This is a genomic window from Microcoleus sp. B6-A1, assembly GCF_036705085.1.
Classification (GTDB): domain Bacteria; phylum Cyanobacteriota; class Cyanobacteriia; order Cyanobacteriales; family Microcoleaceae; genus Microcoleus.
Window position 1 is genome coordinate 1 of sequence record NZ_JAUBTU010000030.1, and the last position, 56,394, is coordinate 56,394.

Below are 56,394 nucleotides of genomic sequence, written 5' to 3' on the forward strand. Positions count from 1 at the left end.
CCCGCCCGTCCTTTTTAGACGGGCGGGACGCCCATCCCACTTTCAAGAGTGGAAGTTATTTAATTCTCATTCCTAAGCCCCACACCCTACGAAAGAAGGTGCAGGGCTTAAAAATTACTGAATACTGGGCTTAAATCTTCTAAGCCACAGACCCTACACTACTCTCAAATTAAGCTTTGGGAGCGGGATCGGCAATGTATTTGAAAGTAGGTTCCGAGTTCCAAGGGCCACGTTCATCCTTGCCATTTGTGGACAAGTTAAAGTAGAGATCCACAGTGGAATCTGGCGGAATATTGCCGAACATCGGATCGGTAAGTTTGCCCAGCGCTTCCAGAGCTTTCATGAACATTTGAGTGTGAGAAATTTCGCGAGTCAACAGAAACTGCAACGTCTTTTTCGTTCCCATATCCGGTGCTAGTTTAATCAACTCTTCGTAGGTTTGGCGGGCTCCTGCTTCCGCACCGATATTAGCACGCAAATCGCGCACCACATCGCCGCCTTCGTTGACATAAGCTGCCGTCCAAGCTTGACCTTGGCTGTCCAACAAGTGTGGGCCTACGCCACGCACCGCAAACAAAGTGCTTTTGTAAGCTTCTGTTTGGTCAGAGTTTTTGGTGTGCATTTCTATGAGTTGGCCCACCATTTCTAAGTGGCTGAATTCTTCTATTGCAATATCTTGGAGCATATCCTTAATCCCTGCATCTTCACAGTGAAAGGACTGCACCCAGTATTGCAGAGCTGCTGTCAGTTCTCCGGTTGCTCCGCCAAACTGTTCTAGCAGCAATTGGGCAAAACGGGGGTTGGGTTGGTCTACAGTCACCGCAGCCATTAATTGCTTTTTGTGAAAAAACATGGATTGATACCTCTCTTTAATTCTGTTGTTACAGTCTCAGGATCGCAGACTTTATCTGTGTTCGCCTTCAGAATCCATTGTGCGATAAGCGCTCGCACCGAGCCTCGGTCGATGGATACATCTAGCTCGACAAATTTCTCTGCTTTCAGGTAGAGTTTAAATATGAAATTTTACTTAGTGAGTCGGTAGACCAAATTACAATTTACAAGCTGCATTATTGTCGCACTCGGTTAATTTTGCTGACAGGGCATCGAGATGCCGCAGCCACTGAATGCCGCCAACCCAACTGCGAGAGGGGAGGTGTCCGATTGGTGCTTGCTGACTAAATTTAATCTGCCCTAAAGTATTAGCAGAATTGTAGGTTTGCCAGTTGACCCGATCGCAAAATCTGATATAGTCTCCCTTAACGCTTTCATAAATCTGCTTTTGGACGCTGAAGCCAAACCGACCTTGACTGTAGTGCAACCAAAGGCGATCGACTGTTTGCAAATCTTCGCAGGGGATCTGGTAAATTTGGCTAATTTCTAGCTGAGTTCCCGGTTGCTGGGAAAGAGATTGACACATCAAGCCCCAAGTTTCGCGATCGGCTTCTTTCCACTTTTTGTTAGACAAAAAATCTCGCAGTTTGGTATAATCAACTCCCCGTGAAGAAATTAGGGTTGGCTCGATATTTGAAGTATTTGAAGTAACAGATAAGGAAAAAGTTTCTGCGGAATTGGCTAGGGCATTTGTGGGTAAAATCGGAGAATCAGGAGTTTGTAGGGCGTTGATATCGGCAGAGTTGTCGCTATTATTAAGAGCAGGAGCGATGATCTGCTTTTCCGGCGAAAGCAAATTTTGATGGCGAATATCTAAAGCTGCTTTGATATCGTCCAAAACTTCCGTAGCAAAACTGTACCGCTGAGTGAGACGAGTTTGCAGCAATTTATCTAAAATTTCACCTAACTCGTCGCTAATACTCGTGGCTTTGGGGAGAAACTCGCGCCACCACCAGCGCTCGTGGTTGCAGTCGTACATATCCAAGGGAGGAACTTGCGTCATTAGGCGAATGCAAGTAACACCTAAACTATAAAGGTCGCTAGCAGGAAATACTTTGCCGCGCATTTGTTCGGGAGCTACATAATCTTGACTGCCGATGAGCGTTGCTGAACGGAGTATCGCTGAATCAGTCAGCAGTTTGGCTATGCCGAAATCGATCAATACGAGTTTGTTGTCCGATTGGCGGCGGATAATATTTTCGGGTTTGATGTCCCGGTGAATGACGCGCTTCTCATGGATAAATTGCAGCACCGGCAATAAGTCTTGCAGCAGTTGCCAAATTTGATTTTCATCGTAGACACTCTTGTCTAATTCTTGTTTAAGAGTCGGCCCGTCTATAAACTCTTGAACTAAATAAATATGACCTTCTTGTTCAAATCCCGCTAATAATGTGGGGATTTGCGGGTGTTTTCCGAGTTCGTCTAAACGGACTGCTTCTTGGCGAAATAATTCAACGGCTTTGTTGAAAATTTCGGGGTCGCGGTCGTAAAAATAAAATTGCTTGACTGCACAGCGGGGTACAGATGGGATGTCTTGATCAATTGCTAGGAAAGTTTTACCAAATCCGCCTCTACCTAAAAGTTCAATCGGGCGATATCGCTGTCTCAGCAACAGGTTAAAGCCGCAGTTTAAGCAAAATTTGGCGGTGTGGGAGTTTTGAGGATTTTGACATTCTGGGTTGATACAGTAGCTCATATCGATTTTAGATTTTAGATTTTAGATTTTGGATTGCGGAGAAGAGTTTTTTTTAAACGAACCGCGAAGACGCGAAGCGACGCGAAGGAATAGGGAAAAGAGAAGAGAGAGAAAAGGGATGGTTGATAACTCATGCGGCGTGGGATAAGCTGTCCCGCTTCTGGCGTTGTATTTTTCGGGCGGGCGGGACACCCCACAAGCATTTCATCTGAGATATTGCACCATTCTCAATCAGGCTTTTAGGGGTGGGCTAGAAGATCCCACCCTAAAAGAAATTCATTCTTTGTGGAACAGGCCGGAAAGCCTGTTCTTAAAAATGGTGTCAGAGGTGAGTTTTATCAAACTGGACTGTAGATGCGCCTGGGCTGATAAGGCTATTTTAATGCCCTGGATCGAATCGGGACGCTGCCAGAGCTGCCGAACCCACGCCGCATGAGTGCTGGGGGCGAGATAATTGCCGTTGGCGAAGCCCTCGAAGAGGCTCGCACAGGCCGATCGCACAGGCCGAAAATTGTGCTAAACTCTTACTGTGCTGGGAATTTGACGCACAATCGATCTGTCCGGTTCAGGGACGCTCAGAAATATTTCAAAATATTTTTGCCTTACCCCTAGACTTGTGCTGAGATCTGATGCTATAGTTAGAAACGTTATGGCGAGTGTAGCCAAGTGGTTAAGGCAGTGGTTTGTGGTACCACCATTCGTGGGTTCAATTCCCATCATTCGCCCTTTTAATTCTGAACTGTTTAATTCGATCGCCTCCGGGTGGGCTTCGGCACACCTTAATCTTTGGGATTTAGCGGTTCTGTCGGCATCATTTGTGTCAACTTAACGTTAAAAGTAGTATGGGTCTGCTGTTTGACAGTTAGGGATCGATCCCCCCTAACCCCCCTTAATAAGGGGGGGACAAGAGCGTCATCGAAGTCAACCCCTACTCCCCTTATTAAGGGGGATTTAGGGGGATCTAGACTCAGCGAAAAGCGAGATTTCTCAGGGGTTTCAGGCTGGTTATTGACACCAATGTGTCGGCACAAGTTCCGATGTGCTAATCTTAAATCCAATCTAAAATCTAAAATCTAAAATCTAAAATCTAAATATGCCATCTTTAGTAACAGAAGATTGGGGATATAAATTTAGTGGCGATCGCACAATTAATAAGTTTATTCGCGATATAGAAGGAGAAGCGGCTTTAGGGAAATATTGCGATTGGGAATGCAGAGAGCGTGCGGAAATTCTGATGTCTGAGATTGCCGGCAAATCCCACAGTCTTTTCTACGTGCGCCGCCAAAAGGTAAATGAGAGATTTTCGGAAGAAGAAATCTGGGAATTGCTCCTTGCTACGGATGGAGATGATTTTGAATTACCCCAATTGTTGCAAAAAGCTGATCGCACTTTGCGGTTGTTAGCAACTGTACGCTGTGAAGACGGAATTGGCGGTTTAAAACTGCTGGATGCTGGTTTGGTGGCGGTTCCCAGAGGGAGGAAAGATGGGTATTCTTTGCCGGTTCAGTTGCGACTTTTGGCTAACAGTAGATCGCCAATTCCTGTAAAGTCGATCGCCCGCGTCCAACAAATGCCATTTTGGGACGACAGGCACATACCGACTACCGAACAACTAAAGGTTTGGCACACTTTTTTAAATGTAGAAAAACGCATCGCCGAAGCGCGTCAATTTTGTGTACCTTTCCGAGGACACAATTACGGTTCCGGCTTCAAAATCGTCACTTTTGAAATTGAGCGTAATTCCGCAACTCTTGACGGCTACGAGGAAAATCCCTTAGAATTGGGCGACTTTCGCGAAAGGCTGAAAAAAGCCAGAAATGAAGAAATTATCCTGTTTGATTCGCCGCCCGGAAGCAGAAGCAGCCGCGATGGAGAGACATTAGGTAGCATCGCTGAAATTGACTTTGAACATGGTAAATTACGCATTAAGTTAGATGTTGATTTAGGATATCGCATGGCGGGCGGCAGATATCAAATGCCCAAACAAGGATTCTTGTATTTTGAGGCTGCGGGCGATATTAGTCAGATTGAACGCAAGAAAAAAGCTTTAAAAATGCTGACAGATGGGCGCGCTCAAAATCCCTATTTAAGTGAGTTTTTATTCGACTCTTCTCAGGCGAGAATTCCCGAAAAACTGATTAAATTGGATCGGGAAAATTTATTAAATCGCAATGCTAATGACGATCAACTTGCCGCCGTAGAAACGGTGCTTTCGGCGCGGGATTTAATTTTGATTCAAGGGCCGCCGGGAACGGGCAAAACGACTGTGATTGCGGAGATTTGCTATCAAATTGCCCGTCAGGGTGGCAAAACGCTAATTGCTTCCCAAGCAAATTTGGCTGTAGACAATGCTTTGAGTCGGTTAGTTCACAATCCGGCGATTCGGGCTTTGCGAAAGGGAAAAGCTCATAAGGTGCAGGAAGAAGGGCAGCCGTTTTTGGAGGAAAATGCGATCGGCACTTGGCTGCAAAATACGGCGACTGACTGCGAACAAAAGCTCTCGCAGCGCCTGACTAATGTCAAATCTTTGCGGCAGTTGGTGGCAGAATCCGAGCGATTTACCGCCTACTGTGCCGCAGAGAGAGATTTTTTTAATGAACTAAAACACCTGCACGACAGTAAAGCAAGTATTGAGGAAAAGTGCAACCAGCAAGCAACCAATTATGAACTAATTTTAACCGAAAAAAGCGATATTGAATCGGTGGTTTCGGGGCTAGAAAATCTACTGGATGCGCCGCAAGTTAACTGGGAATCTCCAGAAGTTGCCGAGTTTATGCCCCGACTAAAACCCTATTCAGAAGGCAATGTTTTAGTAGAAAACTTTATGGCAAATGTGCGGATTGCCGCTAGCAATGCTATTCAAATAGGGTTCGATCGCCCTGCTTGCGGCGCGTTTGGGATTGCTGTTTGGCTGCAGGAAACTGTAGCAGCGCAAATATCGGAATTTAAGACGGCATTCGATCGCGCTGATGATGTTTGTCACGCTATGTCGGCGGTTGCGGAGTCGTTGCGGGTGTCGCGGCAGATGTCTGAGGCTGTGAATCAACTCGAATTGGGCGATCGGCAAAATCAGACACATCGCCAAAATCTCGAACAGAAAATCAAGAATTTGGAACTGCGAAAAGCGGAAATTGCAGCCGTTGTCGTCGCCGTTGCACAGTGGATTGAGACAGCAGATACGGGGCTCTATGAAGTCGTGAAAACTTGCTGGGAAACGGGCGCAATGCTGACGGATGATATGGTAGAATTGCCGACAGGATTGCTGAAAATTGCCCGATCGCTCAAATTGCCGATCGTACCGCCCAAATGCAAAATCAATTTGCCCGATTTGGATCGGTTGCAAAAGGCTATATCCCACGAAGAAAGCGCAGGTTTTAAGGACATACAAGGGCAACAGTTCCGGTTTAGCGAGTTTCTGCACCTAAATTTGAGTCAAACGCCGATCGTACTCTCTGCGGGCGATCGTACACAGTGGCAACAACTCGCCAAAGACTTCGCCAGCTATTCCCAAGTCAGCCAAAGTCAGCGCAAATTTATCATCGAAAAAGCTCGCACTTTCTTAGCTAGCATTCAACAATTTTACAGTCAATCGTTGCACCCAAATCATATCCAGGCTACCTTCGATCGCTTAGTCAAAGAATTGCTGCACAGTATCCTAGCAAATGCGCGTCAGTGCGTGGTTCCCCTGAAAACCGAAACCGAACAGCAGCTTATCAAACAGCAACAGTTATTAGATAAAATTGGTCAAACATTGAGCCAGCAGGAAATATCCGCCGCTAAACTTCAGGTAGAAACAGCGCAGCAAGAGGCCAACTTAAAAATTAGCGAAGTTACTAATTTGTTGCAAGCTATTGTCCAACAGCCAAATGTACCTGAAAAGTTGCGGATTTTAGCGGAACAATATCTCGCCCAAAAATCGAATATTTGGGAGCAACCGCAGCAGTTTGTCAAGCAAGTTGAGGCTTGGAAATCAACCACGATTCAGCTTGAAAAATCAATTGCTGACTTAGATCCTTTTGGGGTTTTGGAAACCATCAAAAACACCCTTGACGAGCATTTGTCCCCGCTACAAATTGCGGCTGCAACTTCGCAGCAGCAACTCGCTCAACTACAAGCAGAATTGAGCGAAATTAATGCTCAAATGCAACAGCAGCAACCAACAGCAGCATTACTGGTCGAGAGAAATTGGTGGGAGTCAGCATGGCAAACTATCCCGACTCAATATCAGCCAGAAGTTCCGAATACAGGATTATTCACCGTAGCTTTTTTGAACAAAATTAAGCGTTTATTCAAAACTTGGCAACGTAAATTAGAACAAGAAGAAACCGCACTAAATCGCTCTCAAAACTTTGTAACAGATTGGATTCAAAAACTCCGCAATCCATCAGAAAAAGACCGCAACGATTTAAAGCAAATTTATATTGACAATGCCAACGTGATCGGCATTACTTGCGTGCAGGCTGCTAGCTTCGATTTTACTAAAAACTTTCCCAGCTTTGATGCAGTCATCATTGACGAAGTTAGCAAATGCACTCCGCCAGAGTTATTAATCCCCGCTTTGAAAGGCAGAAAGTTAGTATTAGTGGGCGATCACAGGCAATTGCCGCCGATGTTTAATCAAAGTACGATCGACGATATTGCCGAAGACATCGGCTGTACCGGAGACGAACTTAGCTTCATCAAAGAATCGCTGTTTAAAGTATTGTTTGAAACTGCCAGCGACAGCATCAAAAAAATGCTGACAACTCAGTATCGAATGCACCCACAAATTATGGGCGCCATCAATCAGTTTTACCAGCAAAAGCTCAACTGTGGCATTCAGGAAGCAGACACCAAACGCGCCCACAACCTCGCAGGTAGAATCATTCAAGAAAATAATCACATTCTGTGGGTGAAAACGCCGATCGGACAAGGGTTTGAAGAGGAAAAACAGGGTACTTCGCGGTTGAATGTCAAGGAGATTGATGCGATCGAGCGTTTGTGCGAACAAATGGAGATAGCTTGGCAGCCCAAAGTTGCCGACGGCGAACCACCGAAAGAAATCGGAATCATCACTTTTTATGCTGCTCAATTAAATGCAATTAAAGACAGAATCGAAGGCGACAGATTCCCTGCTTTGAGCATCCGCACTGGTACGGTTGACATATTTCAAGGCATGGAAAGGCCTGTAATTATTGTCAGCACAGTGTGCAATAATGTTAGGGGCGATATTGGATTTGCGAAGGAACCGGAACGGGTGAATGTGGCATTTTCCCGCGCTCAAGAATTGCTGGTAGTTGTCGGCTGCCACGATTTATTTACCCAACAAACAGGTACAGTGGGAAAAATGTATCAGGAAGTTTCAAAAACGGTGCGTCACTGCGGAGGTTTTGTAGATGTCTCTAGCGTCCTCAACTAAACCCATAGACTCGAATTTAAGTTCGCTAGCCGAACAGATTGAGCAACAAAATCCGGGTTTGTCTGTGTTGGCGGCGCGTCAATTCCGCTTCGCAATCCGCCAAACTCCGCTGGAGGTGGCGGTTAGCGAACCGCGCGAGTTTAACGTGTTGGAAGAGTTCATTTTGCGGGCGGGTGTTGAGTTTGAACCTGCGCCAACTTTGAAGGAATTGGCGGATTTGCTGGGGTTGGACGAGATTTTTGTGAAGACTACGGCGGCGACTCTGGTTAGTTTGGAAAGCTTGGAGGTGGCTGAAAATGGGAAAATTGCGATTGCCCCCCAAGGTAGAAATTTTTTCGAGAAAGGTGCAGTTAGTCGATCGCAAATTCAATCAATTTATGCCATTTCCGATCCGCTGAATCAAACTCTTACCTTTAAATTCGATGCTTTAGCGACAGAATCGGTCAACTTGCCAGATTTAGCAGATTTAGTATCGCTCGAACATAAAATTACTGACCTGGCGGATTTAAGTATAGCAGAAATCCAGCCGTTAATTCAAGCTTCCGGCTTAGGAATTCACGTCCCCGAAAACGGCAAAATTGTGTCTGAGTGCGATGTCATCGGCGACGATTTAGATATTTGGCAAACAGTTTCGATTTTTGTGTTGCTAGATGCGATCGAAAATAAAACTACTATTCAAGTCCGACAGGGAAAACAAATATTAGAAACAGCTTCAAACTTGCTAAACGAACTCGAATCGCAACAAAAACTTTCTTTGAATGACTTATGTAAAGTAACAGAAGATGTCATCTTGCAAGAACAAGAAATTATCCCCGTCCAGAAAACTCCTAAAAAGCCATCTAAGAAGAAACCCAAGTAAACGATATGATGAGGACTAGACTCCTCCTTAACTTAAAAATTAAAACTATTTAGAAAATTAGGATGGTACCGATTGACAATATACCGCGATTTATGTATAATTAATAGTTATTTGCAATCGCGCTGAGATTTTGTCTGTGTCTGCCAAAGATACCTTCCACGAATCCGTAAAACGGGCCCTTCAAAAAGAACAGTGGGTGATTACTGCCGATCCACTAAAGTTTAAGTTTGGTAATGTTAACTTTCAGGTCGATTTGGGAGCAGAAAGGCTAGTCGCAGCGGAGCGAGGTGGGGAGAAAATTGCAGTCGAAATCAAAAGCTTCCTCAATTCCTCTGCGATTACAGACTTTTATGCTGCATTGGGGCAATTTCTCAGTTATCGGCTTGCCTTGGCATCGGTGGAACCCAATCGCAAATTGTACTTGGCAGTTCCATTTGAAGTGTATAGAACATTTTTTCAGTATGAGTTTACTCAAACTGCGGTACAACAGTATCAGGTGTTGCTAATCGTATACGATCCAACAAATGAGGTAATTGTGCAATGGACAAACTAGCTCAATATCGTCAATATGTTCAGACATTAATCACCCGTTATGCCGAAGATGATGTTTCCGATGATGAAGTCGAAGTGCAACTTATCTGCGACACAGAACGAGATCATTATCAGTGGATGAATGTCGGCTGGGAACACTTAACCCGGATTTATCGAAGCATCATTCACATTGACATCAAAGATGGAAAAATCTGGCTTCAACAAAATTTGACTGAGGAAAATCCTGCGGAGGAATTAGTTGCAATGGGAGTACCGAGAGAGGATATTGTTTTGGGATTGCAACCCCCATACAAACGACCGTATACTGATTACGGTGTAGCGTAAAATGTCAAGCTAAAAAAAACAGAATACTCAGATACCCGACTTCGCCAAAGTTGTCGGGTATCTACTTCGCCCTACTGAGCCTTGACGCATTTCAGCATCCGCAAAGTAGCCGCCGCCGCGTAATTGCGCTTTGCAGAATCATTCGGAGGAAACCGAGCCAATTTCCTTAATAGCGGCAGCAACAGAACAATAAGAATACATTTGAGTAATAATAGAAGCAGCCCAATAATTTTGAGTGTCTGAAAAAGTTTTAAACGGCTCTTTAGCAACTAAATTTGGCTGCATTCCCGCCGACAAACCGAATCCCGCCTCTCGACGGCGCACCCCCATCAATTCAGTGCGAGTGACGGGCTGCGTAGGTTTAAAAGTTCCATCTTGATAGCCGCTAACTATCTTGTTGTCCCGCGCAAATAGAACTTTTCCGGCACTCCAGCGGGAGATATCAACCTCGCTATAGAGACGGATAGAAAGATTGCTAGGAAAGGTGATATTAGCACCTTGTATTCATTTCAAATATTCCCAAACTAAAGATACAAATTGCTCTCTGGTAACAGCAAGTTGCTGCCGAAAGCTATTGAAGCGTAGACATCATCGGTAGCTATCTCCGAATTGTAGAAAAGCCAGTATTACCTACGGTATTGGTATTTCCTGCGGTATTGGCTGCGGTATTGGTATTTCCTGCGGTAATGGCTGCGGTGATGGCTGCGGTAATGGCTGCGGTATTGGTATTGGTATTGGTATTGGCTGCGGTATTGCTTCGGTATTGCCTCCGGTATTGCCTCCGGTATTGCCTCCGGTATTGCCAATTTCTCCCGGTGCGGGTTCATTGGTAGTGAAATAAAAGTGACCTAATGTGCGTCCTTGGTAAGCTCTTTTACTCAAGCGCCAAGCAGGATCGAGAGTAATTTTCATGAATTCGTTAACATCGCCATTTGTGCGACCGATAATCACAGATTTACCTTGGTAATCTACCGGGGTTCCCATTAGTAGAACATTACCATCAACAGTTTCCAAAGTCAGGGTGTATTTTAATGCTAAATCGGTGCCTGCCATGCGAATTGAAAAGCCGTTGCTGTCTGTTGCGCGGCCACAAATACCGGTGAAATCAAAAGTAACTAATAACGGATCGACTTTCACGGGATTAGAGCCGCTTTCGCTCCAGCACTTTCGCTTGTCAGATACTTGTTCTACAATTAGCAATTGGTAGCCACCGAAAGGGCGGGGTTGGGCGATGACAATTACTCGGTCTTGGTTAATTTCGGTTTCGTCAAAAGTAAATGCTTTAGCCGAACCGATCGCGCCAAGTGTTAAAATTGCTGAACCGGCCAGTGCGGCCACTGTTCGTACAAGTGAATGTTTCATGATTTTTCCCTATTGGCTCCTTATGGTGATGAGACTTATCTAGAATATAAAAAAGTCGCCCTCTTCCAACAACAAGATAGAATTTTACCATCTCTTGTTCCGGTGGTACCAAGTGCGATCGATCGGCGATCGTCAAATTGGTTCGTAGTGAAAACTCAAGTCCGAGCGAATTGTATGAGGACTTGAGTCCTTACTACAAACTTATAACCGTTATTTTACCGAGGAACTGGATAAGCAGTTGGGCATCTAAATTGTATTTTCCGAGCGGGCGAGACGCCCACTCCACAAGAATTTGATGGGACTTGACAGTAAAATTTAGATGCGCCTGGGCTGATTACTGGCGGGAAACGATCGCACTATTGAGCAAAAAAACGGTGCGTTACACTCTTGTTAACGCACCCTAAAACACACATTCAAAAAGCGCCTTTCCTGTCTAGCGGAACATACTACTTACAGAACTATCTTCGTGAATCCGCCAAATAGTTTCTCCGAGCAAATTGGCTACCGAAAGCACCGTCAACTGCTTAAAACGGTTCTCTTCCGGTACAGGAATTGTATTCGTAACAATTACCTCTTCCAAAACCCCGCTAGACAAACGCTCGATCGCCGGAGGCGAAAACACCGCATGAGTAGCACAAGCATAAACCTGCCTCGCACCCTCGCGGCGCAACAATCGGGCGCCCTCAGAAATGGTGCCTGCAGTATCGATCATGTCGTCCACCAAAACAGCAGTTTTGCCCCTGACATCACCGATGAGGTTCATCACTTCTGCCACGTTGTGAGCTTGGCGGCGCTTGTCAATAATTGCCAGGGGAGCATCACCAAGCTTTTTGGCAAAAGCTCTCGCCCTAGCGACTCCGCCAACATCCGGCGAAACCACAACAATATCCGTCAATTGCTTGCTCGCCAGATAATCCAAAAGCACCGGCGAACCGTAAACGTGATCGAAAGGAATGTCAAAATAACCTTGAATCTGAGCCGAGTGCAAATCCATCGCCAAAATGCGACCTGCCCCAGCTTCCGTAATCAAATTAGCCACTAATTTTGCAGTAATCGACTCTCTTCCGGCCGTTTTGCGGTCAGCCCTAGCATATCCGTAATAGGGAATGACAGCAGTAATTTGTCTAGCCGAAGCGCGGCGACAAGCATCGATCATAATTAACAATTCCATGAGGCGATCGTTTACCGGACAGCAAGTTGGCTGAATCAAGTAAACATCGCAACCCCGAATCGATTCTTGAATTTGAACGTAGAGTTCCCCATCAGCAAACCGCTTGCGAACCATCGGCCCCAAATCTATCCCCAGATAGCGAGCCACCTCTTGGGCGAGGGGAACATTAGCAGAACCGGAGAACAGCCGCAGACGGTCATGAGCGGAAACCGGCGGCTCGGGAAGCGGAAGCGGTAAAGTAGCAGAACGGATCACAGCAGGCCTCTTGCAGGACGTTTATTCCATCGCTATCTTACCATCTGAAACTAGAAATATTCAGCCAATTTTTTAATACATTTAACTTTCGGGGCGACCACAAGTGTTAGGTTAGGCGAATTGAATAGGACTTGCAGAAATATGTCCGAGAAACCGGGTTTCTAGCCCACATTCGACACCTTCAACGGTCACAATCGGTTTTTACTTATTTTTATCCAGCAATAAAACTATAAATTATACTAAAATACCGTAGATTAACGGATAAATTACTTTTTAAGGGCATAATTTATTACTGTAAAGATAGAGCATTCTGCGTAATTATGCTGTGTGACACCCCAGGGCGTGGAATGTGGGTTCTAGCGACCTCTGTACTGGCAGAAGTACGATCGCACTTGTGCCCCTGCGTCTAAAAGTTCTGGCGAGAGTCAATTTGGGGCTGAGGCTGCAAGTGCAGCCACCCCAAATTCAGTCGAAGGCCGAAGGCATCCGGGTTCAATGCGATAAAAAAGCCACCAACAGGCAATAAACTGGAAAAATACTGTAAAAAAAGTTAAGAATCGGAGCATACTCCAGATTTTTGATATCGGGCAAAGCAAGGTAGAAATCGATGAGCTTAAGAGAACGCATTGACGCAGAAATCAAAGCAGCCATGAAGTCCAAGGACAAAGTTCGCTTGGAAACAGTTCGCGGCATCAAGAAATTTATTCTCGAAAAAGAAGTCAGCCTCCGTCCCTCCGGGCAAGAAACGCTGACAGAAGCTCAAGAAATGGAAATTTTGATGCAAATAGCCAAACAGCGCCGGGATTCGATCGAACAATACCGCAAAGGTGGCCGCGAAGATTTAGTGGCACAAGAAGAAGCGGAGTTAGCCATTGTTGAAGAGTATTTGCCACCCCAGATGTCAGACGCAGAGGTGAGTCAAGTCGTTGACGAAGTGATTGCATCGGTTGGCGCTACTTCTGCAAAGGATATGGGCAAGGTGATGGGCAAGGCAATGCAGCAGCTTAAGGGCAAAGCAGACGGTAACAGAATTCAAGACATGGTGAAAGCAAAGCTTAACAGTTGACAGTAGTCAGTAGTCAGTAGTCAGTAGTCAGTAGTCAGTAGTCAGTAGTCATTAGTCAGTAGTCATTAGTCAGTAGTCAGTAGACATCTCCCATAAATCATCTCAAGCTTTATAACAATCGAACATGAAAACCCCGTGACTAAAGTCCGGGGATGAAAGAGAGAAGGAGGCTTTAGCCTCCCAGCATCTTTCATTACATTTCAGGATTACGACCTAGGGTGCAACTATGTAAAGCTTTGTGAACAACTTTGGCGACCTTAAGCTGATGCTGGTAGCATAAGCAACATCGTGATGAGGTCGAAGTCATGCTAGTTTTTGAGTTCAAAGCCTACGGAAAAAAGCAGCAATTTGAGGCTGTAGACGAAGCAATCAGAACAGTGCAATTCATCCGTAACAAAGCATTGCGCTTTTGGATGGAAAACGAAAAAGTCAACAAGTATGACTTGAATAAGTACAGTGCTGTTTTAGCTAAAGAATGGACGTTTTGCGATGAACTCAACAGCATGGCTCGACAATCAAGCGCAGAAAGAGCGTGGTCGGCAATCGCCCGATTCTACGACAACTGTAAAAAGAAAATCCCAGGAAAAAAGGCTTTTCCGCAGTTTCAGAAAGACAATCGGTCGGTCGAATATAAAACGACCGGGTGGCGGATGGCAACTGACCGAAAATCTATCACTTTTACCGATAAAAAAGGCATCGGAAAACTCAAGCTGAAAGGAACGCGAGACTTACATTTTTATCAGCTTAGCCAAATTAAGCGAGTGCGCTTAGTCAAACGAGCCGATGGATATTACATCCAGTTTTGCGTTCAAGTTGACCGTTCCGAGAAGGTTGAAGTTACAGGCAATGCTATTGGATTAGATGTGGGACTGAAAGAGTTCTACACAGACTCCAATGGCGTTGCCGTCGAAAATCCGCGTTTTCTGGGCAAAGGAGAGCGCCGATTAAAGAAAGCCCAAAGACGGCTCTCAAAGCGAGTCAAAGGTTCAGAAAACAGAAAAAAAGCTAGAGTGATTCTAGGAAAACGCCACCTCAAAATAAGTAGACAGCGTAAAGATTTTGCCGTGAAGTTAGCAAGATGCGTCATCCAGTCAAACGACTGTGTAGTCTATGAAGATTTGAGAATCAAAAATATGGTGAAGAATCACTGCTTAGCTAAATCAATTAACGACGCATCTTGGTATATGTTTCGAGTGTGGATGGAATATTTTGGTAAAGTATTCGGAAGAATTACAATTGCCGTACCAGCCCACGGGACGAGTCAAGAATGCTCTAGCTGCGGAACCATTGTCAAGAAAAGTCTATCAACCCGAACTCATACTTGTCGGTGTGGATGTGTATTAGATCGCGATCACAACGCAGCTAAAGTAATCCTAAGTCGGGGATTGAGTACGGCGGGGCACGTCGGAACTTGGATCTTAGATCCGAACGCTTGTGGAGAGTTGACCGCTACTGATGTTGAAGTAATTCTGCATCGGCAAGTCGATTCTGCGAATCAAGAATCCCCTCGGCTTTAGCCAGGGGAGTGTCAATAGGGCTAAGGCCAAAAAACCCGGTTTCTACGAAAATCGTGCATTTCTCCCTTGAGATATTGACGCAGAAACCGGGTTTTCGATCGGAGCTGCGGGTTGCAACCTGTGTATTTTCGTGAAAAAACCCGGTTTCTGACCATCCTTGCGTCCAAGAATGTCAAAAAAATGTAAAATACTAACTTTGGTCGGGACTGGGGACTACAGATAGTGAAGTATGCTCAAGAGCATTAAAGACCTAGCATTACTAAGTCTGTGAGCGATCGTCTATTTTTTAACAGTTTCAACTTAAACTTATGCAGCCACCTATTGCTATTGGAACTCTCCTACAAAACCGCTACCGCTTGGTGAATATTTTAGGTCAAGGAGGATTTGGCCGGACTTATTTAGTAGAAGATTTGGGACGGTTTCAAGAACGCTGCGCCCTGAAGGAATTGATTCCGGTGCAAAGCGGGCCTTATGTTTTGGAAAAATCGAAGGAATTGTTTCAAAGAGAGGCGGCAATACTTTACCAAATTGGGCACCCACAAATTCCCCAGTTTCGGGCAATATTTGAAGAGAACCAGCGTTTGTTTTTAGTGCAAGATTACGTGGAAGGAATGACTTACCGCGAACTAATGCTCGATCGAACTTCAAATGGTCGCAGCTTCACCGAAGCCGAAGTCTTGGTATTTATCCGGCAAATGCTGCCGGTACTCGCTCACATCCACGCCCGCGGCATCATCCACCGCGACATCTCCCCAGAAAATATCATCCTCCGTGAAAACGACAAGTTGCCGGTGCTGATTGACTTTGGAGTGGTGAAGGAACTCGCCACCAAAGTCCAGTCTCCCGAAGGAACAGCCCACGCGACAACTGTCGGTAAAATCGGCTACGCGCCGATGGAACAGTTGCAAAGCGGGCGGGCAACAGCCAGCAGCGACCTCTACGCTTTAGCTGTAACGGCGATCGTCCTGCTGACAGGCAAAGAACCGCAGGAATTACTCGATCAAACAACGCTGCAGTGGAATTGGCAGCAGCAAGCGCAGGTGAGCCCGGGTTTGGCTTTGGTGCTGAATCGGATGTTGAGCCGGTCTCCGGGCGATCGATATCAATCTGTCAGCGAAGTCGCCCAAGCACTCGACACCCAAACTAATCCTAAGCCTAGCCAGCCAACTGTACCGCCCGCGCCGCCAGCAGTGGTGCCGACAAACCCTTCGCTAATAGCAACGGTGGCCGTGGGCAGGCCGCCAGAGCCCGCCGCCGAGAGTTCCCACCCCCAAAAAAAACAGCCAGACCCGTTAATTGAGCCTGCTGCCGACACTTTTTGGGACAATCCCATTGCTGCGATCGGACTGCTGGCCGGCTTAGTAATCTTGACGGGCTTTGGTTCCTGGGCTTTAGTCGGCTCATTTCTCAACAATTCGCGGCCCAAACCCACTCCGACACCGCCAGCACTTACAAATCCGACGCCGACACTAACTCCGATACCAAACCCGCTACCTTTGCCAACCCCAACCCCGCAACCTTTGGCAACCCCAAGCCCAGAACCTGTGCCAGAACCCAGCCCAGAACCTTTGCCGGAACCGAACCCAGAACCTTTGCCGGAACCGAGCCCAGAACCTTTGCCGGAACCAAGTCCAGAACCTTTGCCGGAACCAAGCCCAGAACCTTTGCCAGAACCTTTGCCAGAACCCAGCCCAGCGCCAACTCCCGCACCCAAACCGACGCCCGCGCCGACTCCCGCGCCCAAACCGACGCCGGCACCAACTCCGGCACCAACTCCGGCACCGTCACCGACGCCCGCGCCAACTCCGGCACCGTCACCGACTCCCGCACCAACTCCGGCACCGTCACCGACTCCCGCACCGTCGCCGGAACCGGCGCCAACTCCTGCACCATCGCCGGAACCGGCCCCAACTCCGGCACCGTCGCCGCAACCGGAACCGGAACCCGCGCCGTCACCGGAACCAGCACCAACACCCGCACCATCGCCAGAACTCTAAACTTCTGGCAAAATTCCCCTAGACTGAGGTTGATGCCAATTACTTGTTAGCTATTTGCCAATGAACTCGCTGCTAATTACTGGAACTGATACCGACGCGGGCAAAACTGTTTTGACCAGCGCTCTGGCTGCTTATTGGCAAATGTATTTTCCCGATCGCAGTTTGGGAATTATGAAACTCATGCAAACAGGAACGGGCGATCGCGAACTCTACACCCGTTTGTTTTCCCTCGACCAATCCCCCGAAGAACTCAATCCGCTGCACTTTGATGCGCCTCTAGCACCACCAATTGCTGCGGAACGGGAGGGGAGACGTATCGAACTCGAAAAGGTCTGGACGGCTTGGCAAAGCCTCTCTGAACGCAAGGATTTTGTGTTGGTGGAAGCTTTGGGAGGGCTGGGATCGCCTGTAACGTGGGAATTGACGGTGGCCGATATTGCCAGGGATTGGCGGCTGAGGGGGGTTTTGGTAGTACCTGTGAGGTTGGGGGCGATCGGGCAAGCTGTGGCAAATGTTGCTCTCGCCAGACACACTGGTTTTAAGCTCAGAGGAATTGTGCTCAATTGTGTTAAAGCTTATTCTGAACAAGAAATTGCCGATTTAGCGCCCGTTGATTTGATCCAGTCGCTGACTCAAATACCTGTGTTGGGTATTTTGCCGCATTTAGATGACCCGACTGACCTTGCTAAATTAGCTAAAATTGCTTCAGATTTAGATTTAGAACAGTTACTGCCAGGGGTTAATTTAGTTCCTCAGACTTCTAAATAACCCTATTCTCAACACCTCTCTTTCTCATTCTTCTCGAACTCTGCGTACTCTGCGTCCTCTGCGGTTAAACACTAAGATTTTATTTTAACCGCAGAGAGCGCAGAGAGCGCAGAGAAAGAGAAGAGAGAGTTTCACAAATTATTCATTCAGAATTGCTATAAGGAGAATAAAACATGGTTTCTACTTTACCGAATTTAACCTCTGTCGATTTATCTCAGTTGCGGCTGGAAATTAGAAATTTGCAGCCTCAGCTAGTCGAATGGCGTCGCCTTTTGCATCAAAAACCGGAGTTGAGTTTTGATGAAAATTTAACGGCGCAGTTTATCTCGCAAAAGTTGCAGGAATGGGGCATTGAGCATGAAACTAATATTGCTAAAACTGGTATTGTCGCCACTATAGACAGCGGCAAACCGGGGCGGGTTTTGGCAATTCGGGCGGATATGGATGCTTTGCCTATTCAAGAAGAAAATGAGGTGGATTATCGATCGCAGCATGATGGAATTATGCACGCTTGCGGCCACGACGGCCACACTGCGATCGCCCTTGGTACTGTTTGTTATCTTGCTAAGCACAAACACAGCTTTTCGGGTAAAGTAAAATTTATCTTTCAGCCCGCCGAAGAAGGGCCAGGAGGCGCAAAACCGATGATTGAAGCGGGAGTTTTGAAGAATCCTGATGTTGATGCGATCGTCGGCTTGCATTTGTGGAACAATCTACCTTTAGGCACTGTAGGCGTCCGCAGCGGCGCGCTGATGGCGGCTGTGGAAGTTTTTGACTGCACGATTTTTGGCAAAGGTGGACACGGCGCAATGCCACATCAGACTGTGGACTCGATCGTAGTTACAGCCCAAATTGTCAGCGCTTTGCAGGCTATTGTCGCGCGGAACATTGACCCGATCGACTCAGCGGTAGTAACTGTCGGCAAATTCCACGCAGGCCACACCCACAACGTCATTGCCGACACCGCTCAAATCGCTGGCACGGTGCGCTATTTCAACCCAGCATATCAAGGTTATTTTGCACAGCGAATCGAGCAAGTAATTGCTGGAATTTGTCAGAGTCACGGGGCTAATTACCAATTAGATTACTGTGCGCTTTATCCGCCAGTTATTAATGATTCGAGAATAGCTGAATTAGTGCGCGGCGTGGCAGAATCAGTTGTCGAAACTCCTGCCGGAATCGTTCCCGAATGTCAAACAATGGGCGGCGAGGATATGTCGTTCTTTTTGCAAGAAGTCCCTGGTTGCTATTTCTTTTTGGGTTCGGCAAATCCAGAGAAAAACTTGGCTTACCCGCACCATCACCCGCGTTTTGATTTTGATGAAACTGCGCTGGGGATGGGTGTAGAAATGTTTGTGCGCTGCGTGGAAAATTTTTGTGTGAATCAATGAAAGATTGTGTCATCCGGTGGGGGCGGGTTTATGAGATTATTGATTTTAGGCAATGATAGTTTGTAAAACCCGCCCCTACAGCAATCATATCTATTTAACCCGATCTCTTGCACCCGCCGTCAAAAAACTGTAGGGGCGGGTTCACCAAAAGATTTAAAGAATGCAGACAGCTTAAATAAACCCGCCCCCACCCCACGCGAGAGTCTTTTTACCGAGTTTGAAAGATATTCTGCACCATTTTTTTATCTACACTCGCCGCCACCTTATCCAATTCGGCAATCTCCCCTGAGTCTAACTCCCAGCCCAAAGCACCAATATTATCCCTCGCCTGTTCCACAGATTTAGCCCCCGGAATCGGAAGAGTTTCCTTGCAGATGCACCAGTTGATTGCTACCTGCGAAACAGTCTTGTTTCTGAATGCCGCTATTTCTCGCAAACATTCCAAAAGCGATCGCATTCCCGGAAGTAGCTGCTTGCACGCCAAACCTCGGATGCCTTTAGGAAACGAGCCGTTTTCGGAATATTTACCCGTCAGCAAACCCAAGGCTAGAGGACTGTAAGCAATCAATTTTATCCCCAATTCATCGCAAACATCTTTCAATCCGAGTTCTGTCACCGGATAGGTAGAAAGTAGCGAATATTGCACTTGTAAAGTAACAATAGGAATTTGGCGATCGCTAAATCTTTGATGCACCCATTTCAGCCGTTTCGGCCCGTAATTAGACAAGCCCACTCCCTTGACCAATCCTTGCTCATAAAGGTCAGCCAAACCGTCTAAAAGAGCCCCCTCTTGCCAAGGAGCGTAATTAGCTGTAGACCAGTGCATTTGCACCAAATCTACATTTTTTCCGAGGCGCGCCGCAGAGGCTTTGCCAGCCGATATCATTGATTGTCGCGTCAGTCTCCAAGGATAAGCAGCCAGTTTTGTCGCAATACAAATACTCTCTTTATTTGCACCTTGATATTGTTGAGAAAACTGACCCAAAAGCTGTTCGCTGCGTCCGTTTAATTTCCCTGTTCCGTAAGAGTCCCCGGTATCGAATAAAGTGACACCGTTACTAACACAAAGATTGAAAACGGCTTGCAATTCCTCGTCCATGCTTTCATTGTAGCCCCAGAGGAATCTGTTGCCCCAGGCCCAAGTGCCGCAGCCCATTTTTGGAAGTAAAATTTTTTGGTGAGTTTGCATTTTTATTGATGGTAGTTGTTATAGCAAGTCCGGTTAAATAATCACACAGAAGTGTAGGGGCGGGTTTTACCAACCATAATTGCCTACAACTGATTATCTCGTAAACCCGCTCCGGCTAGTATGATTAATCAAGTGTAGGGGCGGGTTTTACCAACCATAATTGCCTACAACTGATTATCTCGTAAACCCGCTCCGGCTAGTATAGCAATCCTAAATGACTCGTAATTTTTTTACCCCACCCCAACCCTCCCCTTGCTAAGGGGAGGGAGTAAGAAATTCACAAATGATTTAGGATTGCTATATGATTAATCAACCGGAGTTAATATTAGCAGCAATACAGATATTCTGATTTGGACACAACAATGTTGTGTTGCTAATGTATTGTAGGCAATTATTAGCTGGGCAGGGGCGGGTTTTTAGTTCCTTTTAGTTGCCGTCAATATTATTGGTAAAACCCGCCCGTCCGAATTAATGGTTTCTAACTAATGACTAATGACCAATGACCAATGACTAATGACTAATGACCAATGACCAATGACTAATGACTGATGACTCTTTAATTCTTTTACGTGGTTGGCGAGGGCGAAGGTGGGCTGTTTTTGGTAGGTTGCTCTGGCTTAGCTTTGGGGTCTGGTTTGGGTGGCGCAGGCGGAGGGAAAGTCGCTGCGCGTCTGGGTATTTGTAGCGCTGTTCGGAATGCAGAAGACGGGAAGAAACCGCTAAATTGAGAAAGTCGAACTGCTAGAGGTTCTGGTGCATATTCCCACAAGCTTTCGTAGTAGAAGAAAGCGACGCCTAAGCCGTATCCTTGGACTGCTTGCACCTGAGATTTAATTTGCTGAATCGGTACTGGGCTATTTCTCAAACCTGTCATAATCCCAACTCCGGTGGGAATTTTTTGCTGCGCTTCTTGCATTTCTGGACGGTTAATCTTGTCTACAAATGATTCTAGATTGGAACGGTAGACTTGCACGATTAGCTCGTCGGCAATATCCAAACGCACCCAAGCCAGCCAATCTTGCAGGTGATGTTTGTAAGCAAAGTCGTAGTAATTGGGAGAAATTGAGAAAATGGCATGGGGTTTTACTGCTTTGACGGCTTGATTTAGCTGCGACATAAAAGCGGTAATTTTATTGGCTCGCCATTGCACCCATGCTGGGTTTTGAAAATCTTTGGGCGGAGCTTTTTTTGTTTCTTTGGTATACAAAGCAACTGTGTACTCATCGTATCCAAATTCAGACGGCAAACTCATGTGATCGTCAAATTGAATGCCGTCGGCGTTATATTTAGTGGTGATTTCTAGTACGAGTTCGGTAATGAATTGCTGCACTTCGGGATGAAAGGGATTGAGCCAAACTACTTCGCCACCTGCACCGATTGATGTTTGGCTGCCGTCCTGTTTTTGTGTCAGCCAATCGGGATGATTTAAGGCTAATTCTGATGTGGGAGGAGCCATGAAACCAAACTCAAACCAAGGAATTACTAGCAAGCCTTGGCGGTGAGCTTGAGCTATCAAATCTCCGATCATATCTTGTCCCTCTAACCCTCTGTAAACAAAGGGTTGAATGTCTTTTTGCTGCGCTACATCGCTGGGATACATTGCATAGCCAGAATTCCAGACAACGGGATAGATTGTGTTGAAATTTAACCGTTTTAGTTTGCTGACAGCATCTCCTAGTTTGCGACGATCTCTGAGGATGTCTTTGTCGTTTGTCGTCATCCAAACGCCGCGAATTTCCTGGCGGGGTTCCTGGGCGATCGCCGGAATGAAGTGGTTCGCCAGCAATACTATAATGAATGACAGGGCAAACAGAAGCGGGAAAAGAGTTTTAATCGATCGCTGCCAACTGCGCGGAATGATGCGTAATGTCATAGTTTTGAATGGTGAGTTAGCTATTGAAACACACCCTGGCATAATTTGGTGATAAAATTTGCTCGCTCTACAGTCTACAGCCATTGGCGCTGAATGTGGAATCGGTTAACTGAAATGGGTGAATTGATGTTATGCGATCGCAACTGAGCTCCGTATAATCTCTGAGACAGAGGGTAAGTGACAGCATTCTGTCTAACTCCTGGGAAATCAATTACGCACTGCAAGCCTTCCTTACCGGACTGTGCGGCCCCAGGAGTGCAAGTGCTGTACAATATCGGTGCTGGAATATCTCGCTCGAACATCTGTAATTGTGAAACATTTAGTGTTAATTGGCGGCGGTCACAGTCATGCTATCGTATTAAAAATGTTCGGTATCAAACCGCTGCCCGGTGTGCGTTTGACTCTGATTAGCGATGTGCTGCACGCGCCTTATTCGGGGATGCTGCCGGGGCACGTGGCCGGGTTTTACGATTATGATCAATGTCACATCGATTTGCGATCGCTCGCTGAATTTGCCAGGTGTCAAATATTAATCGATCGGGCGATCGCGATCGACCTTAACAAAACTTTAGTTATTTGTCAAACTTTTCCTCCCGTTAATTTTGATGTGCTTTCGGTGGATATCGGCAGCACTCCTGCGACTTTATCTGTACCGGGTGCCGCTAAATATGCAATTGCAGCTAAACCCGTACCGGAGTTTTTAGCTAGCTGGAATCAGTTAATTTCCGAAAGGCAAAACTCTCTCCAAAAACCGCTGCGGATCGCCATTGTAGGGGGCGGTGCAGGCGGCGTAGAATTAGCATTAAATATGCAATCTCGATTGGGGAAGTCCGATGGAAGTCGTCCCAGGGAAGAAAATTTAGAAAATTCATCATCAGAAATTCATTTGTTTCATAGCGGTGCTGAATTAATGCCGGGACATAACAAACGGGTGCGTCGCCGCCTGAAAGAAATTCTGATTAGTCGTGGGATTAAACTGCATTTAATGGAAAAAGTTAGTGCTATAGAAAAGCCAGAAACGAGTGACATAGAAGATAATCAAGAATGCCCGATGCCCAATGCCCAATGCCCAATGCCCAATGCCAAAATTTCCTGTAAATCAGGTTTAGAATTAGAGTGCGAGATCATTTTTTGGGTGACACAAGCATCGGCAGCCAATTGGATAAGAGAATCCGGTTTAGCAGCCGACTCAAACGGCTTTATGCAAGTCAACGATTGCCTGCAATCAGTCTCTCACCCCAACGTATTTGGGGCTGGCGATATCGCTGCGATGGTTAATTATCCCCGTCCCAAAGCAGGCGTGTTTGCCGTGCGTCAGGGCAAACCGCTGTTTGATAATTTGCAGCAGTTTTTATTGGAAAAACCGCTGAAACCCTTTGCACCGCAGGAACAATACCTAGGGTTAATTGGTACTGGGAATAAAAGGGCGATCGCATCTCGCGGATCTTTCATGTGGGAATCAGGGTTGTTGTGGTACTGGAAAGATTGGATCGATCGCCAATTTATGCAAAAATTTAGCAATCTACCCAAAACCCGCAATACCAAATAGCAAGACATTCAAATATTCTCCTCTCTTCCTCTGCGTCCTCTGCGTCCTCTGCGGTAAATAAAAAAAGTCTTATTCAAAAACCCTTGAAGCTTGCTATAGTAATATCAGAAGTCAGAAAAACTAACTATGTTCAGAAAAATTGGATTTTGGCTGCTTTGGATTGCATTTATCACCTACGCCTTTGTATTTGCACCACCCGACAGCCCAGAAAAAACCATCACACTAATTACCAATATTTCCACAGGCAAAATAGCAGACATCAACCCTTTAATTGTAGCGTTATTCAACCTCATGGGAGTCTGGCCGCTCATCTACAGTTGCGTCTTATTTGCTGACGGCAGGGGCCAGAAAATACCTGCATGGTTATTTGCCACTTTATCCTTTGGCGTCGGCGCCGTTGCCTTGCTGCCTTATTTAGCCCTGCGCGAACCTAATCCAGAATTTCCCGGTCAAAAAAATATCTTTTTAAAGATATTAGACTCCCGTTTTACTGGATTTTTCTTAACATTAGCTGCTGTTGGTTTAGTTGCCTTTGGCTTGACAAACGGCGATTGGTCTGATTTTATTCAGCAGTGGCAGACTAGCCGCTTTATCCATGTAATGAGTTTAGATTTTTGTATGCTTTGCCTGCTATTTCCTGCCTTATTAGGAGACGAGATGGCGCGCCGAGGAATGCAGAACTCTACAGCATTTTGGGCAGTAACATTAGTGCCGCTGTTCGGGCCGCTGGCTTATCTGTGCACGCGCAAACCCCTGCCGGAAACTAATAGTAAAACTGTTACAAATTAGACAGCAGTGCTGGTAATTTTCAGTTTAATCTAGAAATCCATCACAAGTAATCAGACAAGAAACAGGCAAGATGCCTGTTTCACAACAATAAGTAAGTTTTATTGTGGGTCGTTGCTCCTAGTAGCCCGCCCATGAAACACTGATTACAAATAGTGCCAAATCTGAGTATTAATCTAAATAATTATCTCCCAACCTCTAGCAAATGAAAAAATTTCCGATTGTTGGCATCACAACATACAACCGCTGTCCAGCAGGCGAATATCGTTTAAATGGAACTTATATTGATGCAGTGCAGGCGGCTGGTGGCATTCCGATTTTACTGCCGCCCAATCAATTAGATCCGGCTAGTATTTTGGATGCAGTAGATGGTTTGATTTTTTCCGGGGGCGGAGATATTAACCCAGAACTGTATGGCGGTTATGTCGATCGCACAGTTTACTCGGTTAATGCAGAACGCGACAATTTTGAATTAAGCTTAGCAAAGCTAGCTTTGAAGGCTGACATACCTGTGTTGGGGATTTGCCGGGGAATGCAAATGTTGAACGTAGCCAGCGGCGGCAGTTTGGTGATTCACGTACCGGATGCTTACGGAGATGAGGTTAATCACGGATCGGGAATTCCCCCGCGTGCGATCGAGCATACCATTGAAATTGAGCCCACCAGTCGGCTAGCAAAAATTATGGGAAAAACTTCAACAACAGTTGTTTCCTGGCATCATCAAGCAGTGCGAAAGGTAACATCCGATTGGCAAATAGTAGCCGATGCACCTGACACTTTGGTAGAAGCAATGGAGCACTGCTATCACCCTTGGATGATAGCAATTCAATGGCACCCAGAAATGTCGCCAAACTGTTCGGTAAACTCTCGAATTTTTCGGGCTTTCGTAGAAGCAGCCGCTTCAAGATTGATAAATTCTACCACGTCAGCATCAAAGGCAATTCCGACATTTTTATAGTCACTTATTCTTGATAGTCAGTATCTATTTCAATATCCAGGGTATCTTCATCTATTCTGACATAAAGAACATTCGGGCGACAGCAAACCTGACAATCTTCGATATAAGATTGCTCCATACCACCGCTGATATCAACAAAAGTTGTACTCGGTTCGCCGCAGAAAGCACAGTAATATTCAGCCGTTGTTTGCATCTTTCTCGCACTCTCTTTTTGTGACTTCGTGGCGGTAGCGAAACATATCTGTTAACCGCATTTCCACCCACCAACCTAACAGCAAATCGACAATCGGGCCGCCCGGTATCGAAAATGCGATCGCATCTGTCAATCTAGTCTGGCCATTTTCTGAGGTAAACTCGTGTCGGTGAACCCAACGTGCCATTGGCCCCTCAGTTTGTTCATCAACAAACAAGCGATATTGTTCGCACTCAGTGTGAGTCGCCACCCATTTTACAGGAATTGGCCCCAATAACAGGCGAAATTCTGATACAGCACCCACATCGAGTCCCCCTTCGCGGCGAATGATTTTCACCGGTTGCCAAGGCGGAGTCAAAAGTTGCAGAATGTCGGGTCTTTCGTGAAAGTTCCAGACTGTTTCAACGGTGGCATTAATCAGCGACGAGTATTTAAAATTGGGCATTTTTTGAATTTTGCTAAACACTTAATTGTGCGGGAATTTCAGCATTTGCAGTATTATCCTCTGTCTCAGTACAAACAGCAACTGTTAGTTTCAATCCCAAAGCATTCAGCCAAGTTCCCAGATTGTAAATTGTATTGCTTCCTTGCTGCGATAGCAATTCATCCAGTTCTTTTAAGTGCAATTCATATTGTTCTGGAGTCATTTTTGGTAGACCTAGAGCTTCAGCTACATCGCCCAGAGCTCGTTTCAGCAATGCTTCGTCAGGTTCTTCGCCTTCATCTAATTCAAAATGAGTTTCGAGATAGACTGCCGCATAACTGGGGTTTTTTAGCCGTGCCATCAAAAAGTCATGATACGGTAAACTTTTAGGCATTTTTTTAACTCCTATAATCTGTCCAGTATTCTATTGCTTGGCGAATGTCTCGGTCTTGAGTGCTTTTATCTCCTCCGCACAGAAGAAGTATAATTGTTGTTCCTACTTGCCCAAAATAGATTCTGAAACCAGGGCCATAGTCTATCCTTAATTCAAAGACTCCATTTCCAACTGATTGACAATCTCCCAAATTCCCCAAAATAACTCGGTTAAGTCTTTTATTGATAATTGTTGAAATTTTGCTATCTCGGAGCGAATCATACCAGTTATCAAACGGCACTTGACCGTCTGAGGCAACATAACGCTGAATTTCACTCTCGTTGGACTTCTGCCATAATTGTATTATAGTATGTCGCTCCTCGTCTTATCTTGAACCGGTTGCCAAGGCGGGGTCAAAAGTTGCCGAATGCCCGGCCTTTCGTGAAAGTTCCAGACTGCTTCAACGGTGGCATTAATTAAGGATGAATATCGAAAATTAGGCATTTTGTAGATCAAGTTAAACAGTTATTTCCGATCGCGTTTCAGCATTTGCAGTATTATCCTCTGTATCAGTACAAACAGCAACTGTTAGTTTCAATCCCAAAGCATTCAGCCAAGTTCCCAGATTGTAAATCGCATCACTTCCTTGCTGCGACAGCAATTCATCCAGTTTTTTTAAGTGCAATTCATATTGTTCTGGAGTCATTTTTGGTAGACCCAAAGCTTCTGCTACATCGCCCAGAGCAAGTTTCAGCAATTCAGGTTCCGGGTCGATTTCCTCTATAGTCGCCGTTATATAGGCGGCTGACAATGCCGGGTTTTTTCTCAGAGATTCAATCAAAAACGGATGATCGGGAATACTTTTAGCCATTGTTTTAAATCCTGTTGTAATCTGTCCAGTATTCTTTTGCTTGGAGGATATCTCGGTTTTGAGTGCTTTTATCTCCACCGCAGAGGAGAAGCACAATTGTTGTTCCAACTTGCCCAAAATAGATTCGGAAACCAGGGCCATAGTCTATTCTGAGTTCGCAAACTCCTTCTCCAACTGAACGATAGTCTCCCAAATTACCAGTAACAACCCGATTTAGCCTAGATCGAATCTTGGCTTGAGTGTTTGTATCTTTGAAGGAATCAAACCACTCAGCGAAAGGTACTCTGCCATCTGATGTGACATAACGCTGAATTTCCTTGGGTTGAACTTCTGGCATAATTGTATTATAGTACGTCGCTCCTTATTTTATCTTGTTAAGTTAGCTTTCAATCTACTTACTTGCAAAGATGCGCTCCTCTTCGAGGGCTTCGCTAACGCACTTTCGCATCCGCTATTTCTTAACTCGTCAACTGCAAATCCTTCGTCCTAAAATGACTCATCGCCTCCGCTAAATGCTTCTTCAAAGTCGCCTCCGGTAGCGGCCCTTTTAAATGACTCCAAGGCAAAACCTGATCCAATTCCCACTCTTGAAAAACATAAAAATCCATCTCAGGCAACTGTCCGCGCAACTCCTTAAATGCCCGCCGATAACTGCCCAAAGTATCGCCGTAATGCCGCACTAATTCCAACAGCCGAGACAACCGCCGATCGCCCTTTGACAACAAACCCTGAATCACAGACCAGTTATAGCTTTCAGGTCTAAATTCTAAACCTAACTTACGCAATTCTTTATCTAAAAACTTCAGCCTCTTCTCCGCATCTTTATTCACTCCAAACCACTGAAAAGGAGTGTGAGATTTGGGGACAAAAGTGCTGCATCCCAGAGTCAACCGCAAACCGGGAGCGGCTTTTCTAATCGCCCGCATCATCTCCACCGTCTCCTCTAAATCCTCCATTTCTTCGCCGGGAATTCCCGCCATTCCGTAAAGTTTAATTCCCTTTAATCCGCCAGCTTTAGCATTAATAGCAGCTTGGATAATTTCGTCATTTGTGAGTTTTTTGTTAACGATTTTGCGGAGGCGATCGCTCCCGCTTTCCACCGCAATTGTCACAGATTTGCTGTCTCTGTTGGTCAATATTTCTGCTAGCTTAACTGTCACCGTATTCGTCCTTACCGAAGAAAGACTCAGCCGCACGCCGTCGTATTTCGGATGATTCAAATGATCCAGCAACGCTTCAAATTCCGGGTGCTGAGTGACAGAAGCACCCAACAAACCCAAACGATTAGTCACAGCTAAACCGCGATCGATCGCCGGAATTAGCGAACCCTCCAAACTCGCAGTTCTAAACGGCAAAGTCAGATAACTTGCCAAACAAAAACGGCACATTTCTGGACAACTACGAACCACTTCCACCATGTAAATATTTTCCCAAGCCGCTTTTTCTGTCACCACAGTGGAAGCAGATAAAGTATTGCCGCGATAAGTCTGTTTTTCAACCATACTGGGAATTCCCGAATCGACAGGCTGAATCGATTTAATCCCCTCAGTTGCATCCAGATAAGTTACCTCGTACAAACTGGGGACGTAAACTCCCGGAACTTGGGCTAAATGCCGCAATTTAGTTTTTCTGTCGGCGGTACGGACTTGTTTACAAGCATCAATAAAATTGTCTATGAGATGTTCGCCATCTCCGAGCAAAATCACATCAAAAAAATCGGCAAAAGGTTCGGGATTAGCAGTAAAAACCGGGCCGCCGCCGAATACGATCGGATGATTATCAGTTCGTTTTGACGCCCAAATCGGAATTTCTAAAGATTCCAATAAATTGAGAATATTTACATAGTCTAGTTCCCAAGAAAGCGAAAATCCCAGTAATTCTGGATTTCGGGGAAGTGGTTCGCTGATATCAGTAAATAAACGGCCCACTTCAATATCCGATCGCACAGCCAAAGTGGCCCACACTATCTGATAGCCGAGACTGGTAATACCCACCGTGTACTCGTTGGGAAAAGCAAAAATAGTCGGGATAGCATCAGCATCGGGGGTTGCTGGGACAAATAGTAAGCGTTCTTGGGCAAAGGGATTAGGATTCACGGGCAAATTTAGTTTTAACAATAGGTCTGTTCTTATCTCATTTTAAGGCATTTCCAAAGTCATTGTAGGGTGCGTCAGGGTTGAATGTGGCGACCACAAACTAAGGAGATCCCCGCTGACGCACCCTACAGTTAGTTAGCTGTTACATCCGTTACATCCGAAGAAAGCGAATCTGTTGGCGAACTTCCTTCTTGCTTCTTCAAATTTACTCTGAAATAGAATCGCGATCGTCCTGACTTCTCGGCGGCGGCGGTGCACTGTGAAAAGTTGCAATCAGCAAACAGATAATCCCAGCATTAATAAACACATCGGCTAGATTAAATACGGGGAACCGAATGATCCGAAAATCGATAAAATCTACAACATGGCCCGAAACAAATCGATCGATCCCATTCCCTAGTGCTCCCCCCAAAATCAAACCGTAGCCAGCTTGTTCCCAGCGGTTAATTCGCGGCCCGAACCAAGCCAGCACAATCAATCCGACACTAACGCCCAAAGACAGCCAGCGCAACCAAATCGCCCCGCCATTGCTGAAAAGACTAAAAGCCGCACCGGTATTAACAACATAAGTGAAGTGAAACACCCCAGGTAACACCGCCTGCGTCTGCGGAGGAACCGTCAAGTCAAAATTTTGCACCACCCAAAACTTAGCCAGGTGGTCTAAAACTAAACTGATAACAGCAGCTACCCAGAACAAGGGATTTCTTTTAAAACGCATGAATTAAGCAATAGAAAATGGGGCATCGGACATGAGAGAATTTACTCCAATCTCACTTGTCATTGCGAGCAGAATGCAGTGGGTCAAAGCAATCCCAGCCGCAGCGCGATAACTCTCCCGTTGGGCAATGATAGTATAACCTTATTTTGCACAATTACCAATCCCCGATTACCAATTCCCAATTACCAATTCCCAATTCCCCAATTAATAAAACATCAAGCGGCGTAAAGTAAATGACAGCACTGCGATCGCACAAACTACCGCCAATTGTCCCGGCAGAGGATAAACCGAATATTTAAGAATCTCATCGAATAAAGGTGTTTTTTTGGCCGGAGGCAGCCAGTAAGTAAAAATTAGATAAATTAAGCCGATCGCGTGAACAGTGAACAAACCGCACAAACAGCTAAAAGCCATAGATTCCAGCCGCGAAGCCACCTTAAAAGCCACCCAGCCGCACACCCAAGCACCAGGCACAAAACCCAGCAAATACCCAAAACTCGCTTCTTTGAGATAGCCGATGCCGCCGCCTTGAGAAAAAACTGGCCACAAAGTTAATCCTAATGCCAAATAGGCAATTTGCGAGAGAGCCGCAGCATTTTTCCCCCCCATGCAGCCTACTAGCAAAACGGCTCCAATTTGATAGGTAACACCTAAAGAGTACGCCTGAAGTCCTCGATCGTCCCACAACCCAACAGGAATTGTGACAGATGCAGGCAAAAAAGTGCCTCCTATCGTCAGGAGCAAACCAATAACAGCCCAGATTAATTCAATAGGAGCAGGCATTATAGCAGAAGAAAGAAGGAAGACAGAAGTTGCAATCGACCGTTTATGTTTGTGCAATTAAGAACGTCCTAACCGTCAGGGCGGTTGCTATATCATCAAACGGCCTTCCTCAGAAGGTATTTGTCCGATGCCAGCTTCAATGCCCCCAGTTTTTAAATTCTTAATAGTAGCACCACTGTCAAAATAACCACCATTGTATGGTTTTCTGGTTCTCAAGCCTAGATATTGTGATAATTTAATGGGGAATTTTTCGCGATCGGGCGATCGAATCCTGGTTTCCGTACAAATCTATCTTGCCTTTATCTTAGAAAATCAGCCTTGTCAAGCTCATCAATTAATTAATAATATTAATTAATATTAAATTGCCATTAAGTGTAAAGATTCTTAACCTAACCTTTACTTTTGCGCGCTATGCTGGTGCGGGACACCCGTATAACGATCGCAGATTTTTTATACCTATGCTTTTTCGTCTCAACTTGATTAATTCAAACCGTCTGACTACTGCAATTTCCGCTATGGCGATCGCCCTCAGTGTAGCAGCTTGCGGCGGTGGCAGCACAACCACAAGCAGCAGCCCCAGCCCCGGCGACACCGCAGCATCCCCCGGCGCATCCCCCGTTGCAGCCACCGGCACAGCGGAAAACACCAAACTCGCCCTAGCCTCAGACGTAGCCATCACCGCAGCCGGCGCCTCATTCCCCGCCCCCCTGTACCAGCGTTGGTTTCAAGACTTCAACAAAATCAACCCCAAAGTACAAATTAACTATCAATCAGTAGGCAGCGGCGCCGGAGTCGAACAATTTACCAAAGGCACAGTAGACTTTGGGGCCAGCGACACCGGCATGAAAGACGACGAAATCGCCAAAGTTCCAGCAGACAAAGGCGTGATCTTGCTGCCCATGACAGCCGGCAGCATCGTCATCGGCTACAACCTGCCAGACTTAACCGAACCACTGAAACTGCCACGGGATGTTTACGCAGATATCTTCGCCGGTAAAATTACCAAGTGGAACGACCCCAAAATTGCAGCAGCCAACCCGGGCGCTAAATTGCCAGACCAAGCCATCACCATCGTCCACCGTTCCGACGGTAGCGGTACCACCGCCGTCTTCACCAAACACCTGAGTGCCATCAGCCCCGACTGGAAAAGTGCAGTAGGCGACGGCAAAACAGTACAGTGGCCCGTAGGCGTAGGCGCAAAAGGCAACGAAGGCGTGACAGCCCAAATTCTGCAAACCGTAGGCAGCCTCGGCTACATAGAATACGGCTATGCCAAAAACAACAATGTCAAATTTGCATCTTTGGAAAACAAAGCAGGCAGCTTTGTCGCACCTACCGACGAATCAGCTTCTCAAGCTTTAGCAACTGTGCCGATGCCGGAAAACCTGCGAGCATTTATCGAAGACCCCGAAGGCGCTCAATCCTATCCAATTGTCACCTACACTTGGATGCTCGTCCCCAAAACAGTTACTGACCCCAACAAAGCCAAAACCATCGAGGCAATGGTTGAATACGGCTTGAATGAAGGTCAAAAAGTTAGTTCCGAATTGGGCTACGTTCCTCTGCCCCAAAACGTTAAAGAAAAAGTAGCCGCGGCCGCTGACGGCATCAGCGCAGACTACAAGATTGAGGTTGCCAAATAGTAAGAGAAGTCAGTGGGCAGTTGACAGTTGGCAGTTGTTAGTTGACAGTTGGCAGAGGGAAAAAAGGAAGAAGGAAGAGAGATATTTCTGTAGGGGCGGGTTCACCGACAATAATTGCCTAAAATCAATAATCTGATAAACCCGCCCCACCCAACGGTAAATCGCCATCTACCTCTTTCAAAATACAAGGGTCAGGTTTTACCAGAAATATTTGTTGAAAAGTCAGGGGATTAATAAACCCGCCCCTCTGTGATTTTATTTATCGTCTTTCTTTCTGCTTCCTTCTAGCTTTTTCCGAAACAGGCTATTTTCGGCTACTATATATTTGGTTTTTTTTTCTATGATTTCAGATAATAACAGCGCTCAATCACAGAGCCGATCGCGCTCTGGGGCAGAAAAATCCTTAGACCAAGGCTTTATCTGGCTGACGCGGATTTTGGGCATAGGAGTTGGTGTAATTTTGCTGGTAATCGCGCTCACCGTTGCTTATCGGGCTTTACCGGCGATTCAACAGTACGGTTTGGGCTTTCTGTTTGGCAGTGATTGGAATCCGGTTAAAGAAGAGTACGGTGCGCTGCCGATGATTTACGGGACGATCGTCAGTTCGGCGATCGCGCTCCTAATTGCAGTACCATTAGGAGTAGGGACTGCCATCTTCTTGAGTGAAGATTTTTTGCCGCTGCCAGTGCGTACCGCTTTAGTTTTTTTAGTAGAACTTTTAGCCGCCATTCCCAGCGTAGTCTACGGTTTGTGGGGAATTGCTGTATTGATTCCCATGATTACCACTCTCGGCAAGTTTCTCAACGGCACTTTCGGATGGCTGCCGATTTTTAGCACCTCGCCAGTGGGCCCGGGAATGTTACCAGCAGGAGTAATTTTGGGAATTATGACTTTGCCGATTATTACTGCCATCTCCCGCGACTCTTTGGCAAGTCTCCCGCCCGATTTGCGGCAAGCATCTCTAGGTTTAGGAGCTACTCGGTGGACAACAATTTTTAGAGTGCTCGTACCGGCGGCTTTTTCCGGTATTGTCGGCGGAATTATGCTTGGGCTCGGTCGCGCGATGGGAGAAACAATGGCTGCGACTCTGTTAATTGGCAATTCCAATCAGTTAAGTCTTTCTGTGCTAGCTCCGGCAAATACTATTGCTTCTCTGATGGCAAATCAGTTTGCGGAAGCCTCCGGGTTGCAAGTAGCAGCTCTGATGTACACTGGGCTAATTCTGTTTATTATGACACTGATTGTTAATATTTTAGCAGAGTGGATTGTTTCTCAAGTAAGAGCGAAGTACAACTAGAAGTTTGCCGCCATTTCCTACAGAGTTTTAGTTTATGTCAAATAGCGTCTCCGATGAGAATCCTTTGGTATCGAAAACAGGCAGTTTAAAGAAGGTTAAAAACAGCCCACAAGCGCTGTTTAGTCTGGGGATGACTGTACTGGCTGGAGCTAGTCTGGCCATAACTCTGCTGCCTTTGTTTGCAGTTCTTTCCTATGTCACCGTACAAGGTTTCAATCGTCTGAATTTAGACTTGTTTACCAAGTTGCCACCCCCGCCCGGACTATCGGGAGGCGGTATTGCTAATGCAATTCTCGGTACATTGATGACGGTGGGAATTGCTTCTTTAATTGCTGTTCCTTTTGGTGTATTGGCCGCCGTTTATTTGTCGGAGTTCAGCAGCGGCCAAGTAGCTCGCTGGGTACGCTTTGCTACTAATGTCCTCAGCGGCGTTCCTTCGATTATTGCAGGGGTATTTGCCTACGGTTTGTTCGTGGTAAATATGGGAGGTTTTTCGGCAATTGCAGGGGGTGCGGCGCTGGCTGTGCTGATGTTGCCGACGATTGTGCGGACTACTGACGAAGCTCTACAAATCGTCCCGCAAGATATTAGATGGGCCTCGGTTGGTGTGGGTGCTTCTAATTATCAAACGGTGTTGCAGGTGGTTTTGCCTGCGGCAATTCCGGCTATTTTAACGGGTGTGACGCTGGCAATTGCTCGCGCTGCTGGAGAAACTGCTCCTTTGATTTTCACGGCGCTGAATTCGCCTTTTTGGCCGGCAGGATTTGATAAGCCAACTCCGAGTCTTTCGGTTTTGGTGTACAACTTTGCAACGGTTCCTTTTAAGGCACAGAAAGAATTGGCCTGGGCGGCATCTTTGATTTTGGTGATTATGGTTTTGCTGACGAGTATTCTTTCTCGCTGGGCTACTCGCCAAAAAGTTTATTGAAGGAAGAAGGGCACGACACGGATTTGGACACCGATACACGGATGAATTTAACTGTGTTTCCTTTCGTCTCCTACTTTCTGTGTCTCCCAGTCTCGCCTTCTTGTTATTTTGTAAAATTCGATTGGATAATTAGCAGTATGATGATGGATTTAGACAAGCAAACGGAAACAATTTTACGGACAGAAAATATCAATATTTTTTACGGCGCTTTTCACGCGGTTAAAAATGTTTGTATGGAGATTCCTAAAAATCGCATTACTGCTTTGATTGGGCCGTCTGGCTGCGGTAAAAGTACAATTCTGCGATGTTTTAACCGCCTCAACGATTTAGTTAACGGTTTTCGTTTAGAGGGTAGAATTGATTACTACGATCAAAATCTTTACGCTCCTGATATTGATGCTGTAGAGGTGCGCCGCAAGATTGGGATGGTATTCCAAAAGCCGAATCCTTTCCCGAAGTCGATTTATGACAATATTGCTTACGGTGCGAGGGTAAACAATTATAAGGGGGATATGGATGAGCTGGTAGAAAAATCGCTCAGCCAAGCTTATTTGTGGGATGAGGTGAAGGATAAGTTGAAGCAAAGCGGTTTTTCTCTTTCGGGTGGCCAGCAGCAGCGTTTGTGTATTGCTAGGGCGATCGCGATTAATCCTGATGTAGTGTTAATGGATGAACCTTGCGCTTCTCTTGACCCGATTTCTACGATTAAGATTGAGGAGTTGATGCGGGAACTCAAGGAAAAGTATACGATCGTGATCGTTACTCACAATATGCAGCAGGCTTCTCGGGTTTCTGACCTGACTGCTTTTTTCAATGCTAAACTTTCTGACGATGGGAAGCGGTTTGGCTATCTTGTGGAGTGTGACAAGACTGAGGTAATTTTCCAAAGTCCAAAGGAAGAGTCTACTTTAGATTATGTCAGCGGCCGTTTTGGTTGATTCCGCGACAGGTTTCAACCTGTCGCTACACAAACGAAGTTTCTTTCTAAGAGACTAAATATCTTTAATTTGCTGAGTCTGGTAGCGACCAAAAAAACCGCGTAAAACTTTTCTGAATTTAGAATCCCGCTTTCTTGGAGAAAGCGGGATTCTGGATTTTATGATTAAAAGCTCGATCTGAGATGTTGCACCATTCTCAATAAGCTTTTTAGGAACAGGCTTTCCGGCCTGTTCCACAAGAAAATTCACTCTTTGTGGAACAGGCCGGAAAGCCTGTTCTTGACAATGGTGCAAGATGTGAGTCGATCGCACTTTTTGCAGATACAAGCCGCTGATTTTTGTGAAGAAATGCTCGAAGAGTTCACCAAAAAACTGGGTCTGAAGCCCCGTCCTTTCAGGACGGCTTTTCCTTAACCTTGAGGCTCCTGATTGACTATAAATACATCAGTTTTAGTTCTACCTACAGATTTGCAGCGATCTTCAACGAGTGCAAATTTAGATTCCTTCATCTAAAAAATTTCAACGTTTGTTCACGCTCTTTTCCGGTGTTTGGCTGTATTATATTACAACAAGGAGGACTACTCATGTTTGGCTGTCAACAAAATTTAATTCGGGCTGATTCAGATGTTCAAGCTATTCTTGAATACCTGTGTTCCGAAGCTGCCAAGCTTTCTAATTGCGGAACTTACTATGGCCGCCAGCTATACTTTAAAACTGGTAAAATCCCAAGCCGTGATCAGTTGCACAAAGTTTTGGGTACTGAAAATCGGAACCGACACTATCAAGCGTTCTACTCTGATACTGCCCAACAAATATTGACGGGCGTAGCAGAGTCTTTTAAGTCATTTATGGGATTACTAAGAGCTTTTAAAAGTGGGGTAATTACGGAACGCCCGAAACTACCAAAATATCGTCAAGGCGGAAGGGCACTTGTGACATTTACAGGTAGGTCGGTAAAACTCAAAGAAGGAATGTTGAGATTCCCCCTTGGAAGCAAGGTTAAAGCGTGGTTCGGCTTAGATGCGTTCTTTTTACCGATACCCTCTAATCTTGATTTTAAGTCGATTCGAGAGTATCGCATTCTTCCTCGTAACGGCTGTTTCTACCTAGAATTGGTCTACAAAGTAAACCAAATACAGGCAGATATAGACCCGACTAAGTGCTTAATGATTGACCACGGCGTAGATAACTGGCTAACTTGCGTGAGCAATGTCGGTACAAGTTTTATTGTTGATGGCAGGCATTTAAAATCGCTCAATCAGGGATACAACAAACGGGTGGCATTTCTGATGAAGGGAAAAGCTAATGAATTCTGGTCTAAAAGACTTGCCTGCTTAACAGAGAAACGTAACCGCCAAATGCGAGATGCCGTCAACAAGGCAGCAAGGAAGGTAATAAACCACAGCTTAAAAAATCGGATAGGAACGATTGTATTCGGCTGGAATAAGGGACAAAAAAAATCTGCCAATATGGGAAACACAACTAATCAAAAGTTTGTGCAAATCCCTACGGGCCGATTAAAAGATAGAATTGCTCAACTTTGTGAGCAGTACGGATTGAAATTTGTGGAAACGGAAGAATCTTATTCATCCAAAGCGTCGTTTGTTGATAATGATTCGCTACCTACATTCGGCGAAAAACCCGAAGGGTGGCTTCCAACTGGCAAACGAGTTAAGCGTGGTTTGTACAGAACAGCTCAAGGTTGGTTGATTAATGCAGATTGCAATGGTTGTGGGAACATTGGTAGAAAAGTAGCGATAATGCTTGGACTCGATCTAAGCGGAATCGGTAGGGGTGCTTTGTCAGCGCCTTTAAGACTTAAATTATGGTCTTAAGAATCCCCGCAGCTTCAGCGCGGAGAGTGTCAAATATTCTTCATCCAATGCTTGAACAGGTTTTCTTTGACCATACTTTGCCGCATAACTTCGAGCAAGTATTCCTGAGCTTGGTCTTGGCTTAACCTTTTGACTTCTTCGCGCAGCACTTGAAGTTTGAACTGCTGTTCCATGCTGAGGCTGGTTGTAGGCATATCCATAAATCGCTCCTCCAGTTTGCTGAGATTGATGCGAAATTGATCGGAATGACGTTTCGCAGAATTTGTTGTGTCTCCTATATTGTAAACTATCATAACATTCGCTTGACAATATGTCCAAAGTAGACATTTTGAGACTAATTTGTGTAGCAAAAGTACATCTAAGTGGGGGGAGCCTTATCATAAAAAGGCGTAAAGACAGGGAAGCCTAAGCCAAAGGAGATAGTTTGTATGGATGCAATGGAGTTTTTTCAAAGCAGTGCTGGGGAGTGGCGATCGCAGCGCAGCACTCACCACCTCGCTTTCCGCCAAGCGGAGATTGGGGATTCAAATATTCAGGTAACAGCCCTAGCTGCGGATGATGCGAGAGTCGCAGAGATTTGCAAGATGCACGAAGTCGATCCGAGTCGGGCTGCTGGGGGGGCTTTTGTAACCTGGCACGGCTCGATGGCGTGGGATAAGGATGATGAGAATCATAAAGGGTCTACGGTGTTCGCGATCGTCCCCGATCCTGAAAATCCCCGACAGGGCTTGATGTTGCGGGAACGGGGCTATGCGGAAATTGTGCCGGTGGCTGGCCGTTTTGAGATGGATGACGAGGATGGGCTGCTGCTGATTACCGAATACGAGACGATGAGTTCGATCGAGCGTTTCTGGTTTGCTAATCCGAACGTGCGGATGCGGACGAGTACCGTAAAGCGCTTTGGCGGTTTCAGCACTTCGACTTTTTGTACGGAAATTCGGGTCGAACCAGACTCGGATGCAACATCAGAACCCGCAGCAGCTCAAGTGGCCGGCAGCGAGTTTTATTCGGCTCTGGGTTGGTAATTTGGCTGTTGGATGTTGACTGTTGACTGTTGACTGCCCACTGCCCACTGCCCACTGCCCACTGCCCACTGCCCACTGCCCACTGACAACAGTCAACTGACAACTGACAACAGTCAACAAATGTTACAGATTGTTGCAAAAATTCAGGAAAATCAGATTTAGATTGCGGGAATCCCCTAATCTGTATGTTGGTTAGTTGTATCCGTTTTGCTGGCAGCTCACGGTGTCAACTATTTCTGAAATTTGAGATAACGGAGATTTTAACGTGGCGCTTCCTTTATTAAGCTACGCCCCCAAGAGCCAAAACCAGCGCGTTGCTGGTTTTGAAGTGGGGAGCGACGAGCAGCCGAGAATTTTCACAACTGAAAATGTGCTCTCGTCTGGAGACATGGAAAATTTGATTTGGGCTGGATATCGCCAGATTTACAGCGAACACCAAATCCTCAAGAGCAACCGCCAAAAGTCTTTGGAGTCGCAACTCAAGTTCGGCCAAATTACTGTGCGGGACTTTATTCGCGGTTTGGCGACTTCTTCTCCTTTCTTGGAGCGGAATTATCAAACTAACAGCAATTACCGGTTTGTGGAAATGTGCGTGCAGCGCGTTTTGGGCCGGGATGTGTACAGCGAGCGCGAAAAGATTGCTTGGTCGATCGTGGTAGCAAATAAGGGGCCTCAAGGCTTTATTGACGAGTTGGTCAATAGCGAAGAGTACCTCGATAAGTTCGGCTACGATACCGTACCTTACCAGCAGCGCCGAATTTTGCCTCAGCGAGTTGGAGGAGATACTCCTTTCAACTTGAAAACGCCCCGCTACGGTGAGTACCACCGTTCGCAGCTTGGCTTCCCGCAAATCATCTGGCAAACAAGTGTCCGCCGTTTTGTTCCTCAAGAACAGCAGGCGAAGGCTGGCGATCCGTCCAACTATTTGGGTATGGCGCGCAATATGCCCATTCCTACTACTCCGCCGCAGCGCGTGGCTCTGGCTAATATCAATATCGAGACGATGGTTCCCCGTCGCCGGTAATTGATGCTGCCCTGATGCAATTATTTGTGTCGGGCGATCGACTGAATCGATCGGCTTTTAGGCTGAGAGAGTTTTGAGTCTTGAGTTTTGAGGTTTGAGTTTTTTGATAAACTTGGAATCCAAAACTCGGGACTCATAATTTTTGGGGAAAAAAGGAAGTTCGGCAACGAGCAATCTACAGGATTTAACCATAAATATTAGACTTGAATTGAAGCTATTCTTTGCTCTCCTATCTTTAAATGTATCTGCGTTCATCTGCGTGCATCTGCTTTCATCGGATCGCGAATTAAATAACTTACAATTTTAATTGTTATTGTGGGATGGGCGTGCCGCCCGTCCAAAAAGAACGGGCGGGACGCCCATCCCACAATCTTGTGGAAGTTATTTAATTCTCATTCCATCTGCGGTTTCCCTATTACATCAAAAATTTAGGCAAGAAGTTTAATCAAGAAAAAAGGCAGGGGAAAAAATGTTTATAGTAAGGACTTTAGTCATTAAAAAGGTAAAGGATCTGGTTCTGACGGTAACAGACTTACACCAGTATAAGCTGATTGGAGTCGATCAAAAATGTATTCAAAAGCTTCTTCAAAGTGTCTGGGTTCATCAATGAGAATCTTGAATTCGTGACCCCAAGGATAAACGGTGACAATGAAATTGTCAATAACTTTGTTAACACTCAAAGATATTTCGACTGTTTCGCGATCGCCCTTTTGGGGATTTTCGGGATTTTCGCAAACATCGATCGCACCATCAAAATACAGAATGCCATTGTCATCAAACTTCTGATTTTGGTTTTGAATCGGGCATTCCAAATAATCGCTCATTTGCTTGATAAAAATGTCACTAAAATCCTGACAAGCTTCGCAGGATTCGCGGTATGCTTGCCGGGATGCGGCGTAAGCTTTACAAAGTTCCTCAAATTTAGACATAGAAATTACCAGTGTTAACTGCCCAACATATCAAATATTAGCTCGCAGACGCAATATTTTTAACAAGGTGTTGAATTGATCTGGTAAAGGTGCGATCGCCTCTATTGATTCTCCTGTTACGGGATGCTGCAATGTCAGCCGCCATGCGTGGAGGGCTTGTCCGGTTAAATTGACGCCGATAGAACGGTTGGAACTGTACATCGGGTCGCCCACAATCGGATGTTTTATCTCGGCTGTATGCACGCGAATTTGATGGGTGCGGCCTGTTTCTAATTGATAGTGCATTAAGCAATAGTTGCCAATTCTTTCTTTGATTTTCCAGTGAGTAACTGCGGGGCGACCGCCTTTTTCTACTGGTACTACCGCCATTTTTTTGCGGTCTGTGGGATGCCGTCCGATGGGTAGGTCTATTGTGCCTGTTTCGGTGTTGGGAGCACCGTAAACTATGCCTAAATATTCGCGGCGGGCGGTTTTGGTTTTGAGTTGGGCTTGCAGGTGTTGGTGGGCAATGTCGGTTTTGGCGATCGCGATCGCACCTGTTGTATCTTTGTCTAATCTGTGTACGATTCCCGGCCGCTGAACTCCGCCTATTTCTGCTAGGGGACAGTGGGCTAACAAAGCGTTGACTAATGTACCGTCTGCGTGTCCAGCGGCTGGGTGGACGACTAATCCGGCTGGTTTGTTGATGATAATTAGGCTGTCGTCTTCGTAGAGGATGTCGAGGGGAATTGCTTCAGGCTGCAACTTTGTGGGCTGGGTTTCGGGTAAAGTGAGGTGGATGCGATCGCCAGTTTTTACTGATATTTTTTTCGATGTGCAGGTTTCGTCGTTGACTTTGACGTTACCTTGTGATATGAGGCTTTGGATTCGCGATCGGGATAAGTCCGGTATCTGGTTTGACAGCCAAATATCTAATCGCTGATTGACATTACTGCGATCGAATTCCTCTGTATTTTCTACTGTGTAAATCTGTGCCGCAGTGTCTGTTTCTATCATTTACTTTCTTTGGTAATCGGTAATCGCTAATTTAAAATCGATCGATTTGTATGCAGTACATATCTTGTAGGGGCGGGTTTCACCCATAATAATTGCCTAAAACCAATAATCTCGTAAACCCGCCCCCACGAACACGGTAAATCGAAATCTACATCTTTCAAGATACAAGAGACTGGTTTCACCGACAATTATCGCAGTGGCCGCACTGCATAGATTTCGCCTCATTTGCAAACCCAAAAGCTTGCAGCAAAAATTGCCACCTGCACTCGCGATCTTTCAAATATTTTACCATTTCCTCAGCGGCTGTAAAGTTGGATTTTTCCGCTTTTTGCTGGGGAGATTTATTGATCGCATAATTAAAAGGATCTTGCCATGTTAATTGTCCGCTGCTGTGCAAGATTGAAAGGGCGATCGCACTTTCGGGAAATTCGCGGGAAACAGCTTCTATATCGCCTTTAACTGGCAGTTTTTTTGCTAATTGCTGAGCTTCTCGGTATTGCGATCGCAATTTATCTTGAAAAAATTGCCCTCTTTGTTTATCTTCAGGATAAAGCAAACCCGTCGGTTCGCTAATCAATGTCAGGGCGATCGCTGGTTTGCCGTCGCGTCCGCCTCTACCAATTTCCTGAATGTATTCCGATAATAGCAAAGGTGCTTGATAATGAACAACCCACCGGACATCGGGCTTGTTAATTCCCATCCCGAATGCTGAGGTACAAGTCACGAATTTAAGCTCATTTTTCAGCCAAGCGTTTTCGATTTTTCGCCGTGATTCTGGACTTAAACCTGCATGATATGCTGCTGTTTTATAACCTGCTTCTTTCAACAAATCTGCCAAGTTCTCGCTATCTTTTCTAGTGCAGACATAGACTAAACCTGCTTGTTTTGGTCGAGCTTTAATAAAATTCAATAACTGCTGTTTTCGCCCTCTCGGCGTCCAGACTGTCTGCACTTGCAGGTGCAGATTAGAACGGTAGGGACTTAGCAAAAATGCTTCGGGTTTTTGCAGTTGCAAGACATTTTTGATTGTCTGCTGTGCTTCCGGGTTGGCTGTAGCGGTGAAAGCTGCGATCGCAATTTTACTGTTTGCTGGTTTAGCTTTCAACAAAGCCGGCCGCACTGTTCCTAAACGGCGGTAAGCTGGTCTAAAAGTATCACCCCACTGCACTAAACAGTGAGCTTCATCTAATATTAAACCGTTGATTTGGATGTGTGGCTGACTGATAATTTCCCAAACAGGTTTGCTGAGTAATGTTTCGGGAGATAGGTACAGTAATCTTAATTTGTTTTGTTGCAGCGACTGCATAGTTTGTCGGCGCTGCGCTGTTGGCAATTGACTGTGGAGGAGGGAAGCGGGAAGATTGCGATCGCGCAATTCTTGTACTTGGTTTTCCATCAGTGCAACTAACGGCGAAACTACCAAAGTTAAGCCTGTTTGTAACAAAGCTGGCAGTTGAAAGCAGATGGATTTTCCGCCACCTGTCGGCATAATTATAATTGTATCTTTTCCGGCTAATAAACTACCGACGATTTCTCCTTGGGGTGGGCGAAAGTCGTCGTATCCCCAATTTTTTTTAAATGTGGCGCGGGCTTGATTTAATGATGTTGGTTCTGGTTGAAAGTTCATTTGACTGAGTTAAAAAACTTGTAGGGTTTCGCCATAACTAACGAATTTTTGGCAAATTCGGATCTTTTCGACAAGTCGAGAGTGGTAATTGTTCACCACCTTGTATCGTGGTAATTTTCATTCGATTTCTATCTGTCACCACATTTAAACAAGCACAGCCATATCCATAATTAACATTAGTTTTGACATATTCATCGTCGTTAAAAGGAGGAATATTGTTCATTCCTCCGGCTTGATATCCCCCTTGCGCCGAGATAGTCCACTGAGCATCTTTGTCTTTGAGATACCAATTAGCAGGCGTGGGATTTATTAACCATCCGCACCTGGTTTCAGCCGCTTTCGCAGGAATAACAACGATCGAAAAAGATGAGATAATTGCAGGTGTCAACCACTTTAGTTTCATAGCTTTACATCCTCATTTTTGAGCGACAATCATACAGGAATTACGCGCTTCGAGAAAAGAAACAGAAACCTGGTTTTTTAGCGAATCTGCGGGTGACAACGAAATATTGTCGCAAAAACCAGGTGTCTAACTACCTGCGTGTAAGTTTTGTCCAAAATCCCAAATCCAAAATCCCCTAAGACTCCTCGCCGTCTCGGCGGCCGAGCTCGTACACGCCGCCACCAATACAGGCGATCGTACCCATAGATACCGCCCAACCAGTACCCAGAGACAATTCGACGCCCCAATTGCACAATCCGCCCACAATCAAAAAGGGCAGAATGCTCAACAGCGAAGCGTAAAAGGCATTTTGAGCTTCTCTGGCTTGGCGGGTTCTTTCAAACTCGGCTTCTGAGGTGTAGAGGGATCTCTCGGCAAAATTCATCCAGCGGTTGAGTTGCAGGATTACCCATTCTGTGAGGGGCGACAGGCCCCAGTATAGGGCCAAAGACCACAAGGACGAACCGGCGATCGCAGTTGCGTCTATGGCAAAACTAAAGGGAAAAATTTCAGTAAGCATTGCTTGATGTGTTATGAATTTGAGATTTTGGATGACATCCAAAATCCCGGAACTAACTAACTATAGTGTCAAGCAAAAGCTCGATCGAATTCAACCGCAGCACGAATTAGTCTGCCAACTTTTTTTTATCTCCCCTGGGCATTTACCCGGAAGCCTTGACACGGGTTTTGGATGGAGTAAGATACACGTTGTTGATAAACTGATTCGCGATCGCGGGTAGAGCTCAAAGCCAATCTTGCAGCGAATTGGCATAACTTACATTTTGCACCCTTCTCCGAAACGGGCTTTCCGGCCCGTTCCACAAAGGATGATTTTTTTTGTGGGCTGGGCCGGAAAGCCCGCCCCTGAAAGCTTTATTGACAAGGGTGCAAGATGTGAGGCTAACAGACAACGCAAACTCCCACACACATTTAACTTTGAGCCGTGAAAAAAATCCTGCAAGACTCTAGAGGCCCGCTGACGGCAAAACGCTTTTTTCGTTTCAGACAGATGCTGCTGCTGGCACTTTCGATCGGCATTGTGTTGATTAGCCCTTATTTGCAGCTGCAGGTGGTCAAAGCTCAGTCAGGCTTACCAAGCAGAGTAGCGACGGGTAATTTGTGGCAAGAAGCTTCTTTTCCAGTCGAAAACTTTGAAACATACACTTCCCCCTTCGGCCCCCGTGGCGGGGATTTTCATTACGGTTTGGACTTGGCCGCCCCGGAAGGCAGCTATATCCGCAATTGGTGGGGCGGGCAAATTGTGGAAGTTTGGGAAGATGGCCGATGCGGCACTGGTATGGTGGTGCGATCGGGAAATTGGGAACACATCTACTGTCACCTCAGAGGCCGAGTGCTAACGGCTAATGGAGGGCGTTATTATACCGATCGCGAAGGTACTTTGCAAATTTGGCAAGGTCAAACAGTGCCTGCGGGTGCGAGAATTGCCAGAGTTGGGATGACCGGCCGCACGAGTGGGCCTCACTTGCACTGGGGATTGAAGTACGGCGGCCGCTGGGTTGACCCGGCTTTGGTACTCCGGGAAATGTACGCGCAACAATCTTAATTTGTCATTAGTCATTAGTTAGTAGTCATTAGTCATTAGTCATTAGTCATTAGTTAGTAGTCATTTTTCTTGGTTTGTAGTAAGGACTAAAGTCCTTATTTTGTCGGTAATGAGGACTTTAGTCCTCACTACAAACTTGAATAACTAATGACTAATGACCAATGACTAATGACTAATGACTCTTTAGGTTGGTGCCAACTCTTTTTTGGTCAACTCGGTGTACCGCTCGACAATTTGGCGGAATTCGTCGCCGTCGATCGTTTCTTCATCCAACAGCGCTTCGACAAGTTTGTCTACCAAAGCGCGGTTTTCGCGGATTATTCGGCGAGCTTCTTCGTAGCACTCAAAGGCAATTTCCCGGACTTGGCGATCGATCTTGATTGCCATTTCTTCGGAATACTCCGATGGCGAATTCCAGTTCTGCCCCAAAAACACCTCATTGTTGGGACTTTCAAAAGCCACAGGCCCCAAATCCGACATTCCGTAAAGCGTTACCATCTTCCTAGCGAGATTGCTGACTTGTTTGATATCGCTGCTGGCACCCATAGTTACTTCAGCATCGCCGTAAATTTCAGCCTCTGCCGCCCGTCCCCCCAAAGCTACTGTAATCTGGCTTAACAGCCAAGCCCGACTCATCAAACCTTCGCTGTCGAGCATTTCCTCGTCGAGAACCAAGGTAACAAAGCCTCCGATGCCGCCGGAACGCGGAATAATCGTTACTTTTTCAAGTGGATCGGCGTTTTTGAGCATGGTCGCGACTAGGGCGTGTCCGATTTCGTGGTATGCTATCATCCACTTTTTCTTGCTGTCCAGCAGCGGGTTAAGGGTAAGCCCGATCGTGATCCGGTCGATCGCGTCGTGAACTTCTAAGTTACTAATCGTGTCTTTGCGACGCCTCGCTGTGAGAATAGCAGCTTCGTTGAGCAAGTTTGCCAAGTCAGCGCCGGAAAAGCCAGGAGTGCGACGGGCGATCGTGTCTAGGGCAACTTCTGGGTCGAGTTTTTTGTTGCGCGCGTGAACTTGCAAAATCCCCAAACGCCCTTTGTAACTGGGTAAATCTACCGTTACTTGTCGATCGAACCTGCCTGGCCGCAGCAGGGCGGTATCGAGTACGTCGGGCCGGTTAGTAGCTGCAATCACAATCACGCCACTGTTACCCTCAAAGCCGTCCATTTCTGTCAGCAACTGGTTGAGAGTTTGTTCGCGTTCGTCGTTGCCGCCGCCGATACCAGCGCCGCGCTGCCTTCCTACGGCGTCTATTTCGTCGATGAAGACGATGCAGGGCGCATTTTCTTTAGCTTTGCGGAACAAGTCGCGGACGCGGGAGGCGCCAACTCCGACAAACATTTCGACAAATTCGGAACCGGAGATGCTGAAGAAGGGGACGGCTGCTTCGCCTGCGATGGCTTTTGCCAGCATTGTTTTGCCGGTTCCGGGAGGCCCGATTAACAGAACTCCTCTGGGAATTTTTGCGCCGATGGCGTTGAAGCGTTCGGGTTTTTTGAGGAAGGTTACGACTTCTTGCAGCTCTTCTTTAGCTTCTTCGATGCCTGCTACGTCGTCGAACATCACGCCGGTTTTGGCTTCCATTTGGAAACGGGCTCTGGATTTGCCGAAGTTCATGGCATTTCCTTGAGATTGGGTCGATCGGCGTAGGATTGCCATCAGCACTGCCAACACTGCAAAAATCACTAGCAAGTTTACTACTAAACTGACTGCGGCGGCGTTGTCGGCTGTTTGTTTGACTTCAAAGTCAATCTTTTTGGCGCGGATTTGCGAGTACAGTTCTCGGTTGTTGTAGTCGAACAGACTAACTGATTGGGTTTGATCGCTTTTTTGATTTTTTAGCCTAACCTTGGCAGTTTTTTGAGTTTCGTCTACTTCGATTTTACTGACTTGCCCTTTTTCTATGTTGTCGATCAGTTGGCTGTAACTCATGGTGTTTGGCGCGCTGTCGGCAAACACCGGGGTCGAGAGCAATATTCCTTGAGAAATCACCAAACTGCCCAGGATGCGCCAAAGATTCCGTCCTGGAATTGATTTTTTAGGATTCTGGCTCGACTTGTCTTTGTTTACAGCTAGATGCCCCAGCCATGCGTGTTTCCAAGAATTTTTCATATTGCTTTGCCCAAGGTTGAAGAGTGCCAAGATTGACCGCTTGTGGTTTGCTACGTTCATTTATTTTAACAAGATGGCGGGTGTTGGATGGGTTTATCTCTCGTGGGCATCTTCAGAGACCCCTCAAGAGGGGGGGTTTTGAATCCACGGCTTCCTCAATAAACCGGGTTTTTTACCTAATCTGCAGGCTATAACCAAGGATTTTGCTCAAAAAACCCGGTTTCTGGGCCCCCTCCACTGAACTTACCCACGGCTCCTCAAGAAACCGGGTTTTTTACCTAATCTGCGGGCTATAACCAAGGATTTTGCTCAAAAAACCCGGTTTCTGGGCCCCCTCCGTAAATCTAAAATCTCAAATCGAAAATCTCAAATCGATTGACAGTTGCCGATCGAACTTGCTATCTTAATCATAGTCGTAATGAGTACGTTTTACTCAAGCAGTTATTGTTTTTAAGTTTTATGGTAAAAATTGTTGGCATTGGTGGAAGTTTGCGGGCTGGCTCCTACAGCCAGTTAGCGTTGAAGGTGGCAGCAGAGCGGGCGCAGGCTTTGGGCGCGGAAGTTGAAATATTCGATTTGCGATCGCTCAATCTGCCATTCTGCAATGGTGAGAATGATTATATCGATTACCCCGATGTGGAAAAGCTGCAGAATGCGGTTAAGCAAGCCGACGGCTTGATTTTGGCAACGCCGGAGTATCACGGTAGCGTCAGCGGTGCTCTCAAGAATGCCCTGGATTTGATGAGTTTTGAGCATTTGGACGGGAAAGTTGCAGGTGGGATTAGCGTTTTGGGAGGGCAAGTTAACAGCAACGCACTCAACGATTTGCGCGTGATTTTGAGATGGGTGCACGCTTGGGTAATTCCCGAACAAATTGCGATCGGGCAAGCTTGGAAAGCTTTTAGTCCTGATGGTAAATTGTTGGATGAAAAACTGTCTGAAAGGTTCGACGAATTTGCTCGAAGTTTGGTAGAAAATACGCGGAAATTGCGAGGAATTTCGTAATTGTATCTCAGGAAAAACGCACTCCGGGACGCAACTGGCATAGTCTTTGGGTGCGTCAGTTCCAATAATTTCTCGATTTGAAGAGGCTTTCTCTCTAGCAGAGCACCCTACAAGCTGCAATGTAACTGTTAACAGTCAACAGTCAACAGTCAACAGTCAACAGTCAACAGTCAACTGAGTTAAAATGGCATATCGATCATGTCTCCGAAAGGATGGGGTACGTCGATCGGCATTCTGCCGGGTTTTGACTCATATTTGTCTATCCACTTTTTGGCCAATTCCAAAGCTTCCTCCTCAGTCTTGGCATTTTGGACAGCGACGTGGCGGTTGCCGCGGCTATCCCAAACCTCGACGTAGAAGACTTTCTGGGATTGAATAATCCAACCTTTATAAGTGTCTGCTGGTTCCATAGTTAGAATCCTAAAATAATCGGGCGGGGAGTTCCACTGGCTAGCTAATTGTAAATATTGCCCTGCATAAAATGAATTTTACGGGGGTTTCTATAGTATTTTTGGAAAAAAGTCAGTTTTACGGTTAACCTCATGACTAGACTCCTGAAGCAATTATTTAATTGGAGAAAATATCTCCAACCTTTGGCCGCGACGATCGCGATCGTCCTAATCGCATCCCAGATGGCGGTATTGCCGGCATTGGCGACGGGGGTATACGAAATCCCACTGTTGTCGGCGGGCGATCGAACTTGGGTGTTCGACAAAGGCGACGTGCTCAGCCGCAGCAGCGAAAGCAATATCAGCAGCGTGCTCGACAACCTGGAAAACAAAACAGGGAAACAAGTCAGGTTTGTCACCATCCACCGCTTAGACTACGGCGAAACGGCAGCCACTTTCACCGACCAACTGTTTGAACAGTGGTTTCCCGCAAAAGAAGACCAGACTAATCAAATTTTACTCGTTCTCGACACTGTTACCAACAGCGCGGCAATTCGCACCGGCGAAGGGGTTAAGTCCCTGCTAACCGATGAAATTGCCCAGAGTGTAGCTGGGGAAACCGTGCAAGTGCCGCTGCGGGAAGCCAATAAGTACAACGAGGCATTTGCGGCTGCAACTACGCGCATAGCAACTGTTTTGTCGGGCGAACCCGATCCGGGTGCTCCTGAAGTTGTTGACAACATTCAAGTTGAAGGCACGTTTAAAAAAGCTGAAGAAACAGATCAAGGCAATGCCACAGTTGTTGTGGTTGTGCTGTTGGTGTTGGCGACAGTAATTCCGATGGTGACTTATTTCTGGTATCAAGGTTTTTCGTGATCGGGTGCTGATAAATTCGATCTGTTGTGGTTTTGTCCAGAAATTAAGGCAGGACTGCACTAATCTTGAACGTATTCTCGATCGCTCAACAAAGCAATTTCTGCCCGTACAAATTCCCGTCCCAAATAAGCCGCGTGATCTAACAGTGTCACCGGACTGGGGCGGGTTTCTTCTAGAATTTTGACACAAAGTTCTTTGGCGGTTCGGCCGGTAAAAAGTGTGGACTGAGTGCGTTCTACCTTGCCGCGGGCGGGGATGGGTTTACCAGTTTCGGGATCGACGGCGAGGCCTCGATCGTCGATGATGTTGGTGAAATGTTTGGCACAGATTAAGCTAGTTTCGCGATCGAGATAAATGATGAAGTAGCCGCCTGGATCGAGGTCGATGTGGCGTTTGGATAGCTTGTCATCGATTGCGGTGAGGTTTTCCAATGTTTGACTCATGGTTGGTGAAAGGAAGTAAAGAATAGCTATATTTTTTTTGCTATTTCTAGTTTAGTCGGCTGTGGGACAAGTTTGGGACATTGGTTGGTTGAATGCGGGGGGAAGTTTCGGGCGATCGACATTCTACGCGATATCTGTGGGGACAGGGCATTGCCGTGTCCGGCGGTGGCTGCTGCGACTTTTAATGAGTGGTATAAGATTGAGGACTGTCACAAGACTTGTTGAACTTGATAGAATGAACCGCAGAGAACGCAGAAAACGCAGAGTGAAATAAGAGAGAGAAACAAAATATGTTATCACTGAGATATTGCACCATTTGCAATCAGCTTTTCAAGACCGGGTTGTCCTGCCCACCACCAGAAATTCACTCTTTGTGGAACAGGCATCTTGCCTGTTCTTGAGAATAGTGCTCTTCGGTGAGTTATCATTGGGGTGAGTAATTTTGGGATTTAATTATAAATGAAATTTATAGATTTATTTTCAGGAATTGGAGGTTTCAGACAAGGTTTTGAAAAAATGGGTTTTGAATGCGTTTTTTCATGCGAAATTAACAGCAAATGCCGACAAGTTTACACGGAGAACTTCGGTGAGGTTCCTTTTGGAGATATCAGTAAAATTAATCCCGTTGAGTTAGAAGACTTTGATGTTTTAGTCGCCGGGTTTCCGTGCCAACCTTTTAGCATCTGTGGCAAAAAGCTAGGTTTTGAAGATACTAGAGGGACGCTATTTTTTGATATTTGTAAAATTATCAAAATAAAGCAACCTCAAGTAGTTGTTCTCGAAAATGTCAAGCACTTAATCCATCACGACAAGGGAAATACCTTAAAAGTAATTATTGCTAGCCTTAGAGAGTTGGGGTACAGCGTGAATTACAAAATGCTGAATGCTAAAGACTTTGGAATTGCTCAACATCGTGAAAGAATATTTATCATTGCAACTAAAGGTAAAGAATTTAATTTTTCTCGACTTAAAAGCAAGTTTCCTCCGCAACTCAGGGAATTTCTAGACGAGACAGGGGATTTTGAAATATTGGACAAATCAGAGTATACTCTAATTGAGTCTCCGAGAAAGCAAGATTCGGGACTTTTGTTTGTAGGTTACAGAAATAAAGGTACTTGGAAAACTGGCGTGAGGCCCAATACAGAACATTTATCGAGAGTTCACAGACAGCCTAATCGCATTTATTCGGTAGATGGAGTGCATCCGACTATTCCTTCGCAAGAAACCTCTGGCAGGTTTTTTATCTACATTCCTGAGCAAGATATGGTGAGAAAATTGACGCTGAAGGAATGTTACCGTCTTATGGGTTTTCCTGAAGATTTTAAGAGTTATCCGAGTGCGGGGGAAAGTTACAAGCAAATTGGGAATTCGGTTTGTGTACCGGTGGTGGAGGCGATCGCCCAAGAAATATTAAGTCAAAATTTATTGTCAAATGAAACGAAGGAACCACAAAGACACCCAGAATCTCGATTTCTTGAAGAAGTCAAAACTCTAGCTAACACTATTACTTAATCTGACAACTTATTTTACTATCTTGACGAAGATTCCCATACAATTCGAGACTGTCTTGCCAATAAAAGTGCAAGCTCATCAGCCCTTGGACGGTTATCTTCACGATAGGGCAAGCCTATAACACTCCCATGAGATGAAGAGTCACGTACTACCTTTAGACCTAGTTCTCGAATTCCCCCTACATTAAGGCTAGCGACTCCTTCACAGTTTCTCAATGCACTCAAAGATTGCTCTATGGAAAAATTGACAGAAATACCCTGTTCGTTTATATTTTTCCGCAAATAGTGTCCGATTTGACGATCGATCTATCCCGATCTATCCATCCTTTTCGGAGAGCTCGGTAAACAAGTGTACGATCCGGTAATGTTTCAAACTCTGACCAAGAATTTCAAAGGTGGTACCCGCCACGTGATTTATCCGTGGAATCAATCCAAAATCTCAAATCTAAAATCCTCAAGCCCCCGCATTTATCAGTGGGGTCAATTTAAAATCTAAAATCTAAAATCTAAAAGCTAAAATCGATTGATGCACTCGCTGAAGATTGTTCTATCATATTTTGTTAAACCACTGCAACCAGTCAACTAATGTTGATGATGAAACGATATCTTCGACCGCATTTTCATTGTTTGCATGGTGATAAATGTCAACTGGTTGCTCTGCACTGAATGGACAAAATAGGCGAACTGTACGCTCTGGTTCTAAGCTTGTCCAATCTAGTGTAATACTGCCTCTGTCATCTGTACCTGTTGAGGCTTTTGGAAAACTGTTTCCCATGCTATCGTAGGCTTCTACAACTAACTTCATAGCTGTCCTGAAAGCATATTCAGTCGGTCTCAAAATTCCGTACTCATCCTCTTCTTCTAAATCTAAAAGCTCGATCAGACGTTCGACAGTGATTCGGAAATTCAATAAACCGCTATTGCTACTGCTATCAGTAATCTGTTCTTTCGCTACCGTCATAAGATTCAATCCCTTTTAGGCGATCGCCAGTTTCATTTTAACACAGCCTCATCCTGTGAAATTTGCACTCAAAACTCCGATCGTTGACTGTCGATCGATATTTGTATGAACACGGCACTGCCGTGTCCAAATCCGAATATATTTGTAGGGATACAGCACTGCTGTGTCCGCGATATTTGCAAGGACACGGCAGTGCCGTATCCCTACCGAAAACCGCCATACAAAAACCGATCGGACGCAATCTTAATTCCCGACTGCAAACAATAATTAGGCGGGAACTTGGATTTTTTCGGTGCCGGCAAGTTCAAAGGCTGCGTGAATTGCTTTCAAGGCAGTTACACCTTGTTCCTCATCCACAACGCAGCTAATTTTAATCTCGGAAGTTGCAATCATTTGAATGTTGATTTGCTGGCGGGAAAGCGCTTCAAACATCTTTGCCGCTACTCCCGGATGCGCTACCATCCCGGAACCGACAACGCTAACTTTGGCTATTTGTGTATCGACTGCTACTTCGCCCCATCCAAATTCGGGGGCGGCTTTTTCGAGGACTATTTTAGCAGCTTCGGCGTCAATTTGTGCTACGGTAAATGCAATGTCGCGAGTTAATATGCCGTCGATATTGTGGCAGCGCTGCGACTGAATGATTGTATCTACGCTGATATTTTCCTCGGCTAAAAGTCCGAACAGTTTTGCGGCTACTCCGGGTCGATCGGGCAATTGGCGAATTGCTAGACGTGCTTGATTGAGATCCAACGCAACGGCGCGGACTGCGGGCGGTTTGTGGGATGATGAATGCAGCCCAATAGGGGAGTTGGCGACATCAAATGCTTTGCAGAGTTCGGCAACGGCCCGATCGCAATCTTCAGCATCGATCGCACAACTAACTTTCACCTCGGATGTAGAAATCATTTGAATGTTAATTCCTGCATCCGCTAAAGTCTTAAACATCTGCGCCGCTACCCTCGGACGACCGATCATTCCCGCACCCGCAATGCTAACTTTAGCTATTGGCCGCTCTTCTGCTTTCACTTCCGGTTCTCCCAATTCTGGGCGAGAATTCTTGCCGAGGGTGGGGATAATAGCATCTGCAACCGCAGTAGCTTGTTGGAGAGATTTTCGCGTCACGGTGAAGGCAATATCGTTAGTATTTCCTTCATGAATTGACTGGATAATTAAGTCTACATCGAGGTTTTGTTGGGCGATCGCACCAAACAACCGCGCTGCTACTCCCGGGCGATCGGGCAAACGCAGTAGCGACACCCCCGCCTGATCTAAGTCAAATTCCACCGCATCGACGGCTTTTGCGAGCTCCAAGCCCTCCAAAGGCCGGGGTTGCGGGGGTGGGGATACGACACGGGTACCGGGGGCGTCACTCCAGCTAGAAAGCACTACCAGCGGCACGCCGTAATTCTTGGCAATTTCTACCGCGCGCGGGTGGAGGACTTTTGCGCCCAAACTCGCCAATTCCAGCATTTCGTCGCAAGTGATTTCGTCCATCAATTGCGCGTCGGCAACCAAGCGCGGATCTGTAGTCAGAATTCCGGGCACGTCGGTATAAATTTCGCATCTGTCGGCCCGCAGCGCTGCAGCGAGGGCAACTGCTGTGGTGTCGGAACCGCCACGGCCCAAGGTGGTAATTTCCAATTCTCCGGCATCGGCGATGCCTTGGAAACCCGCAACCACAACGACTTTACCGCTTTTTAACTGGCTTTCAAGCCGATTCGGATCGATTCGCAAAATTCGGGCGCGGGTGTGGGCGGCTTCGGTGACAATGCCGACTTGGGCGCCGGTGAGGGAAATGGCGGGCTGTCCCATTTCCTGCAATGCCATGCTCAAAAGTGCGATCGAGACTTGTTCCCCAGTGGAGAGCAACATATCCATTTCCCGCTTGTTGGGATTTGCGGAAATTTCCTTGGCGAGTTTAACTAAACCGTCGGTGGTTTTGCCCATCGCCGAAAGTACGACAACGAGAGAGTTGCCGAGCTGTGCTGTTTTTACAACTCGTCTGGCTACTTCCAAAATGCGATCGACTGTACCAACCGAGGTGCCGCCATATTTCTGAACAATTAGTGCCATAGGACTTACACAAAAAGTGATGCAATACTTAAGCTAATATACGCAAATTTTTGATAATAACCGATGAATGTTTATATTGTTTCTGAGGAGGCTGCTAGGCGATCGGGTTTTTACAGCACATGATGTTCCTAGGGACAGTGAATACCCGTGTCCCTACCTAAACCTGCGACTGATGGGAATTTAGATTTTTGATTAAAGAATTGAAGAATTGCCAATGACTTATGAAGATCCCAACCCCGATAATCATCAGTCATCCCCAATCTAAAATCTAAAATCTAAAATCTAAAGTCGAATTAGCCTCCTTCTAACTCTCGCAAACGCGCTTCCAAAGCTTGAATTCGCAGCTCTGCTTCTATTCGCCTTTGCCGTTCTCGTTCTGCCACTAATTCTGCTTGTTCTGCCCGTTCCTCGGCCGCCGGCAGCAAATTCCCGGAGGCATCCCACCAGCGCAGCCAAGGCAGTTCTACGCCCTGATAAACCCCTTGCCAAATGCCTAATTCCACTCCTATTTGTGCGATCGCGTAATGTCCGCGCTGATTTTGTGGGACTAACTCGAAGCGATCCTCTACCAAATGATACACTTCAACTTGTGCTTTGGTGACTTCATAAATGCCGTAAAAAGCAGGCCGAATTATCCGCTCGTAAATCCAGAATTTGCCCTGGCGAGGAGTCCTATCTCTTTCTTCACTGCCATCACCAGAAACAAATTCAAGTACAATCAGAGGCGGAATTAATTCCCGCCACATTACATAGGAACGGCGCAGATTTCCGTCAAGAGTTGGCGGCACGTCTGGCACGTAAAACCAATCAGGTGCTTCCGCTCCTCTTTCTGGCGGTTCCGGGGGTTGGGCTACCCGCCAATAAATACCGGAATCTTGACCGATGCAGTATTGCCCGTCGGGATGAACTTGGTCTAAAATCGGTCTAATTGATGTTGTTAACAGGATGCTTTGAGGATGTTCTTGAAAGTTTTTCACAAAAGTACCGTCGGAGTCTGGTAATTGAGTGTGGTCTGGGAAATCTGAGGCTAGAATTTCTGGTTTTTCGGTGACACTCATGTTGACCTCTTGAATGTTGAAAAATTATACTTATAATTGGTGGAGGAGAGATTAATTATGCTATTATATCGTGGAAAACCTCCCATTGCTATATAGAATATTTTAAATAATATGAGTCAGTACAAGTTAATTATTTTTGACTTCGACGGCACTTTGGCAATTACTCACAAAGCTATTGTATTTTGCTTTACCAAAACTTTTGAAATTTTCAATATTACCCCGCCTGCTGCTGATACTATTATAAGTACGATCGGCATCAATTTACCAAATAGTTTTAAAATCCTCCATCCGGCGATCGCGGAAAGCGCAATTCCTGAATGGGTTGAAACTTACCGCTCTTATTATCGGACGGAAGGTGAAAAGCAGGTAGAGTTATTTACCGGGACAAAGCAAGTGCTGCAGTTGGCGCGTCAGTCGGGATTGAGCCTGGGAGTTTTCAGCAATAAACACGTTAGTTTTGTGGATTTGTTACTGCAAAAACTGAAAATTCACAGTTTGTTTGATTTAATTTTAGGTGACAACGGAGAAATAATTATGAAACCAAACCCGGCAGTTTTTCACTCGATTATTAAACCGCTGTTCCCGGAGTTGGATAACAGTCAAATTTTAATGGTTGGCGATACAGCGATTGATTTGCTGTTTGCTAAAA

At 45.9% G+C, this 56,394-nt stretch carries 58 protein-coding genes, 1 tRNA gene and 2 pseudogenes (1 of these 61 only partly in view); 29 read left to right on the top strand and 32 right to left on the bottom strand.

Features of this window, described 5'->3' with window-relative positions; genetic code table 11:
• Nucleotides 1-169: 169 nt before the first annotated feature.
• Both QUB11_RS13250 and QUB11_RS13255 read right to left on the bottom strand, forming a co-directional pair.
• Entirely contained in the window at nt 170-853 is a 684-nt protein-coding gene (locus tag QUB11_RS13250) for a manganese catalase family protein (RefSeq protein ID WP_333207199.1), read from the bottom strand.
• 195 nt (nt 854-1,048) lie between these two features.
• Nucleotides 1,049-2,587 carry a serine/threonine-protein kinase gene (locus QUB11_RS13255; protein ID WP_333207198.1) on the bottom strand — a complete coding sequence of 513 codons (1,539 nt, stop codon included), beginning with the start codon at nt 2,585-2,587 and terminating at the stop codon, nt 1,049-1,051.
• 652 nt (nt 2,588-3,239) lie between these two features.
• On the opposite strand from QUB11_RS13255, the gene QUB11_RS13260 reads away from it, so the two are divergent.
• From QUB11_RS13260 to QUB11_RS13280, 5 genes are all read left to right on the top strand, one after another.
• Nucleotides 3,240-3,312: transfer RNA gene (locus QUB11_RS13260), tRNA-His, on the top strand.
• A 368-nt stretch (nt 3,313-3,680) separates the two neighbouring features.
• Nucleotides 3,681-7,985 carry an AAA domain-containing protein gene (locus tag QUB11_RS13265; protein WP_333207197.1) on the top strand — a complete coding sequence of 1,435 codons (4,305 nt, stop codon included), beginning with the start codon at nt 3,681-3,683 and terminating at the stop codon, nt 7,983-7,985.
• Nucleotides 7,963-8,844: a hypothetical protein gene (locus tag QUB11_RS13270; protein ID WP_333207196.1), complete on the top strand. Its 882-nt coding sequence runs from the start codon at nt 7,963-7,965 to the stop codon at nt 8,842-8,844. The genes QUB11_RS13265 and QUB11_RS13270 overlap by 23 nt, the downstream gene beginning before the upstream one ends.
• A gap of 136 nt (nt 8,845-8,980) precedes the next feature.
• Nucleotides 8,981-9,397 carry a XisH family protein gene (locus QUB11_RS13275; RefSeq protein WP_333207195.1) on the top strand — a complete coding sequence of 139 codons (417 nt, stop codon included), beginning with the start codon at nt 8,981-8,983 and terminating at the stop codon, nt 9,395-9,397.
• The gene (locus tag QUB11_RS13280) at nt 9,385-9,720 is read left to right on the top strand and encodes a XisI protein (protein WP_333207194.1); all 336 of its coding nucleotides are present in this window, start codon (nt 9,385-9,387) and stop codon (nt 9,718-9,720) included. Before QUB11_RS13275 ends, QUB11_RS13280 begins: the two co-directional genes overlap by 13 nt.
• Nucleotides 9,721-9,858: 138 nt before the next feature.
• On the opposite strand, the gene QUB11_RS13285 is transcribed toward QUB11_RS13280, so the two are convergent.
• From QUB11_RS13285 to QUB11_RS13295, 3 genes and pseudogenes are all read right to left on the bottom strand, one after another.
• Nucleotides 9,859-10,044 (bottom strand): hypothetical protein, encoded by a 186-nt coding sequence (locus QUB11_RS13285; protein ID WP_333256664.1) that lies wholly within the window; start codon nt 10,042-10,044, stop codon nt 9,859-9,861.
• A 54-nt stretch (nt 10,045-10,098) separates the two neighbouring features.
• A pseudogene (locus QUB11_RS13290) lies at nt 10,099-10,224 on the bottom strand (DUF3747 domain-containing protein); the annotation flags it as partial.
• Nucleotides 10,225-10,350: 126 nt separating this feature from the next.
• The gene (locus QUB11_RS13295; RefSeq protein WP_333207192.1) at nt 10,351-11,082 is read right to left on the bottom strand and encodes a DUF3747 domain-containing protein; all 732 of its coding nucleotides are present in this window, start codon (nt 11,080-11,082) and stop codon (nt 10,351-10,353) included.
• Here QUB11_RS13295 and QUB11_RS13300 point away from each other — a divergent pair.
• Nucleotides 11,074-11,268 (top strand): hypothetical protein, encoded by a 195-nt coding sequence (locus tag QUB11_RS13300; RefSeq protein ID WP_333207191.1) that lies wholly within the window; start codon nt 11,074-11,076, stop codon nt 11,266-11,268. The two genes, QUB11_RS13295 and QUB11_RS13300, sit on opposite strands and share 9 nt — an antisense overlap.
• Before the next feature lie 247 nt (nt 11,269-11,515).
• Here the strand turns inward: QUB11_RS13300 and QUB11_RS13305 are convergent, their stop codons facing one another.
• Nucleotides 11,516-12,508: a ribose-phosphate pyrophosphokinase gene (locus QUB11_RS13305; RefSeq protein WP_006635514.1), complete on the bottom strand. Its 993-nt coding sequence runs from the start codon at nt 12,506-12,508 to the stop codon at nt 11,516-11,518.
• A 349-nt stretch (nt 12,509-12,857) separates the two neighbouring features.
• On the opposite strand from QUB11_RS13305, the gene QUB11_RS13310 reads away from it, so the two are divergent.
• The 6 genes from QUB11_RS13310 (at nt 12,858) to QUB11_RS13335 (ending at nt 19,247) form a co-directional block, all read left to right on the top strand.
• Nucleotides 12,858-13,034 (top strand): hypothetical protein, encoded by a 177-nt coding sequence (locus QUB11_RS13310; protein ID WP_333207190.1) that lies wholly within the window; start codon nt 12,858-12,860, stop codon nt 13,032-13,034.
• Nucleotides 13,035-13,115: 81 nt separating this feature from the next.
• Nucleotides 13,116-13,574 carry a GatB/YqeY domain-containing protein gene (locus QUB11_RS13315; protein WP_333207189.1) on the top strand — a complete coding sequence of 153 codons (459 nt, stop codon included), beginning with the start codon at nt 13,116-13,118 and terminating at the stop codon, nt 13,572-13,574.
• 305 nt (nt 13,575-13,879) lie between these two features.
• Complete coding sequence (locus QUB11_RS13320) at nt 13,880-15,091, top strand: transposase (RefSeq protein WP_333390825.1); 1,212 nt, start codon at nt 13,880-13,882, stop codon at nt 15,089-15,091.
• Between the two features lie 308 nt (nt 15,092-15,399).
• Entirely contained in the window at nt 15,400-17,088 is a 1,689-nt protein-coding gene (locus QUB11_RS13325) for a serine/threonine-protein kinase (protein WP_333390828.1), read from the top strand.
• A gap of 60 nt (nt 17,089-17,148) precedes the next feature.
• A complete protein-coding gene (bioD, locus tag QUB11_RS13330; protein ID WP_333390831.1) occupies nt 17,149-17,856 on the top strand; it encodes a dethiobiotin synthase in 708 nt (235 codons plus the stop codon).
• A gap of 173 nt (nt 17,857-18,029) precedes the next feature.
• Nucleotides 18,030-19,247: a M20 family metallopeptidase gene (locus tag QUB11_RS13335; RefSeq protein WP_333390834.1), complete on the top strand. Its 1,218-nt coding sequence runs from the start codon at nt 18,030-18,032 to the stop codon at nt 19,245-19,247.
• Between the two features lie 208 nt (nt 19,248-19,455).
• On the opposite strand, the gene QUB11_RS13340 is transcribed toward QUB11_RS13335, so the two are convergent.
• The 3 genes from QUB11_RS13340 to QUB11_RS13350 all read right to left on the bottom strand — a co-directional run bounded on the left by QUB11_RS13340 (nt 19,456) and on the right by QUB11_RS13350 (nt 22,611).
• Nucleotides 19,456-20,436, bottom strand: a complete 981-nt coding sequence (locus QUB11_RS13340; RefSeq protein ID WP_333390835.1) for an aldo/keto reductase — start codon at nt 20,434-20,436, stop codon at nt 19,456-19,458.
• Nucleotides 20,437-21,001: 565 nt separating this feature from the next.
• Nucleotides 21,002-22,393, bottom strand: a complete 1,392-nt coding sequence (locus QUB11_RS13345; protein WP_333390837.1) for a glycoside hydrolase family 10 protein — start codon at nt 22,391-22,393, stop codon at nt 21,002-21,004.
• Nucleotides 22,384-22,611, bottom strand: a complete 228-nt coding sequence (locus QUB11_RS13350; protein WP_333390840.1) for a hypothetical protein — start codon at nt 22,609-22,611, stop codon at nt 22,384-22,386. Before QUB11_RS13350 ends, QUB11_RS13345 begins: the two co-directional genes overlap by 10 nt.
• 8 nt (nt 22,612-22,619) lie before the next feature.
• Here QUB11_RS13350 and QUB11_RS13355 point away from each other — a divergent pair, with 8 nt between their 5' ends.
• The 3 genes from QUB11_RS13355 to QUB11_RS13365 all read left to right on the top strand — a co-directional run bounded on the left by QUB11_RS13355 (nt 22,620) and on the right by QUB11_RS13365 (nt 25,602).
• On the top strand, nt 22,620-23,858 hold the full coding sequence (locus tag QUB11_RS13355; protein WP_333390844.1) for an FAD-dependent oxidoreductase: 1,239 nt from the start codon (nt 22,620-22,622) through the stop codon (nt 23,856-23,858).
• Nucleotides 23,859-23,984: 126 nt separating this feature from the next.
• Nucleotides 23,985-24,647, top strand: coding sequence for a DUF2834 domain-containing protein (locus QUB11_RS13360; RefSeq protein WP_333204531.1), 663 nt, complete (start codon nt 23,985-23,987; stop codon nt 24,645-24,647).
• A gap of 202 nt (nt 24,648-24,849) precedes the next feature.
• Nucleotides 24,850-25,602 (top strand): gamma-glutamyl-gamma-aminobutyrate hydrolase family protein, encoded by a 753-nt coding sequence (locus tag QUB11_RS13365; RefSeq protein WP_333204529.1) that lies wholly within the window; start codon nt 24,850-24,852, stop codon nt 25,600-25,602.
• A gap of 4 nt (nt 25,603-25,606) precedes the next feature.
• On the opposite strand, the gene QUB11_RS13370 is transcribed toward QUB11_RS13365, so the two are convergent.
• The 10 genes and pseudogenes from QUB11_RS13370 to QUB11_RS13415 form a co-directional block, all read right to left on the bottom strand.
• Nucleotides 25,607-25,795: a CPXCG motif-containing cysteine-rich protein gene (locus QUB11_RS13370; protein ID WP_006635525.1), complete on the bottom strand. Its 189-nt coding sequence runs from the start codon at nt 25,793-25,795 to the stop codon at nt 25,607-25,609.
• Entirely contained in the window at nt 25,779-26,240 is a 462-nt protein-coding gene (locus QUB11_RS13375; RefSeq protein ID WP_333204527.1) for an SRPBCC family protein, read from the bottom strand. The genes QUB11_RS13370 and QUB11_RS13375 overlap by 17 nt, the downstream gene beginning before the upstream one ends.
• 13 nt (nt 26,241-26,253) lie before the next feature.
• Nucleotides 26,254-26,613 (bottom strand): transcriptional regulator, encoded by a 360-nt coding sequence (locus QUB11_RS13380; RefSeq protein WP_333204525.1) that lies wholly within the window; start codon nt 26,611-26,613, stop codon nt 26,254-26,256.
• 4 nt (nt 26,614-26,617) lie between these two features.
• On the bottom strand, nt 26,618-26,923 hold the full coding sequence (locus QUB11_RS13385; RefSeq protein ID WP_445251180.1) for a type II toxin-antitoxin system RelE/ParE family toxin: 306 nt from the start codon (nt 26,921-26,923) through the stop codon (nt 26,618-26,620).
• 59 nt (nt 26,924-26,982) lie between these two features.
• A pseudogene (locus QUB11_RS13390) lies at nt 26,983-27,096 on the bottom strand (SRPBCC family protein); the annotation flags it as partial.
• Between the two features lie 13 nt (nt 27,097-27,109).
• Nucleotides 27,110-27,463: a transcriptional regulator gene (locus QUB11_RS13395; RefSeq protein WP_333204523.1), complete on the bottom strand. Its 354-nt coding sequence runs from the start codon at nt 27,461-27,463 to the stop codon at nt 27,110-27,112.
• 4 nt (nt 27,464-27,467) lie between these two features.
• The gene (locus tag QUB11_RS13400; protein ID WP_194008965.1) at nt 27,468-27,800 is read right to left on the bottom strand and encodes a type II toxin-antitoxin system RelE/ParE family toxin; all 333 of its coding nucleotides are present in this window, start codon (nt 27,798-27,800) and stop codon (nt 27,468-27,470) included.
• Between the two features lie 121 nt (nt 27,801-27,921).
• Nucleotides 27,922-29,559: a radical SAM protein gene (locus tag QUB11_RS13405; protein ID WP_333204520.1), complete on the bottom strand. Its 1,638-nt coding sequence runs from the start codon at nt 29,557-29,559 to the stop codon at nt 27,922-27,924.
• A gap of 205 nt (nt 29,560-29,764) precedes the next feature.
• On the bottom strand, nt 29,765-30,277 hold the full coding sequence (gene lspA / locus QUB11_RS13410) for a signal peptidase II (RefSeq protein ID WP_333204517.1): 513 nt from the start codon (nt 30,275-30,277) through the stop codon (nt 29,765-29,767).
• 204 nt (nt 30,278-30,481) lie between these two features.
• Nucleotides 30,482-31,060: a biotin transporter BioY gene (locus tag QUB11_RS13415; protein ID WP_333204515.1), complete on the bottom strand. Its 579-nt coding sequence runs from the start codon at nt 31,058-31,060 to the stop codon at nt 30,482-30,484.
• A 458-nt stretch (nt 31,061-31,518) separates the two neighbouring features.
• On the opposite strand from QUB11_RS13415, the gene pstS reads away from it, so the two are divergent.
• The 4 genes from pstS to pstB all read left to right on the top strand — a co-directional run bounded on the left by pstS (nt 31,519) and on the right by pstB (nt 35,866).
• The gene (gene pstS, locus QUB11_RS13420) at nt 31,519-32,703 is read left to right on the top strand and encodes a phosphate ABC transporter substrate-binding protein PstS (RefSeq protein WP_333204547.1); all 1,185 of its coding nucleotides are present in this window, start codon (nt 31,519-31,521) and stop codon (nt 32,701-32,703) included.
• A 340-nt stretch (nt 32,704-33,043) separates the two neighbouring features.
• On the top strand, nt 33,044-34,000 hold the full coding sequence (pstC, locus tag QUB11_RS13425; RefSeq protein ID WP_333153601.1) for a phosphate ABC transporter permease subunit PstC: 957 nt from the start codon (nt 33,044-33,046) through the stop codon (nt 33,998-34,000).
• A gap of 34 nt (nt 34,001-34,034) precedes the next feature.
• Complete coding sequence (pstA, locus tag QUB11_RS13430) at nt 34,035-34,928, top strand: phosphate ABC transporter permease PstA (RefSeq protein ID WP_333204513.1); 894 nt, start codon at nt 34,035-34,037, stop codon at nt 34,926-34,928.
• A gap of 137 nt (nt 34,929-35,065) precedes the next feature.
• Nucleotides 35,066-35,866 (top strand): phosphate ABC transporter ATP-binding protein PstB, encoded by an 801-nt coding sequence (gene pstB, locus QUB11_RS13435; RefSeq protein WP_333204511.1) that lies wholly within the window; start codon nt 35,066-35,068, stop codon nt 35,864-35,866.
• A 54-nt stretch (nt 35,867-35,920) separates the two neighbouring features.
• Here the strand turns inward: pstB and QUB11_RS13440 are convergent, their stop codons facing one another.
• Nucleotides 35,921-36,103, bottom strand: a complete 183-nt coding sequence (locus tag QUB11_RS13440; RefSeq protein ID WP_333204509.1) for a hypothetical protein — start codon at nt 36,101-36,103, stop codon at nt 35,921-35,923.
• Between the two features lie 15 nt (nt 36,104-36,118).
• On the opposite strand from QUB11_RS13440, the gene QUB11_RS13445 reads away from it, so the two are divergent.
• The gene (locus QUB11_RS13445; protein ID WP_333204507.1) at nt 36,119-36,280 is read left to right on the top strand and encodes a hypothetical protein; all 162 of its coding nucleotides are present in this window, start codon (nt 36,119-36,121) and stop codon (nt 36,278-36,280) included.
• Nucleotides 36,281-36,450: 170 nt separating this feature from the next.
• Nucleotides 36,451-37,701, top strand: a complete 1,251-nt coding sequence (locus QUB11_RS13450) for a transposase (RefSeq protein WP_333204505.1) — start codon at nt 36,451-36,453, stop codon at nt 37,699-37,701.
• Nucleotides 37,702-37,730: 29 nt separating this feature from the next.
• Here the strand turns inward: QUB11_RS13450 and QUB11_RS31280 are convergent, their stop codons facing one another.
• Nucleotides 37,731-37,994 carry an NblA/ycf18 family protein gene (locus QUB11_RS31280; protein WP_445300760.1) on the bottom strand — a complete coding sequence of 88 codons (264 nt, stop codon included), beginning with the start codon at nt 37,992-37,994 and terminating at the stop codon, nt 37,731-37,733.
• Nucleotides 37,995-38,129: 135 nt separating this feature from the next.
• On the opposite strand from QUB11_RS31280, the gene QUB11_RS13460 reads away from it, so the two are divergent.
• Nucleotides 38,130-38,726, top strand: a complete 597-nt coding sequence (locus QUB11_RS13460) for a phycobiliprotein lyase (RefSeq protein WP_333204503.1) — start codon at nt 38,130-38,132, stop codon at nt 38,724-38,726.
• 265 nt (nt 38,727-38,991) lie between these two features.
• Nucleotides 38,992-39,750, top strand: coding sequence for a phycobilisome rod-core linker polypeptide (locus tag QUB11_RS13465; RefSeq protein ID WP_333204501.1), 759 nt, complete (start codon nt 38,992-38,994; stop codon nt 39,748-39,750).
• A gap of 494 nt (nt 39,751-40,244) precedes the next feature.
• On the opposite strand, the gene QUB11_RS13470 is transcribed toward QUB11_RS13465, so the two are convergent.
• The 5 genes from QUB11_RS13470 to QUB11_RS13490 all read right to left on the bottom strand — a co-directional run bounded on the left by QUB11_RS13470 (nt 40,245) and on the right by QUB11_RS13490 (nt 44,264).
• Entirely contained in the window at nt 40,245-40,679 is a 435-nt protein-coding gene (locus tag QUB11_RS13470) for a hypothetical protein (protein ID WP_333204500.1), read from the bottom strand.
• 30 nt (nt 40,680-40,709) lie between these two features.
• Nucleotides 40,710-41,675, bottom strand: coding sequence for an RluA family pseudouridine synthase (locus QUB11_RS13475; RefSeq protein ID WP_333204498.1), 966 nt, complete (start codon nt 41,673-41,675; stop codon nt 40,710-40,712).
• Between the two features lie 178 nt (nt 41,676-41,853).
• Nucleotides 41,854-43,302: a RecQ family ATP-dependent DNA helicase gene (locus QUB11_RS13480; RefSeq protein ID WP_333204496.1), complete on the bottom strand. Its 1,449-nt coding sequence runs from the start codon at nt 43,300-43,302 to the stop codon at nt 41,854-41,856.
• A gap of 37 nt (nt 43,303-43,339) precedes the next feature.
• On the bottom strand, nt 43,340-43,705 hold the full coding sequence (locus QUB11_RS13485) for a DUF4087 domain-containing protein (protein ID WP_333204494.1): 366 nt from the start codon (nt 43,703-43,705) through the stop codon (nt 43,340-43,342).
• A gap of 175 nt (nt 43,706-43,880) precedes the next feature.
• On the bottom strand, nt 43,881-44,264 hold the full coding sequence (locus QUB11_RS13490) for a hypothetical protein (protein WP_333204492.1): 384 nt from the start codon (nt 44,262-44,264) through the stop codon (nt 43,881-43,883).
• 31 nt (nt 44,265-44,295) lie between these two features.
• Here QUB11_RS13490 and QUB11_RS13495 point away from each other — a divergent pair, with 31 nt between their 5' ends.
• Together QUB11_RS13495 and QUB11_RS13500 are read left to right on the top strand one after the other, a co-directional pair.
• Nucleotides 44,296-44,484: a hypothetical protein gene (locus QUB11_RS13495; RefSeq protein ID WP_333052221.1), complete on the top strand. Its 189-nt coding sequence runs from the start codon at nt 44,296-44,298 to the stop codon at nt 44,482-44,484.
• Between the two features lie 203 nt (nt 44,485-44,687).
• The gene (locus tag QUB11_RS13500) at nt 44,688-45,308 is read left to right on the top strand and encodes a M23 family metallopeptidase (protein WP_333204490.1); all 621 of its coding nucleotides are present in this window, start codon (nt 44,688-44,690) and stop codon (nt 45,306-45,308) included.
• 183 nt (nt 45,309-45,491) lie between these two features.
• On the opposite strand, the gene ftsH is transcribed toward QUB11_RS13500, so the two are convergent.
• Nucleotides 45,492-47,426, bottom strand: a complete 1,935-nt coding sequence (ftsH, locus tag QUB11_RS13505) for an ATP-dependent zinc metalloprotease FtsH (RefSeq protein WP_333204488.1) — start codon at nt 47,424-47,426, stop codon at nt 45,492-45,494.
• Nucleotides 47,427-47,885: 459 nt separating this feature from the next.
• Between ftsH and QUB11_RS13510 the strand changes: the two genes are divergently transcribed.
• Complete coding sequence (locus tag QUB11_RS13510) at nt 47,886-48,431, top strand: NADPH-dependent FMN reductase (protein ID WP_333204546.1); 546 nt, start codon at nt 47,886-47,888, stop codon at nt 48,429-48,431.
• A 179-nt stretch (nt 48,432-48,610) separates the two neighbouring features.
• Here QUB11_RS13510 and QUB11_RS13515 read toward each other — a convergent pair whose 3' ends face one another.
• Entirely contained in the window at nt 48,611-48,841 is a 231-nt protein-coding gene (locus QUB11_RS13515; protein WP_006635545.1) for a hypothetical protein, read from the bottom strand.
• Between the two features lie 132 nt (nt 48,842-48,973).
• On the opposite strand from QUB11_RS13515, the gene psb32 reads away from it, so the two are divergent.
• On the top strand, nt 48,974-49,696 hold the full coding sequence (psb32, locus tag QUB11_RS13520; RefSeq protein WP_333204486.1) for a photosystem II repair protein Psb32: 723 nt from the start codon (nt 48,974-48,976) through the stop codon (nt 49,694-49,696).
• Between the two features lie 59 nt (nt 49,697-49,755).
• Here psb32 and QUB11_RS13525 read toward each other — a convergent pair whose 3' ends face one another.
• Nucleotides 49,756-50,139: a DUF4346 domain-containing protein gene (locus tag QUB11_RS13525; RefSeq protein WP_333152424.1), complete on the bottom strand. Its 384-nt coding sequence runs from the start codon at nt 50,137-50,139 to the stop codon at nt 49,756-49,758.
• Between the two features lie 459 nt (nt 50,140-50,598).
• Between QUB11_RS13525 and QUB11_RS13530 the strand changes: the two genes are divergently transcribed.
• The gene (locus QUB11_RS13530) at nt 50,599-51,651 is read left to right on the top strand and encodes a DNA (cytosine-5-)-methyltransferase (RefSeq protein ID WP_333204484.1); all 1,053 of its coding nucleotides are present in this window, start codon (nt 50,599-50,601) and stop codon (nt 51,649-51,651) included.
• Between the two features lie 549 nt (nt 51,652-52,200).
• Here the strand turns inward: QUB11_RS13530 and QUB11_RS13535 are convergent.
• From QUB11_RS13535 to QUB11_RS13545, 3 genes are all read right to left on the bottom strand, one after another.
• On the bottom strand, nt 52,201-52,611 hold the full coding sequence (locus QUB11_RS13535) for a hypothetical protein (protein ID WP_333204482.1): 411 nt from the start codon (nt 52,609-52,611) through the stop codon (nt 52,201-52,203).
• A gap of 267 nt (nt 52,612-52,878) precedes the next feature.
• Complete coding sequence (locus QUB11_RS13540) at nt 52,879-54,687, bottom strand: aspartate kinase (RefSeq protein ID WP_333204480.1); 1,809 nt, start codon at nt 54,685-54,687, stop codon at nt 52,879-52,881.
• A gap of 293 nt (nt 54,688-54,980) precedes the next feature.
• Nucleotides 54,981-55,745 carry a Uma2 family endonuclease gene (locus tag QUB11_RS13545; RefSeq protein WP_333204478.1) on the bottom strand — a complete coding sequence of 255 codons (765 nt, stop codon included), beginning with the start codon at nt 55,743-55,745 and terminating at the stop codon, nt 54,981-54,983.
• A 111-nt stretch (nt 55,746-55,856) separates the two neighbouring features.
• On the opposite strand from QUB11_RS13545, the gene QUB11_RS13550 reads away from it, so the two are divergent.
• On the top strand, nt 55,857-56,394 hold the 5' portion of the coding sequence (locus QUB11_RS13550) for an HAD family hydrolase (RefSeq protein ID WP_333204476.1). The gene runs 122 nt beyond the window's last position; 538 of the gene's 660 nt are visible here — the first part of the coding sequence; the start codon lies at nt 55,857-55,859; the stop codon falls past the right edge of the window.

Bases quoted from the DNA above. Each gene is read 5' to 3' on its own strand.
- QUB11_RS13250 (WP_333207199.1), bottom strand. From the start codon at position 853: ATGTTTTTTCACAAAAAGCAATTAATGGCTGCGGTGACTGTAGACCAA.
- QUB11_RS13255 (WP_333207198.1), bottom strand. From the start codon at position 2,587: ATGAGCTACTGTATCAACCCAGAATGTCAAAATCCTCAAAACTCCCAC.
- QUB11_RS13265 (WP_333207197.1), top strand. From the start codon at position 3,681: ATGCCATCTTTAGTAACAGAAGATTGGGGATATAAATTTAGTGGCGAT.
- QUB11_RS13270 (WP_333207196.1), top strand. From the start codon at position 7,963: ATGTCTCTAGCGTCCTCAACTAAACCCATAGACTCGAATTTAAGTTCG.
- QUB11_RS13280 (WP_333207194.1), top strand. From the start codon at position 9,385: ATGGACAAACTAGCTCAATATCGTCAATATGTTCAGACATTAATCACC.
- QUB11_RS13300 (WP_333207191.1), top strand. From the start codon at position 11,074: ATGTTTCATGATTTTTCCCTATTGGCTCCTTATGGTGATGAGACTTAT.
- QUB11_RS13295 (WP_333207192.1), bottom strand. From the start codon at position 11,082: ATGAAACATTCACTTGTACGAACAGTGGCCGCACTGGCCGGTTCAGCA.
- QUB11_RS13315 (WP_333207189.1), top strand. From the start codon at position 13,116: ATGAGCTTAAGAGAACGCATTGACGCAGAAATCAAAGCAGCCATGAAG.
- QUB11_RS13320 (WP_333390825.1), top strand. From the start codon at position 13,880: ATGCTAGTTTTTGAGTTCAAAGCCTACGGAAAAAAGCAGCAATTTGAG.
- QUB11_RS13325 (WP_333390828.1), top strand. From the start codon at position 15,400: ATGCAGCCACCTATTGCTATTGGAACTCTCCTACAAAACCGCTACCGC.
- bioD (WP_333390831.1), top strand. From the start codon at position 17,149: ATGAACTCGCTGCTAATTACTGGAACTGATACCGACGCGGGCAAAACT.
- QUB11_RS13335 (WP_333390834.1), top strand. From the start codon at position 18,030: ATGGTTTCTACTTTACCGAATTTAACCTCTGTCGATTTATCTCAGTTG.
- QUB11_RS13340 (WP_333390835.1), bottom strand. From the start codon at position 20,436: ATGCAAACTCACCAAAAAATTTTACTTCCAAAAATGGGCTGCGGCACT.
- QUB11_RS13345 (WP_333390837.1), bottom strand. From the start codon at position 22,393: ATGGCTGTAGACTGTAGAGCGAGCAAATTTTATCACCAAATTATGCCA.
- QUB11_RS13350 (WP_333390840.1), bottom strand. From the start codon at position 22,611: ATGTTCGAGCGAGATATTCCAGCACCGATATTGTACAGCACTTGCACT.
- QUB11_RS13360 (WP_333204531.1), top strand. From the start codon at position 23,985: ATGTTCAGAAAAATTGGATTTTGGCTGCTTTGGATTGCATTTATCACC.
- QUB11_RS13365 (WP_333204529.1), top strand. From the start codon at position 24,850: ATGAAAAAATTTCCGATTGTTGGCATCACAACATACAACCGCTGTCCA.
- QUB11_RS13370 (WP_006635525.1), bottom strand. From the start codon at position 25,795: ATGCAAACAACGGCTGAATATTACTGTGCTTTCTGCGGCGAACCGAGT.
- QUB11_RS13375 (WP_333204527.1), bottom strand. From the start codon at position 26,240: ATGCCCAATTTTAAATACTCGTCGCTGATTAATGCCACCGTTGAAACA.
- QUB11_RS13380 (WP_333204525.1), bottom strand. From the start codon at position 26,613: ATGCCTAAAAGTTTACCGTATCATGACTTTTTGATGGCACGGCTAAAA.
- QUB11_RS13395 (WP_333204523.1), bottom strand. From the start codon at position 27,463: ATGGCTAAAAGTATTCCCGATCATCCGTTTTTGATTGAATCTCTGAGA.
- QUB11_RS13400 (WP_194008965.1), bottom strand. From the start codon at position 27,800: ATGCCAGAAGTTCAACCCAAGGAAATTCAGCGTTATGTCACATCAGAT.
- lspA (WP_333204517.1), bottom strand. From the start codon at position 30,277: ATGCGTTTTAAAAGAAATCCCTTGTTCTGGGTAGCTGCTGTTATCAGT.
- QUB11_RS13415 (WP_333204515.1), bottom strand. From the start codon at position 31,060: ATGCCTGCTCCTATTGAATTAATCTGGGCTGTTATTGGTTTGCTCCTG.
- pstS (WP_333204547.1), top strand. From the start codon at position 31,519: ATGCTTTTTCGTCTCAACTTGATTAATTCAAACCGTCTGACTACTGCA.
- pstC (WP_333153601.1), top strand. From the start codon at position 33,044: ATGATTTCAGATAATAACAGCGCTCAATCACAGAGCCGATCGCGCTCT.
- pstA (WP_333204513.1), top strand. From the start codon at position 34,035: ATGTCAAATAGCGTCTCCGATGAGAATCCTTTGGTATCGAAAACAGGC.
- pstB (WP_333204511.1), top strand. From the start codon at position 35,066: ATGATGATGGATTTAGACAAGCAAACGGAAACAATTTTACGGACAGAA.
- QUB11_RS13450 (WP_333204505.1), top strand. From the start codon at position 36,451: ATGTTTGGCTGTCAACAAAATTTAATTCGGGCTGATTCAGATGTTCAA.
- QUB11_RS31280 (WP_445300760.1), bottom strand. From the start codon at position 37,994: ATGATAGTTTACAATATAGGAGACACAACAAATTCTGCGAAACGTCAT.
- QUB11_RS13460 (WP_333204503.1), top strand. From the start codon at position 38,130: ATGGATGCAATGGAGTTTTTTCAAAGCAGTGCTGGGGAGTGGCGATCG.
- QUB11_RS13470 (WP_333204500.1), bottom strand. From the start codon at position 40,679: ATGTCTAAATTTGAGGAACTTTGTAAAGCTTACGCCGCATCCCGGCAA.
- QUB11_RS13475 (WP_333204498.1), bottom strand. From the start codon at position 41,675: ATGATAGAAACAGACACTGCGGCACAGATTTACACAGTAGAAAATACA.
- QUB11_RS13480 (WP_333204496.1), bottom strand. From the start codon at position 43,302: ATGAACTTTCAACCAGAACCAACATCATTAAATCAAGCCCGCGCCACA.
- QUB11_RS13485 (WP_333204494.1), bottom strand. From the start codon at position 43,705: ATGAAACTAAAGTGGTTGACACCTGCAATTATCTCATCTTTTTCGATC.
- QUB11_RS13490 (WP_333204492.1), bottom strand. From the start codon at position 44,264: ATGCTTACTGAAATTTTTCCCTTTAGTTTTGCCATAGACGCAACTGCG.
- QUB11_RS13495 (WP_333052221.1), top strand. From the start codon at position 44,296: ATGACATCCAAAATCCCGGAACTAACTAACTATAGTGTCAAGCAAAAG.
- ftsH (WP_333204488.1), bottom strand. From the start codon at position 47,426: ATGAAAAATTCTTGGAAACACGCATGGCTGGGGCATCTAGCTGTAAAC.
- QUB11_RS13510 (WP_333204546.1), top strand. From the start codon at position 47,886: ATGGTAAAAATTGTTGGCATTGGTGGAAGTTTGCGGGCTGGCTCCTAC.
- QUB11_RS13515 (WP_006635545.1), bottom strand. From the start codon at position 48,841: ATGGAACCAGCAGACACTTATAAAGGTTGGATTATTCAATCCCAGAAA.
- psb32 (WP_333204486.1), top strand. From the start codon at position 48,974: ATGACTAGACTCCTGAAGCAATTATTTAATTGGAGAAAATATCTCCAA.
- QUB11_RS13525 (WP_333152424.1), bottom strand. From the start codon at position 50,139: ATGAGTCAAACATTGGAAAACCTCACCGCAATCGATGACAAGCTATCC.
- QUB11_RS13530 (WP_333204484.1), top strand. From the start codon at position 50,599: ATGAAATTTATAGATTTATTTTCAGGAATTGGAGGTTTCAGACAAGGT.
- QUB11_RS13535 (WP_333204482.1), bottom strand. From the start codon at position 52,611: ATGACGGTAGCGAAAGAACAGATTACTGATAGCAGTAGCAATAGCGGT.
- QUB11_RS13540 (WP_333204480.1), bottom strand. From the start codon at position 54,687: ATGGCACTAATTGTTCAGAAATATGGCGGCACCTCGGTTGGTACAGTC.
- QUB11_RS13545 (WP_333204478.1), bottom strand. From the start codon at position 55,745: ATGAGTGTCACCGAAAAACCAGAAATTCTAGCCTCAGATTTCCCAGAC.